Below are 55,043 nucleotides of genomic sequence, written 5' to 3'. Positions count from 1 at the left end.
TGCCGACGAGCACGTCGCCGCCTCTTTCCGATCCGGGGCGGCCGGGTTCCTGCTCAAGGACACCGATCCAAGTTCGCTACCAGACATGGTGCGTACGCTGGCCGCGGGAGGTTTGGTGTTGTCGGGCGCCATCAGCCCGAAGGTGATTTCTGGTTACCTCGACGATCACGTCGACTCAGCGTCGGTGGCTGCGGTCAAGACGTTGACTCAGCGAGAGACGGCTGTCTTGCGGTTGTTGGCGAAGGGGCTATCCAACGGTGAAATCGCGACCACCGTGTACTCGAGCGTAAGCACAGTCAAAGACCAGGTTAGTTCTATTCTTTCAAAGCTCGCGGTCAAATCGCGCGTCGAAGCGGCAATCATCGCTCAGCGCGCGGGCGTTCTCGAGGATCCGGGGTCGTGAGTATTGGCCGATTCGCGTGCTCTCGCAGCGTCGTTATCGACGCGCTGCTCATCGCGATGGCGGCGCTCGAGGCTACTGAGGCGATCGGGTTCAGCAGAAGCCGACCCCTGGCAGTCGCGGCGGCCGTAATTGCTCTGTGTGCATTGCCGTTTCGCCGGCGCGCGCCCTACTGGGTGTTCTTTGCGACCGTACCGTTGCTCGCGGTGACTTTGGCCTCCATCGCCTCGTTGATTGCCCTCTATACCGTTGCCGAACGTCGGCCTGCCCGCTACCCACTGGCTGCTTGCACCCTGATCGTGTTCGTCGACGCGGCGAGGATTCTTTGGCAGAAGGGCAACCCGCTTTCGGTTTCGCTCCTCGATCTGGTCTATGCAACGTTGTTTGCTGGTGCACCCGTGTTGATGGGCCTTCTCATGCGTGCTCGTACCGAATTGGCCGCGAAGCTTATTGAAGTTCAGCACATGCGCGGATCCCAACAGCAATTGCTTCTGGACAAAGAGTTGGCGCGTACGCGGACCGAGCTGGCGCGCGAGATGCATGACGTTGTGTCTCATCAGGTGAGCCTTATCGCGGTGCAGGCCGGTGCTTTACAGGTAACCGCTTGCGACGACGCGGTGGTTGAGATCGCTCGCACGATTCGGACACTGAGTGCCCGGACGCTGGACGAGCTTCGTCAAATGGTTGCGCTCTTGCGATCCTCGGGCAGCCGATTGCCGGATCTGACCCCGCAGCCGGGGATCGAGGACATCTCGGCATTGGTCGCAGAGTCCGGAATCGACACGACAGTGCACACGTCCTGCACGACCGCTGAGGAGGTGTCGGCGACGGTGCAGCGCGCTGTCTACCGCACTATCCAGGAGGGCCTGACCAACATCCACCGACACGCACCGGGAGCGCGGGCATGGTTGAGCTTGCAGATAAGCCAGAGCGGGGTGCGTCTTTCGCTGGTCAATTCACCGCCGCGGCATTCACCAGACCCAATGCCCAGCGACCAGAACGGTTTACGAGGCCTTCGCGAGCGTGCTGAACTGCTGGGCGGATCCATCGCCACGCGCCAGATGGCCAGCGGGGGTTACGAACTCGTTCTGGTGTTGCCGCTGCACAACTATTCTCCTCGCGCGCCCCAGGATGTTTCTCACTCTGTGAGCCCGCCAATACCTGTCACCGAGATGCCGTAGTTCGTCCCGATTCGCCTTTGGCGACGTTGCAGCGGCGAAGGCGGTCGATCGCATGCCGACTCGACCCCGACTAATTACCGAACTTCTACTTTCCGGTGTTCCGGCTCACACGGCCGGCTTGGCCGGCACGCGAATGGGATCGGGTCGGTGCCACGGCGGCGCGGCCAGCCGTCGCGCCAGGCCTGGCATTCGCCGCATCAGTCGAACCGGTCGAATCCTTTGACAATCGTGGCAAATGGCCGGTGTTGTTGGCCGCCGTCGGCACCGATATGGTCCCGGAATCCGCCGTTTTGGTGAGCGCCAGTGCGGCAGTCGACGCCGAAGTGGTCGGCAGAGCGATCGCAATCGGAACCCCTCCGCTAAGGGCCATGATCGTGAGCGCGTACTCACCGATTGTGTGAGTCAGTCCCTCCCCGCAGGCAACGACACCGGGCAGCGTATTGATCGAGTCGTTCACCTCGGCAAGGGACTTGAGCGCCGCCGACAGGTTCGTGGCGATCTGACCGGGCGCGCCGAGTGACGGATAGAGCGGCAGCGCGATCGCGAAGTGTGTCTCGTCCGCAGCGTTGTCGAGCGCATTGCCCGCCCCCGACGGGCTTCCGGTGCCGACGCGCGCAGAGGCCGTGTTGGGCGAGTGCGGCAAGGTGGTGGTCAGGTTGGCGCCCGTCCCCTCGCCAGCGCGTTTGACCGTCGTCTCGTTGCTGCCCCGGTTGCGAGTCCAGATGGTCAGCGCCTGCCGTCCGACGGGTGGCGGATCAACGAGGTGGACCTGGCCAAGGAGGCCAGCGTCAATCGCCGCATTTGTGAAGGAATCGACCCAAGAGGCGATGCGCTCCGGGGGATCGTGCCGGGCAGCAAGCGTGATGTTTGCCGTCGAAACGTCGGTCGGAACTCCAATTCGCGACAGCGGGGAAGCGGCCGAGCCGACAGGATGAACGGGGGCCAGCGCGATCGTGCCGGCTCCCAGCAACGCAACCCCGGTCACTACCTTCGACCGCAAGCCACCGTCCATGTTCACTCCCCGTCAGGTCACGCACTGAGATGTGACTAAACGTACATGAGAAGAAGCTGAGAATCGGCACCATCAATCGATAGCGCGTGCCGCCAGCCCGACACAGCGTCACGCAAGCGCTCTTCTGTCAACGTCCCCCGCTGGCGGACTCGGTGAGTCGCCACTGCGGATGCCAACCGCGGTCAACGGTTCAATTCCGGTGGGCAAGCCGTTTCGGGTCGTGTCGACACATGAGGTTGCTCGGCCGCTGAATTTTCGTGGTCTAGCGGGCTGTGCGCGACGCCGGATGGTGATCTCAGCAAGCCATGGGAGCCGGTCGCCACTCCTTAGCCGTGTCGCGTTGGCGCGGACACGCGAATGTGACTCCGGCACGGTGCTGCCGGTGACCCTTGAGCGTGATGTGGGGTGGGCTCTGGGTTGTGTTGCCTTGGAACTGCTTTCGGGCGCGAGCTCTGGGACGGTGTTAGCGGTGGTGGGCTTAGATGTCCAGGGAGTCGCCGTTGTGGCGGGATAGTACGAGGTCGAGTCGTGCGACTCGCTTGGTGAGGTAGTCCTCGTGCACGCGGGTGGGGTTCTTGACGTCGTTCGGCCACAGGTATCGCCACGGCGAATAGTCGTTAGTCATCTTGTAGACGTTGAAGCCGGCCGAGAGGAACGGGCGCAGCACGTCAATGGGTTCCACGTGGGGGTTGGGCCACCATTGAGGCGAAAGTTCGATCGCGATCTCGGCGTCGGGGCGAAGCGATTCGATCAGGGTGCTCATCCCGGCTAACACATCGGGCTCAGCGCCTTCGACATCGATCTTGATGATCCGAGTTGCCGCGATCTCGTCGGTGGTCAGAATCTGGTCGAGCGGCATGGCCGCGACAGTCGATTCGGCGTGCAGGCCACGGGTGGGCAGTGTTGTCGACATGCCGACGTTGTGGCTCGGGCCGCTGAAAACTGTCACCGTCCCGGGAGTCGCGGCAGCGGCTTTATTCACCAGGCGGATGCGATCACCGAGTGTGTCGGCCAGGGTGTTAGCACTTAGATCGTCAAACATCGCAGGGGAAGCCTCCACCGCCACTACGGAGCCCTTGCTGCCCACCGACCGTGCGGCCAGCATTGAGTAGTAGCCGGCGTTTGCCCCGACGTCGACGAAGACGTCACCGTCGCGCAGTCGGCTGGCGATGAAACGGGTCAGGTCAGGTTCCCACTCGCCGAAAATCCAGATATAGCCGCCGATCATGTCGGTGATCCGACACATCATCGCGAACCCCAGTTGCGTCGACCTGGGCAGGGTTGTCGAGATGTTAAGGCGCGCAGCACCTCTCAGGACCAGCGCGGCTGGTATGTAAAGCGGAAGGAACAGTGCGGTGCGGATCAGTTTCTCCAGCACTGGGACGTGACGCTTGGACGTGCGCAGCCGCATGACCGCGGCCCGCGTGACGTGCAGGCATGTCAGGACGAAACACAGAACGACACTCCGTTCCCACGGGTTCGCTATGGCCAAGTGTGGAGACACCATGCAGATATGTATCCGTCCCTGAATATCAACGTATGTGCGATGGACAGTGTCCAGTCAGTAGTCATCGAAGTGTTCCCGGCAGATCTACCCGACGCGTGACCAATCCTGACCGCAGACCAGCCTGAGAGGAATCCGCCAGCTGGCTACGAGCGACATCCATCCGGCCACGAGGGCCTTCCCTTGCCAACCGGCCTGGTTTGGCTGGACACCATCCGGGAGGGCGCGCAGCGAGGGTGATAGCGGTACGCCTGCCTGGTCATTCACTTGTGTCAGCAGGCTGCCGCATCGTCCGGGCCGTCCATGCCGACCAGGCCCCCGATAACACATGTTGGAGCTTGAGGCGCTCATGCCGCCGGCTCGCTCAGCTGTTCGGGCCAGCCCGGGTAGGGCGGCGGTGTGCCGCCGTAGGCCGGGCACAGCGCTTGATGGCTGCACCAGTTGCACAGCCGTGACGGGTTGGGCCGGAAATCGCCGGTGGCGCCGGCAGATTGGATCGCCCGCCAGATTGCCATGAGAGTCTTCTCGAATCGGAGCAGCTCGTCGAGCTCGGGGGTGTAGTCCAGCAGCTGGCCGTCGGCCAAGTAGATCAACCGCAATCGGGTCGCCAGCACGTCGCGCGAGCGCAGCAACGCCACCGCGTAGAACTTCATCTGGAACAGCGCTTTGAACTCGGCCATGGCCCGGGCCGCGGGCGGTGCCTTCCCAGTCTTGTAATCGACGACCCGCAGCTCACCCGTACCGGCGACATCGATTCGGTCGACGTAGCCGCGCAGCAAAGTGCCGTCGGCGAGTTGGACCTCGATGCGCTGCTCGCAGCTCTGCGGGTCGAATCGGGTCGGGTCTTCGAGGCGGTAGTAGCCGGTCAGCAAGGCCCGTGCCTCGGTCAGGAGCGCGGCGCGCTGCTCGTCGGTGAAGCCGTCGGCGAGATCGGGGTGTTCGGCCAGTACCCGGACCCAGGCCGGGTCGACGAGCGATAGCGCCGTCTCCGGCCCACGGTCTGCAGCCGGCATGCCGTAGAGCTGTTCCAGGGCGGCATGCACCACCGAACCACGCAGCTGGGCAGTGGACGGCGGTTCGGGCAATCGGTCGATCGCGCGGAACCGGTACAGCAGCGGGCATTGCTTGAAATCGGCGGCCCGCGACGGCGACAGCGCGGGGCGCGTTCGCTGCGCGGTCCCGGCGTCCGTCTTTCCCGTCGCTTCGCTCGCCCCGGATGACATGAGTCGAGCCTAGGACGGCAGGCCGACAAGCGGACGGCACGTCGAGCGGCGAGTCCGCTATGGCAGGCTGAACGGCTGTGACCGACGACCCAGCCCTCGCCCGAAGGACCGGTCCCTTTGTCGTCGGGGATCGCGTGCAGCTCACCGACCCCAAGGGTCGTCACTACACGATGATCCTGAACCCGGGCGGCGAGTTCCACACCCATCGTGGGGCGATCGAGCACGATTCGGTGATCGGCCTGCCGGAGGGCAGTGTGGTCAAGTCGACGAACGGCGACGCGTTCCTGGTGCTGCGTCCGTTGCTGATCGACTATGTGCTCTCGATGCCGCGCGGTGCCCAGGTCATCTACCCCAAGGATGCCGCCCAGATCGTCCACGAGGGCGATATCTTCCCCGGTGCCAGAGTCCTAGAGGCCGGAGCCGGTTCTGGGGCGCTGACATGTTCGCTGCTGCGTGCCGTCGGCCCGAGCGGCCGGGTGATCTCCTACGAAGTGCGCGACGACCATGCCGTGCACGCCCAGCGCAATGTGGCGACGTTTTTCGGGCAGGAACCGGAAAACTGGACGTTGATCATCGGTGACATTGTCGACTCCGACCTCGCCGAGGGATCCGTCGATCGAATCGTGCTGGACATGCTTGCGCCGTGGGACGTCCTCGACACCGTCGCGCGGCTGTTGATCCCCGGTGGCGTTCTGATGGTGTACGTGGCCACAGTGACCCAGCTGTCCAAGACCGTCGAGACGCTGCGCGAACAGCAGTGCTGGACCGAACCCAGAGCCTGGGAGTCGCTTCAGCGGGGTTGGAACGTCGTTGGCCTCGCGGTGCGTCCGCAGCACAACATGCGCGGCCACACGGCATTCCTGATCTCGGCCCGTCGGCTGGCGCCGGGCACGGTCACGCCCACACCGTTGCGCCGCAAGCGCCAGACGCCGGCCTGATCGTCACCTAGTCGTCGCTGCGGTGTAGTCAGCGCCGCACCGAGAGCAGTTCGGCGACGATCGGGCGGCTGATGGCCCGCTTCTCCTTCAGCGAATGGACCTCACTGAGGAGGACGTCGAATTCCAGCCAGCCGATCCACATTCAGGGTGTCGGGGTTGGGCTTGCGGGACTTGCGGGCGCGGGAGTGGAGCCTTCCCTGGCATTGCCGAACGCCAACAGCATGTTCGCTGTCTCGCGGGAGAGCTGCCAGGCACCCTTGTCCTGCCGGAACTCCATCGGGAACCTGAAGTTGCCCGGGTTGGCAGGATTTGTGGTCGTGACGTTGATCGACGCCAGCGCATCGGCCGGCTGGCGGTCAGACCACCGAATCTCGGTGGCGGTGAACGTCAGCGGACTGAATCCGCCGTCGCGCAGCGCCGCCGCGAACGTGTCGATCGTCGCGGCGTCATCCGGCGTGGTGGATTCCACCAGCTGAAGCTTGTCGGTGCCCTTGACCGCCGGATCGGCCAACCGGTACAGCACATCGGTCAGTGCGTCGGGGGTCGGCAAGGCGGGCTCGGGCGGTGCCAGTGCCGTCGACGACTGCTCAAACGGGCTCTGCGCCGCTTTCGGCTCTGCGTGCTCAGAACACCCCGAGAGGCTGAGCGCCGCTACGATTGTGACGGCGCTCAGAACTCCGAGAAGTGGATAACGCATCCAGTGGTGACTTAGCCGGCGCCCTGCATCAGCGTCAGTGCCGACTGCTTGGTCAGCTGCCATCCGGTGGGACTGGGTCCCTGGACGAACTCGATGCTTTGGGTCGCGGTTTGGCCGTTGGGCGCCGTCGCGGTGACGTTGGCCGTCGCGGTCGGGCCTTCCTCGTCGATGTCAGCGACGTTGAAGTTCAGCGGGAACAGGCCCTTGGCCGAGGCGTTGTTAAATGCCCGGTCGGCGGCGATGCCCTCGAATCGGCCCAGCCCGAACTGGATGTAAGACGCCTTGTTGCCGGAGAACGATCCGCCGCCCTGGAGCCCATTGAGGGTGGCGACCAGCTGGTCTTGGAGCTCGGCAGCCGGCGCCTGCGGCAATGGTGCACCGAAGACGACGGGCTGCACCGCCGGGGCCGCCGGCGAGCTAAATGCAACCGACGTCACACCGGCAGCGGCGCCACCGACGATCGCGGCGGCGGCAACGCCCGTGGCTAGCAGTTTCAGGGTCACGGCTGTCCTCTCCCTTGGCCCGACTCATTAGAGAGATTAACAGTGTTGCCAGTGTGTCGAAATTCCCCGAACGCACATGATCGAGGTTGGGCCGGTAGCGTTGAGGAATCCGCCGCACCAACTCTCGGTGTGGGAAAGGAGCGCAACATGAGCGAAGCTCAGGATCCCCAACTGTCGAGCGAGGATGCTGCCGAGTTGGAGGAGCTGCGCCGGGAGGCATCAGTCCTTCGCGAGCAGCTGGACAATGCAGTGGGACAGGGCGGCGCTCGCAGCGCTCGTGACGTGCATCAGCTCGAGGCGCGCATCGATTCGCTGGCAGCGCGCAATGCCAAGCTGATGGACACGCTCAAAGAGGCTCGCCAACAGCTGCTCGCGCTCCGTGAGGAGGTCGACCGGCTGGGTCAGCCGCCGAGTGGATACGGCGTTCTGTTGACCGCCCACGAGGATGACACCGTCGATGTCTTCACCTCGGGCCGCAAGATGCGCCTCACCTGCTCGCCCAATATCGACGTCAAGTCGCTGAAACAGGGTCAGACGGTCCGCCTCAACGAGGCCCTGACCGTGGTCGAGGCCGGCAACTACGAGTCCGTCGGCGAGATCAGCACATTGCGCGAGATCCTCGCCGACGGCCACCGCGCGCTGGTGGTCGGGCACGCCGACGAAGAACGCATCGTCTGGCTGGCCGAGCCGCTCGTCGCGATCGAGGACCTGCCCAGCCAGGTGGCCGAGGGGGTCGACGACGATCTGCGTCCCCGCAAGCTGCGTCCGGGCGACTCACTGCTGGTCGACACCAAGGCCGGGTACGCGTTCGAGCGCATTCCGAAGGCCGAGGTCGAGGATCTGGTGCTCGAAGAGGTGCCCGACGTCGCCTACCACGACATCGGTGGCCTGACCCGGCAGATCGAGCAGATCCGGGATGCCGTCGAACTCCCGTTCCTGCACAAGGAGCTCTACCGCGAGTACGCACTGCGGCCGCCGAAGGGCGTGTTGCTCTACGGTCCGCCCGGTTGCGGTAAAACGTTGATTGCCAAGGCCGTTGCCAATTCGCTGGCCAAGAAGATGGCCGAGGTCCGTGGTGATGACGCCCGCGAGGCGAAGTCGTACTTCCTCAACATCAAAGGCCCGGAGCTGCTGAACAAATTCGTCGGCGAGACCGAGCGGCACATCCGGCTGATTTTCCAGCGGGCCCGCGAAAAGGCTTCCGAGGGAACCCCGGTCATCGTGTTCTTTGACGAGATGGACTCCATCTTCCGCACCCGCGGTACCGGCGTCAGCTCGGACGTGGAGACGACGGTAGTGCCCCAGCTGCTCTCCGAGATCGACGGTGTGGAGGGGCTGGAGAACGTCATCGTGATCGGTGCCTCCAACCGCGAGGACATGATCGACCCGGCGATCCTTCGGCCCGGCCGCCTGGACGTCAAGATCAAGATCGAGCGGCCGGATGCCGAAGCGGCACTGGACATTTTCAGCAAGTACCTGACCGTCGATCTGCCGGTGAACGTTGACGATCTGGCCGAATTCGGCGGCGACCGTGGCCTGTGCATCAGGGCGATGATCGAGAAGGTCGTCGACCGGATGTATGCCGAGATCGACGACAACCGATTCCTGGAAGTCACCTACGCCAACGGCGACAAGGAAGTCATGTACTTCAAGGACTTCAACTCGGGCGCGATGATTCAAAACGTCGTGGACCGCGCCAAGAAGTACGCGATCAAGTCGGTCCTGGAGACCGGGCAGAAAGGTCTGCGGATCCAGCACCTCCTCGACTCGATCGTCGACGAGTTCGCCGAGAACGAGGACCTGCCCAACACCACCAATCCTGATGACTGGGCACGGATTTCGGGCAAGAAGGGCGAGCGGATCGTCTACATCCGCACGCTGGTCACCGGCAAGAGCAGCAGCGCCAGCCGGGCAATCGACACCGAGAGCAACCTGGGTCAGTACCTCTAAGGCGGTACTGGCCCCGGGTCGCCTCGAGGTCAGTGTCTGCAGAGGTTGGTGGCGGCTGCGCTGTAGAAGAACGCGGCGTCCTTGGGCTCCACGCCGTCGGCGATATCGCTGCAGATGTGCTGCCCGATGGCGATTGCGGTGGCGGCCGGTCCGGTCCAGCCGTCGTTGGCCAGAACCTTGATGACGGAGTCTGAGTCGGCGGCAGCAGGTGCCGCGAGAGCCATGCCGAGTCCGAAGGTGATGGCAAGAAGTGCCTTACTGCAGCAATAGCGCCGCGCGCGTAAGTTCGTCACAGGCCAATTGTGAATTCAAAATTCGACTGTTCAATTCAGAACTCCCACGAGTAGCTGTTGGCGAAGTTGTCCTGGGTGACGTGGGCATCGCGGGTCGTCGTATCCACGCTCAACCGCTCGGTCAGGATGCGGGTCTCATAGCGCCAGCCGTCCGGCAGGGTTAGCCGGGCCGCCAGGTCCGGCAGACTGGTCAGGCCGAGGCTTACATCCACAGCTTGGCTGTAGGTTTGCATGACCCAGCGCTGCTCCTGCGGATCGATGAGCTCGAAAACCGGCCGCCCGGCGTCGAAGTTGAACACCGTCTTGCGGTCCACCTGATTGACGCTGTACGGCGCGGGGTTCATGGACGACAGCGTGACGGTGGCCTGGTGCATCATCTCGATACCGCCGAACTCCCTCGTGTCCGGCTGGCCCTGGGCATCCTTTTCGATACTGCTCATCAGCCAGTGTCGCGGGCCGTTGAGCAGTGCCGCGATTGCGCCGTGCTCCTTGGCGATCGCCTCCGCGTCGAGCTTGTCCCACAGTTCGGCCGGGCAGTCGTTGAGGGGGAAGCTGCAGTAGACCTGCGCTTGCGGCCCGTCCTCGGTGGCGGTGACCAGCAGCACCTCGCCGTAACGCCGATCGAACACGTCAGTGCGCTCGGTCATCGTGCGCCTCCCTCTCCAGATACGCGTCGCGCCCGGCTGAGCTTACCGCGACGTCGGCGATCAACGGGTCGAAGAATCGTTGCCGGTACAGCGGGTCGACGCTGGTGCTGACGGTGAAGTACTGCCCGGACAAGACCGCCACGAACAGTGATGCGTGGACCACGGTCTGGGGGATTGGAACGTGGATGCTGAACCACGTTCCGGCACAGGGCGGTTCATCGACCGGGCAGGACTGCTCGGATGACCACAGCACGGTCACGTCATCGGGAATGGCGATAGTGCCCCCAGTGGGGTATCGGCCAGCAGCATCACGGTGTCGCGTTGGCCGGAGCGGTCCTCGCGCAGCGCCTTCACCTCGTCGCGAATCGTCACCACCATGAACACGATGGCGGTCAGGGACAGGAAACCGATTGTCTGCCAGAGCCGTTCGCGCGTCGTCCGCGCCGACAGGGGGAAGCCGATCACGAAACAGCGCCATCACGACCAGTGCCGCGCTGCGCCGCCCTGCCACGGCCATGATCGTCAGTCTCACGACGGTGCCGAGCGAACGATCAGTTTCCGCGAGCGGACCGGCGGGTCAGCACCAGTGGCAGACCACGGCCCGGAAATCATTCGTGGACGGCTCGGGTGCCGGCGGCCGCGTCAGCGCCCCCGCCGTGAGGTGCGGTAGCGGTCCCGCGCCACCAGGGTGAGGCGCAGATCGTCCAGCAGCGGGTCGAGGAATTGCGATCGATATTCCTTATCGGTGACCGCTTTTGCCGCCAGGTACATGAACGTGATGGCCGTCAGCATCATGGTCGTTTGAATCAGCGGGTCGGGAACGGGCAATGTCATGCCGAGGAGGCTGCCGTCGTTGCGGCCGGCATCGCGAGTCCAGGCTGCCAGCAAGGGCGGGCTGACCACAATCAGTCCGAGCACCAGAAAGATCGCGCCGGTGGCCAGCGCCACTGTCAGCACCTGTCCGACTTGCGACGCCGCGACCACGAACACCACATTGGCGCGTTCGGTCCGCGACAACGGGTCGGCACCGGGTTCGTCGGCGATGCCCGCGAACGGTGTCGCGGCCAGGCGATCCTGGTCGTCGAGTGCCGGTTCCGGTGCCTCGAGGATCGGGCGGACCCGCTCCATGGTGCTGGAGATGAGGAACGCCGACGCGATCAGGAACAGGAAGCCGATGGCTAGCCACAGTCGCTCGCGACTGATGATCGCCGCCATCATCCAGACGTAGGTGTTGAAGAACACCAGGAAGGTGAGCAGCACCACCGGCAACGCCCGGACGAACATGCCGCTGGCCAGCGCGAGGTTCGACATCGTGTCGCGGGCGGCCCAGCCCAGAATCGAGCCGACGCCCGAGGCGGTGGTCACCAGGATGACGCCGATGGCGATGGCCGACACGACCAGATTCACGAACTCCCGCGGACTAGGACCGCCGAAAATGCAGCCGAGCACGATCACCACCAGGCACACGTTGGCGGCCACCACCCGCTTGAGTGAGTGCTCGATCCGCGACACCAGCCAGCCGGCCAGACCCGCCACCGGCAGCACCAGCACCACCAGCGCCAGGAGGAAACCCTCGGTGACCGTCGGATGGCCGTCAATGTCGATGGTGTGTTTGCCTGATACCGCCACCACCAGAATGGAGTTGGCGGCCACGACCGCCAAACCGGCCAGCGCCGGCGCCGAGCGCCCCCACACCCGCCGTATCAGGGCACCGCGGCGTACCACTGCTGGAAGTCCGCGAACCAGAAACCACCGCTCTTCGGCGTGACGATCGGGTGATGTCATCGTTGCGTGGCTCCGCTGTGGAGACTCTTTCTACGGACGCGGTGGGGTGAGCTAACCCTAGCGGGAACTCGCCCTGTGCACGCGTGAGGCGCGCGAGGCGGCCGAGCTCAGGCCCCGTAGGCTTGCGCCCATGCAAAGGATCATCGGAACCGAGGTCGAATACGGCATCTCCTCGCCGTCGGATCCGACCGCCAATCCGATCCTGACCTCGACGCAGGCGGTGCTGGCATACGCCGCGGCCGCAGGAATTCAGCGAGCCAAGCGCACCCGGTGGGATTACGAGGTGGAGTCGCCGCTGCGCGACGCGCGGGGATTCGACCTCAGCCGGGCCTCGGGGCCTCCGCCGGTGGTCGACGCCGACGAGGTCGGCGCCGCCAACATGATCCTGACCAACGGCGCCCGCCTCTACGTCGACCACGCGCACCCGGAGTATTCGGCTCCCGAGGTCACCGATCCGCTGGACGCGGTGATCTGGGACAAGGCCGGTGAGCGGGTGATGGAGGCCGCGGCCCGTCATGTGGCCAGTGTGCCCGGTGCCGCCAAGCTGCAGCTGTACAAGAACAACGTCGACGGTAAGGGCGCGTCCTACGGGTCGCACGAGAACTACCTGATGAGCCGGCAGACACCGTTCTCGGCGGTGATTTCCGGCCTGACCCCGTTCATGGTGTCCCGGCAGGTGGTGACCGGTTCCGGTCGTGTCGGGATCGGTCCGTCCGGTGACGAACCGGGCTTCCAGCTGTCCCAGCGCGCCGACTACATCGAGGTCGAGGTCGGCCTGGAGACCACTCTCAAGCGGGGCATCATCAACACCCGCGACGAGCCGCACGCCGATGCCGACAAGTACCGCCGGCTGCACGTCATCATCGGCGACGCGAACCTCGCCGAGACCTCGACGTATCTCAAGGTGGGGACCACGTCGCTGGTGCTCGATCTGATCGAGGAGGGGCACCAGTACGGCCTCGACCTCTCGGATCTGGCGCTGGCCCGGCCGGTGCACGCGGTGCACGTGGTCAGCCGGGACCCCTCGCTGCGGGCCACGGTCGCGCTGGCCGACGGCCGCGAGATGACCGCCCTGGCGATGCAGCGCATCTACCTGGACCGAGTGGCCAAACTGGTCGACGCCCGAGACCCCGATCCGAGTGCCTCTCTGGTCGTCGAAACCTGGGCGCACGTACTTGACCTGCTGGAACGCGATCCGATGAAGTGTGCGGAGCTGCTGGACTGGCCGGCCAAGCTGCGCCTTCTGGAAGGCTTCCGGCAGCGCGAAAACCTCGGCTGGTCGGCACCGCGACTGCACCTGGTCGACTTGCAGTACTCCGATGTCCGGCTCGACAAGGGTCTCTACAACCGGCTGGTGGCCCGCGGATCGATGAAACGTCTTGTCACCGAGCAACAGGTGATCGACGCGGTCGACAACCCGCCGACCGACACCCGGGCGTACTTCCGCGGCGAATGCCTGCGTCGGTTCGGTGCCGATATCGCGGCGGCGAGCTGGGACTCGGTGATCTTCGATCTCGGCGGCGATTCACTCGTCCGGATTCCCACTCTCGAACCACTGCGCGGCAGCAAGGCCCACGTCGGTGCCCTACTCGATTCGGTCGACAGCGCAGCGCAACTCGTGGAACAACTCACGACCTGAGGTTCGTTAGAGGGAGCAATACCAGTCTCGACCGGTAGTGTGAAAGCACCGGCGGCCCGGCCGAATGGCACGACATAGTCGCCGATAACGAGCAGGAGGCAGCGATGGCTCAAGAGCAGACCAAGCGCGGTGGCGGTGGCGGCGAGGACGACGACCTCTCTGGCAACGGTGCCGCCGGCCAGGAGCGTCGCGACAAGCTCGCCGAGGAGACCGACGATCTGCTGGATGAGATCGATGACGTCCTGGAGGAGAACGCCGAGGACTTCGTGCGGGCATACGTCCAAAAGGGCGGACAGTGACCTGGCCTTTGTCTGATCGCCTGGCCACTAGTTCACCCCTCACCGATCTTTCTTCGTTTTCTGATTTCCTAAGGCGAGAAGCCCCGCAGCTGCTGCCGACCAGCACCGGAGCAAGCGGTGTGTTGCCGGGTGACGCGCTCCCGCACGGCACCACGATCGTTGCGCTGAAATATCCGGGTGGGGTCCTGATCGCCGGCGACCGCCGTTCGACACAGGGCAATATGATCGCCGGCCGCGATGTGCAGAAGGTGTACATCACCGACGACTACACGGCCACCGGTATTGCCGGCACTGCTGCGATCGCCGTCGAGTTCGCCCGGCTCTACGCGGTGGAGCTCGAGCATTACGAAAAGGTCGAGGGCGTCCCGTTGACGTTCCGCGGCAAGGTGAACCGGTTGTCGACCATGGTGCGCGGCAATCTCGGTGCGGCACTGCAGGGATTCGTCGCGCTGCCGCTGCTCGTGGGTTACGACCTCGATGAAGCGAATCCGGTGGGCGCGGGACGGATCGTCTCGTTCGACGCGGCCGGTGGCTGGCACATCGAAGAAGAGGGTTACCAGTCGGTGGGCTCCGGATCGTTGTTCGCCAAGTCGTCGATCAAGAAGCTCTATGCCGGTGTCACCGATGCTGATTCGGCGCTGCGGGCGGCTGTCGAGGCGCTCTATGACGCCGCCGACGACGACTCGGCGACCGGCGGGCCGGATCTGGTGCGGGGCATCTTCCCGACCGCCGTGACGATCGAGGCTGACGGCGCCGCGGACGTGCCGGAGCAGCGGATTTCCGCACTGGCGCGTGAAGTGATCGAAAAACGCACCGGGACAAATTCATTCGGGCCCGGCAGCGGCCCCAGCAACGAAGCACCGCGGGTGGACTAAGTGAGCTTCCCATATTTCATTTCGCCTGAGCAGGCGATGCGTGAGCGTTCCGAGCTCGCGCGCAAGGGTATTGCCCGGGGTCGCAGCGTGGTCGTGCTCGCCTACGACTCGGGCGTGCTGTTCGTCGCGGAGAACCCGTCTCGGTCACTGCAGAAGGTCAGCGAGCTCTACGACCGGGTGGGTTTCGCCGCGGTCGGCAGGTTCAATGAATTCGACAACCTGCGCCGGGGCGGTATTCAGTTCGCCGATACCCGCGGCTACGCCTATGACCGTCGGGATGTGACGGGCCGGCAGCTGGCCAACGTCTACGCGCAGACGCTCGGGGGGATCTTCACCGAACAGGCCAAGCCCTACGAGGTGGAGCTGTGCGTGGCCGAGGTGGCCCACTACGGCGAGACGAAACCTCCTGAGCTGTACCGCATCACCTATGACGGCTCGATCGCCGACGAACCTCATTTCGTCGTGATGGGCGGCACCACCGAGCCGATCATCACCGCGTTGAAGGACTCCTACTCCGAGAACGCCCCACTCGAGGACGCCGTCCGGATCGCCGTCGAGGCGCTGCGGGCGGGTATCAACGGTGCGGGCAGTGCCGGTAGCAGCAGCAGTGCCACACCGCCCGCCGAACCGCGGGTGCTCGGCCCTGCCACACTCGAAGTCGCCATCCTGGACGCCAAGCGGCCGAGGCGGGCATTCCGCCGCATCACTGGCCCGGCGCTGGACGTGCTGCTGCCCAAGGCAGACGCGGTGGCCGCCGATGAGCCCGCTGCGGGGGACGACTCCTGACCCAACTCGTCATCGGCGCAAGCGGGTTCCTCGGCCGCTGCTCCGGACGAACGTGGAGGGCCTGCGTCAAGCCGGTCACCGAGGCCGCGTCCGAGCGTGGCCGGGCTGGCAGCCCGAGCCTGTCGAGGCGTCGATTCACCGAGCGGCAATGTTTCTCGCTGAGCATGGGTAAGCGACTGCGATTGGCCGCGGTGCTGGCGATGGTGATGGTGTTGGCCGGCTGCGGAAGTTACATCCGATGATTCTCAGTCGTCTGCCACCCCGTCGGTCGCCGAGGCCGTACCGCCGGCTAACGACTCATCCGCCGACGAGGCGGACCCCACCCAGGATCCGATCGACGCGCCGGTGCCTGACATCGATGAATCAGCCTATGTCAGAGGCGGATTCGCTGCCGACGGCGCCGGGGGACTCGGCACCATCGGCTACGGCTGGGCCGACGACTCCGGCGCAGCCATTGGTCACCTGACCGTCGACCATCTCGTGCGCGACACCAGCACCCCGGATGCGGTGGAAAGCGACCATGTGGACATCGTCGCGACCGACAACTTCCCGATGCCAACCAACCCGCAGGTTCCGGTCCTGAAAACCACCGGCAATGTCGACGTCGCGATCATCGGCCCCGTCGACGACAATCTGGCACCTGTCGTCGAGCTGTCGGACGGGACCCGCCTGATCGCCACCGACTACTCCGAGGCGGGCGACATCACGGTGGGCCAACGTGTTTGCCACAGTGGACAGAACGAGCGCACGGCGACCTTGGGCGAAGTCTGCGGGCAGGTCGTGACCGTTGGCGCGACCTCAAACTGCAAACCCAACAGCGGTTCCAGCACCTGTGTGGTGTCCGTCCGCACCGACCGGGCGGATAGACCGGCATCGGATCCTTCGAACCGACCTATGCGGCGATGGAAGCCTTTGGTGGCCATCCCTTTACGACCCGGGATCTGCCCCGCTAGCCCATCACCCGGATGTGCTCGCGGTCTCCTCGGATGACCGCAAGGATGTTGTGCCAGGCGTCAGACGGCTCGTTCATGACGTCGCTGTGCGCCCTCGGCCCGGCCATCGGCGCGCCCGTGAGGCGGCGCCCGGTTTGCAGCTGGATCACGCCAGGCATCTCGTCCGGGTCGGCACCGTGCGGCCCGAACGGGATGCCCTGGACTAGGGCGATCGGATCGCCGGGCGCCGTCATCGAGAACCTCACCACCCCGGGGTTGCGGTCATGCCAATCCGACGGATCATGCACGCCCACACCGGCTCCTGCGGCTTCGACGTACACCACTCGATCGGCGGTCAGGCCGAGGCGTTCCGCGGTGCCCAGGATGGACCCGCCGTAGGAGTGACCCAGATAGGTCACCGGCAGTGCCCCGGCCTGTCGTTCGACGTCCTCGCTGAACGCCACCAGTCGCGGGGCCATCTGCAGGGCATAGCGGGGGTCGGCCGCGTCGACGACACCGGCGAGCAGCGGACCGGTGGGGAAGTGGCCGCCGAGATAGCTGATCATGGCCACGTCGCCGCCGGAGCCGGCGACAAAGCGCCGGGCGGTCGCTACGTCGTCGGCCGAGCCGTCGAAGGTGGTATTCAGTCCCGGGACGATCACCGCAACCGCGCGCGCCCGGTCGAGGTCCCCGGACAACTCGATCAGTGATTCCCGCCCGGGGTCGAATGACAAGATCTGTCGCGGTACCCAGCGATCGCGATCGACTGGATCGGGGACGTCGGCCAGCAGCGTCTCGTAATACTCGATGAGCCGCCGCGCGCCGCGGTCATAGGCGGCGACGGTTGCGGCTCGCAGTGCGGGGTCGACATGCAGTGTCACCCAGAGCCGTTCGGCGTCAGCCGGATACAGTGTGCGGGCCATGGCAGCGCGCAGTTTGACCTCCTCGGGCACGTCGATCTTCCGGTGTTCGTCGAGGATCGCGTCGGCGATATTGATCCGGTTGGCCGCGACCCGCATCTGCCAGGGCACTCCATCGGTGTTGCCGACCTCGTCGGGCCATTGTTCGATCAGATGCCGCCGTTGCGACTCCGACATGGCGGCGATTTGGCCGGCGATGCTGTCCTGGCTCATCTTCGGCCAGCCAGCGACCGGATCGGCGGCCGCGGCAGCCGGCCGGACAGCCGCGGGCGCGGCGGATGCGGCATTGAACGCTGTGTCGATCGCCCGCGCAGCGTCGGCGTCGGCGGCGCCGAGCGCGCTCAACGCCCCCTGCAGTGCGCGTGTCAGCTCGGCTGCGCGTTGATCGAGCAGCGCGCGGGCCACCGAATCCGATCCGCCGCTGACGATCACCAATGCTGCCGACGGCTCCGCCGGTGGCGCCACCGTAGCGTCGTCGGCGACCCGGCACCCTGCCGAACGTGCGTCCGACACCACCGCCAGCACCCGGTCCCGAGCGTGACCGATGACACCGGCGGCGTCGCGGGCTTCGGCGGCGGCCAGAATCAACGCCTGGCACATCCGGCGTAACCCCGCCGCGGTCGGGCCGATGGCATGCCGTGCCGCATCGGCGGCAGACCCGGTGAACACGCCCGAACTGCCGGCCATTGCGTCGTCGACGGTATCGGCCTGCGCCTGCAGCCGGGCTGCGGCGCCATCCCATGCGTCGGCCAGCTCGGTCAGCGCTTCCGGTCGCCAGGTGAGCACCTCAGCGAGGCCCGGCTCGGTCATCGCGGCGGAAATCGCTCGGTGCCGGAACTGTCAGCGTCAGCCAGTTCATCGACCGATCGGCGGGCCGAGCAAACCCAATCCTGTACGGCCGCGCCGAGTCGACGCACTTCGGTGGCGACACGCAGGGGTGCGTCCAAATCACCCAGCGCAGAGCCGGGTAACGCCTCCAGGCTGGCGATCGGGAGCACCGCGAGTTCGTCAGCGGTGCGGGTCAACCGCTCCATAAGGGCCTTCAGCGTGGCGGTATCGACGGCGACCGGCTCGGGCACGGCTCATGCTGGCATTCCCAGCGATCCCGTGTTTTCGGCAATCCACAGGCATGCGAGAACGCGTTTCGCGCGCCGCTTGGCCACCACTGGCGCAAACGAACCAGTAGGCTCGGTGTCGTGCAGCGGAGAATCATGGGCATCGAAACCGAATTCGGTGTCACCTGCACGTTCCACGGCCATCGCCGGCTCAGCCCGGATGAGGTCGCCCGGTATCTGTTCCGCCGGGTGGTGTCGTGGGGCCGCAGCTCGAACGTGTTCCTGCGCAACGGCGCGCGCTTGTACCTCGACGTGGGTAGCCACCCGGAGTACGCCACCGCCGAGTGCGACAACCTGGTGCAGCTGGTCACGCATGACCGCGCCGGTGAACGGGTGCTGGAGGATCTGCTCATCGATGCCGAGCAGCGCCTTGCCGACGAGGGCATCGGCGGTGATATCTACCTGTTCAAGAACAACACCGATTCCGCCGGAAACTCCTACGGCTGCCACGAGAACTATCTGATCGTGCGCGCGGGGGAGTTCTCCCGGATTTCCGACGTGTTGTTGCCGTTCCTGGTCACCCGCCAACTGATCTGCGGTGCCGGCAAGGTGTTGCAGACACCGAAAGCCGCCACGTTCTGCCTCTCGCAGCGCGCCGAGCACATCTGGGAAGGCGTGTCCAGCGCGACCACCCGGTCCCGACCGATCATCAACACCCGCGACGAGCCGCACGCCGACGCCGAGAAGTACCGCCGGCTACACGTGATCGTCGGCGACTCCAACATGTGCGAGTCCACGACGATGCTCAAGGTCGGCACAGCCTCGCTGGTGCTGGAGATGATCGAGGCCGGGGTGTCGTTCCGCGATTTCTCCCTGGACAACCCGATCCGCGCCATCCGCGAGGTCAGCCACGACCTGACCGGCCGCAGGCCGGTCCGCCTGGCAGGCGGACGGCAGGCCAGCGCCCTGGATATCCAGCGCGAGTACTACGCCCGCGCGGTGGAGTACTTGCAGACCCGAGAACCCAACACCCAGATCGACCAGGTCGTCGACCTGTGGGGCCGCCAGCTCGACGCGGTCGAGAGCCAGGACTTCGCGAAGGTGGACACCGAGATCGACTGGGTGATCAAGCGCAAGCTGTTCCAGCGCTACCAGGACCGCTACAGCATGGAGCTGTCCGACCCCAAGATCAGCCAGCTCGACCTGGCCTACCACGACATCAAGCGCGGTCGCGGCGTGTTCGACCTGCTGCAGCGCAAGGGACTGGCGAGCCGGATCACCACCGATGAGGAGATCGAGGCGGCGGTCGACATCCCGCCGCAGACCACCAGGGCCAAGCTGCGCGGCGAGTTCATCAGCGCCGCCCAGGAGGCCGGCCGCGATTTCACCGTGGACTGGGTGCATCTCAAGCTCAACGACCAGGCCCAGCGCACGGTGCTGTGCAAGGACCCCTTCCGTTCGGTGGACGAGCGGGTCAAACGGCTCATCGCCAGCATGTGACGAGCGCGCCGCGCGAGCGGTGCGTCCATCCCGGCTAAGGTTTTCCGAGTGGCGACATCCAAGGTAGAGCGGTTGATGAATCTCGTCATCGCGCTGCTGTCCACCCAGGGTTACATCACCGCGGACCGCATCCGTGCCAGCGTGGCCGGTTACGCCGACAGCCCCAGCGATGACGCCTTCTCCCGGATGTTCGAGCGCGATAAGAACGAGCTGCGTGATCTGGGCATTCCGCTAGAGACCGGACGCGTCTCGGCGTTGGACCCCACCGAGGGCTACCGCATCAACCGGGATGTCTACGCGTTACCCGATATCGCGCTGACCGACGAAGAGGCGGGTGCGGTGGCGATCGCCACCCAGCTGTGGGAGTCTCCGGAGCTGATCACCGCGACCCAGGGCGCACTGCTGAAACTGCGAGCCGCAGGTGTCGACGTCGACCCTGAGGCCGGCGTGACGATCGCCACCGCCGCAGGCCCGCCCGGGCTCCGCGGATCGGAGGATGTGCTGGGAAACCTGTTGTCGGCCATCAATTCCGGGCAGCCGGTGCAATTCCGGCACCGCTCATTGCGCACAGATCCCTACACGGTGCGCACCGTGGAGCCGTGGGGCGTGGTCACTACCAGGGGTCGCTGGTATCTGGTCGGCCATGACCGGGACCGCAACGACACCAGAACATTTCGGCTTTCTCGGATCGGTGCCGACATCACAACCGTCGGCGCGCCCGGATCGGTGACCCGACCAGACGGTGTCGACCTGCGTGCGATCGTCGATCGCGTCATCGGCGAGACGCCCAGCGGGGTGCAGGCCTCGGTGTGGGTCGCCGATGGACGGGCAATGTCGTTACGCCGCATCGGAAAATCCGCAGGCGAACGCACCATCGGCGGTCGCGTCGGCGAAGTCATCGAACTCGATATCGGCACGCGCGACCGGTTGGCCCGCGAGATCGCGGGCTACGGCGCCGACGCGCTGGTATTGGAGCCGGCCACCCTGCGCGACGACGTGCTGGCGCGGCTGCGGGCGCAGGCGGCGGGGGCGCAGCCATGACTTCCCAGCGAGAAGCGAAGCGGGATCGCGCATGACCCCAGTTTCGACGCGCCTGGTGCGGCTGCTGAACATGGTGCCCTACCTCAAGGCCAACCCCAGCATCACCTACGCCGAGGCCGCCGCCGATCTCGGCGTGAGCCGCAAACAGCTTCAGCAGGATCTCGATCAGCTGTGGATGTGCGGTCTGCCGGGCTACGGGCCCGGTGACCTGATCGACTTCGAATTCTCCGGTGACACCATCAAAGTGACGTTCTCGGCGGGGATGGACGAACCGCTGCGGCTGACCTCGCCGGAAGCCACCGGACTGCTGGTGGCGCTGCGTGCGCTGATCGACATCCCCGGTGTCGTCGATCCGCAGGCCGCCCTGTCCGCGATCGCCAAGATCGAGTCGGCGGCGGGCACCGTCAGCCACGATCACACCCACGCGGCGGCGGCCGTCGAGGAGCGGGCACCGATCGAAAGCGATACCGCTGCGGCGGTCCGCGCGGCCGTCCGCGATGGCCGGGCACTGTGCATCGAGTACTACTCGGCCTCCCGGGACCAGCTGTCGAGCCGCATTGTCGATCCGATCCGGGTGGTGCTCGTCGGCGACCACAGCTACCTGCACGCCTGGGCACGCGATGCCGACGGGGTGCGGCTGTTCCGGCTCGACCGCATCGTCGAGGCGAGCGTGCTGGACCAGGTCGCCGTGCCGCCGGAGCCGGCCGTGCAAGCCCCGCCCGACACCTCGTTGTTCGACGCTGATCCCGCCCTGCCTGCCGCGACGCTGCTGCTGGCGCCGGCGGCGTCGTGGATGTTCGAGTACTACCCGATGCGGATCCTCGAAGAGCTGCCAGACGGCTATCACAAGGCCGTGATCACCTATGCCTCCGAGGACTGGATGAGCCGGGTACTGCTGGGATTCGGCGCCGACGTCGCGGTGTTGGCGCCCGAATCGTTGGTGGCCCGGGTGCGCCGTGGCGCGGCGGCGGCGCTGGCGGCGTACGCAGACCTGACCGGCTGACCTGCATCCCGGCTCGTCAGGGGGCCGCCTGCGGTAGCATCAAACCAAATTCTGGAGGTGACCAAATTGGGTGCTCTACAACCGTGGCACTGGCTGATTCTCATCGCCGTGGTCGTGCTGCTCTTCGGTTCGAAGAGGTTGCCTGACGCTGCGCGCTCGCTGGGCAAGTCGATGCGCATCTTCAAATCAGAGGTCAAGGAGCTGCAGAGCGAGAGCAAGGCGGACACCCCCGTCACGCCCGCGCAGCCGCCCACCCAGGTTCAGTCCGAGCGCGTCGAGGCACCGGTGACACCACCGGCTCAGAGCCACACCGACGCCAAACCGGCCTGAACCCGACGACGACCAGGCGCTTGCGCGCCGTAGTTAGACGCTGCCGTGCGCACCCCTAGAATCCTGTCGCGGCTCGACCCACGACTACGCCGCACCCGCACCAATCCCGACGGGACGATGTCCCTCGTCGACCACATCCGGGAGCTGCGGACCCGGTTACTGATCTCGCTGGGCGCTGTCACGCTCACCACGATCATCGGCTTCCTCTGGTACAGCCACGGCTTCCTCGGAGTGGAGAGCCTGGGCGAATGGCTGCGCGAGCCGTACTGTTCGCTGCCCCAGTCAGCCCGCGCCGACATCAGCGCCGACGGCGGTTGCCGACTACTGGCCACCGCGCCGTTCGATCAGTTCATGTTGCGACTCAAGGTCGGCCTGACCGCCGGAATCGTGCTGGCCTGCCCGGTGTGGCTGCACCAGCTGTGGGCATTCATCACCCCGGGCCTATACCGCAACGAGCGGCGCTTCGCCTCGGTGTTCGTCTTCTTCGCCGCGCTGCTGTTCATGTCCGGCACCGTGCTGGCCTACTACGTGCTGTCCAAGGCGCTGCACTTCCTGCTGACAGTCGGCAGCGACGTTCAGGTCACCGCACTGTCGGGCGATCAGTACTTCGGCTTCCTGATCAACCTGCTGCTGATCTTCGGTGTCAGCTTCGAATTCCCGCTGTTGATCATCATGCTCAACGTGATCGGAATGCTGCCCTACGCCAAGCTCAAGTCCTGGCGCCGCGGCCTGATCTTCGGGGTGTTCGTGTTCGCGGCCTTCGCCACGCCTGGCTCGGACCCGTTCTCGATGCTGGCGCTGGGCTTGGCGCTGACCGTCCTGCTGGAGTTCGCGATCCAGATCGCCCGACTCAACGACCGGCGAAAGGCCAAGCGGGAGGCGCAGGCCGAGATTCCTGACGACCAGGCCGCACCCATCGAGGCACCGACTCCGGTGGCCGCGCCGTCGTCGTTCGTGACACAGCATGACGACATCACCTGACGAGGGCGGGCAACTGCGGCAGTTCACCGAGCTGCTGACGTTCCGGCTCGACCCGTTTCAGGTGCAGGCGTGTGAGGCACTGGAGCGCGGCCACGGCGTGCTGGTGTGCGCACCGACTGGCGCGGGCAAGACGGTCGTCGGCGAGTTCGCGGTGCATCTGGCGCTGGCGGCGGGCCGAAAGTGCTTCTACACCACGCCGATTAAGGCGCTGAGCAATCAGAAGCACAATGACCTGGTGCGCCGCTACGGCGCGGAGAACATCGGTCTGTTGACCGGCGATCAGTCGGTCAACGGCGATGCCCCCGTGGTGGTGATGACCACCGAGGTGCTGCGCAACATGTTGTACGCCGGTTCAGAAGCGCTGCAGGGTCTTTCGCATGTGGTGATGGACGAAGTGCACTTCCTGGCCGACCGGATGCGCGGCGCGGTGTGGGAAGAGGTCATCCTGCACCTGCCTGAGGATGTGCGGCTGGTCAGTCTGTCGGCAACGGTGAGTAATGCCGAGGAGTTCGGCGGCTGGATCCAGACCGTGCGCGGGGACACCACCGTCGTGGTCGACGAGCACCGGCCGGTGCCGCTGTGGCAGCACGTGCTGGTCGGTAAGCGGCTGTTCGACCTGTTCGACTACGACCGCGAAGGTAAACAGCACCTCGTCGACCCGGACCTGATCCGGCACATCGCGCATCGTCGCGAGGCCGAACGGTTGACCGATTGGGAGCCGCGCCGCCGCGGGCCCGGGCGCCAAGGTGGCCGATCGGGCCTATCCCGCCCGCCGGCCCGTCCCGATGTGATCGCCTCGCTCGACCGCGAAGGACTGTTGCCGGCCATCACGTTCATCTTTTCGCGCGCCGGCTGCGATGCCGCCGTCAAGCAGTGCCTGCGTAGCCCGCTGCGGCTCACCAACGACAACGATCGCAAGCGGATCGCGGAGGTGATCGACCGCCGTTGCGGCGATCTCGCCGAATCCGACCTGGTGGTGCTCGACTACTACGAATGGCGCGAAGGCCTGCTGCGCGGGCTGGCGGCCCACCACGCCGGCATGCTGCCGGTGTTCCGGCATACCGTCGAGGAACTGTTCACCGCTGGGCTGGTCAAAGCGGTGTTCGCGACCGAGACGCTGGCGCTGGGCATCAACATGCCGGCCCGTACCGTCGTGCTGGAGAAGCTCATCAAGTTCAACGGCGAGCAGCACATGCCGTTGACGCCGGGGGAGTACACGCAGCTGACCGGGCGCGCGGGGCGGCGCGGGATCGACATCGAGGGCCATGCCGTCGTGCTGTGGCAGCCCGGTGAAAACACCGCCGAGCCGTCAGAAATTGCCGGCCTGGCATCGACCCGAACCTTCCCGCTGAAGAGTTCGTTCGCGCCGTCGTACAACATGACGATCAACCTGGTGAACCAAATGGGCCCCGAACAGGCGCACCAGCTGTTGGAGCGCTCGTTCGCGCAGTACCAGGCCGACCGGTCGGTCGTCGGGATGGTTCGTGGTGTCGAGCGCGGCGAGAAGATGCTCAGCGAGATCGCTGCCGAGCTGGGCTGGGACCGCCGGGCGAATCCCGACCGCGAGCCGCCGATCCTCGACTATGTCCGGCTACGCGCCAAGATCAGCGAGCGTGAGCGGGCGCAGTCCCGGGCGTCGCGGCTGCAGCGCAGAGCCGCCACCGCCGACGCGTTGGCGGCGCTCCGCCGCGGCGACATCATCAATATCAACCAGGGGCGCCGCGGCGGATTGGCCGTCGTTCTGGAGCCGGCCAACGACCCCGCCGATCCGCGCCCGCTGGTGTTGACCGAAAACCGTTGGGCCGGAAGGGTTTCCTCAGCCGACTTTGCCGGGATCACGTCAGCGCTGGGGTCTATGTCGCTACCCAAGCGGGTTGAACATCGTCAGCCGAGGGTGCGCCGGGATCTGGCGTCGGCGTTGCTGTCGGCGTCGACGGGTCTGATGGTGCCCTCGGCCCGTCGGCGGCGCGGCGTGGGCGACGAGCCGGCCGATATCGACCCGGAGCTGCTGGAGCTGCGCGAAGCGATGCGCAAGCACTCGGTGCACGGGCTCGCCGACCGGGAAGCCAAGGTGCGCATCGGCGAGCGCTACCTGCGGGTGGAACGCGATAACGACCAGATCCGCAACAAGGTCAGTGCCGCGACCAATTCGCTGGCCCGCACCTTCGACCGGATTGTGGGGCTGCTGACCGAGCGCGGGTTCATCACCGTGGGGCAGGAGCGAAGCGACTCGGGGATGGGCACCCGCGGCGGCGACCCGCGGGTGACGGCCGACGGCCGGCTGCTGGCGCGGATTTACAGCGAGAGCGACCTGCTAGTGGCCGAATGCCTGCGCACGCGGATCTGGAAGGGGCTCGGACCGGCCGAACTGGCCGCGGTGCTCTCGGCAATGGTGTTCGAAACCCGTGGCAGCGACGGCCCGACCCCGTCGCACGCCATCGACATGCCCACGCAGAAAGTGCGCCGCGCACTGGTCGAGACGAGGCGGTTGTCCGGGCAGTTGCGCGCTGACGAGAACCGCCACCGGATCGCTCCGACCCGCGAGCCCGATGAGGGATTCGTCCCTGCGGTATACCGCTGGGCGACGACCGGCGATCTGGCGGCTGCCTTGGCGGCTTCCGATGTGGCCGGCGGCGGCACGCCCCTGCCTGCGGGCGATTTCGTGCGGTGGTGTCGCCAGGTGCTCGATCTGCTCGACCAGGTGCGCAATGCCGGCCCGGAAGCCGGTCTGCGAGCCACTGCCAAACGTGCCATAGACGACATTCGGCGCGGCGTCGTTGCTGTTGATGGCGGGTAGGGTTGTGCAAACGCTACGGTGGGAGCGGCGAATCGCTACCAGATCAAGGAGAGACGATGAGCGGACCGCAGGGATCTGACCCCAATCCCTGGCAGGGCCAGCCCGCGCAGGGTCAGGATCAGCCCGCCCCCGGCTCCGAGCAGCCCGCACCCGCTGCGCCGGCCTGGCCGCAGCCGGAGACGCCGGGCGGTGAGACGCCGGCCTGGCAGCAGCCGACCAGCGAGCCCCCGGCGTGGCAACCGCCCGCCTATACCCAGCAGCAGTACCCGCAGTATGGGCAGCAGCCGACACAGGGGTACCCGCAGCAGCCCTACCAGGTGCCGGCCGAGTACAACCCGGCCGCCTATGGTCAGCCAGGCCAGTACGGCCAGCCGGGCCAGTATGGTCAGCCGGGTCAGCCGGGTCAGTATGGCCAGCCGCAGTACGGCCAGTATCCGCAGCAGCCTGGTGATCCCAACCAGCCCGGGCAGTACGCCCCCTACCCACAGGGCGGCGAAGAGGCCGCGAAGAAGTCTTCGGCGGTGATCTTCGGTGTCGTCGGTGTGCTGGCCGCGATCGTCGTCGCCGTCGTACTGGTGCTGGGTTTCTGGAAGCCGGGCTTCTTCGTCACCACCAAGCTCGATATCGGCAAGGCCCAGGTGGGTGTGCAGCAGATTCTCACCGACGAGACCAATGGCTACGGCGCCAAGAACGTCAAGGACGTCAAGTGCAACAACGGCGCGAACCCGACGGTCAAGAAGGGTGACACCTTCACCTGCGAGGTGAGCATTGACGGCACCAAGCGTCAGGTGACGGTGACGTTCCAGGACGATAAGGGCACCTACGAGGTCGGCCGGCCGAAGTAGGTCAGTCGGGCAGCGCGTCCAAAGCTTTCTGCAGGCGTCCGATCGATGAACTAACGCCGTACGCATGGGCCAGTTCGGCGACGCGGGCCGGGTCGGTCGCCGCAAGCGGCAGCCGGTCGTCGGCGGTCGAGAACGCCACTGGTGCATCTTTGGCCACCGCCACCACCGGTCCGGCCGCTGCGATGTAGTCGGTGGCAGCCAGCAACTTCGTGCGAGAAGCCTTGGACAACTTGGACTTCGGGTCGTGTGCGGCGGCCAGGATGTTAGCCAGCGAGCCGTACTGGGCGAGCAGTCCGGCCGCGGTTTTCTCCCCGATCCCGGGCACCCCGGGCAGCCCGTCGGACGGATCACCGCGCAGCAGCGCCAGCTCGGCGTAGGCGGGCCCTGCCCGATGCACCGGCACCCCGTAGCGTTCGGCGACCTCGGTCGGCCCGAACGTCGTCGCGTTCGACAATCCCCGGCCCAGGTACAGCACCCGCACCGCCACCGGGTCATCGCCGACCAGCTGTAATAGATCGCGGTCACCGCTGACGACCACGACGGGATCGCGCCTTTCGGCGGTCGCGAGCGTGCCCAGCACATCGTCGGCCTCGAAACCTTCGGCACCCGCGGTTGCGATGCCGAACGCGTCGAGCAGTTCCATGATCATGTCGACCTGTGGGCTCAGCTCGTCGGGTACTTCCTCCACATCCGTTTCCCCGCTTGGCCTTTCTTCAACGACGCGGTGTGCCTTGTACGACGGGATCGCGTCGACTCGGAACTGCGGGCGCCAGTCCAGATCTAGGCACACCACCAGCCGGCCTGGGCGTTCGCGGGTCACCAGCGTCGCCACACTGTCGAGGAAGCCACGTAGCGCGTTGACCGGCCTGCCGTCCGGCGCGGTGATCGACGAAGGCACGCCGAAGAACGAACGAAACCACATGCTGGCGCCGTCGAGCAGCAACACCGGTGCAGGCATGTCAGCCATCCTGCCAGTAGCGTTGACCTATGTCGTTCGCCATCGAGCGGATCGACCACGTGGTGCTCAACTGCAGTGACGTCGACCTGGTCGCCGATGGGTGCCTCCGGGTCCTCGGCATGCGCCGCGAGGTGTTCGCCGGTGCCAGGGCGGCATGGCGTCGACGCGAAATGGGCCGAACTTGCCACGCGCCAAAAACACTACGTGCGAGCTGACGCCCGAACACCTGCCCCGGCGGCGGTTGAGTTCGGCGGCGTAGGCCGCGGCGTCATCGGTGAGCTCGCGGATGTCGCGCAGCATCGGCGTCATCGTATGCCTGCAGATAGCCTGGCTGGCATGAGTCCAGCCGACCGTTTCAGCAGCGATGTCTATGCCCGCCGACTGGCCGCCGCAGCCGCCTTGGCCGCCGATGCCGGGCTGGCCGGCCTGGTCATCACCCCCGGCTACGACTTGCGCTACCTCGTGGGTTCGGCGGCCCAGACCTTTGAACGGCTGACCGCACTGGTGGTGCCGATCACCGGTCGACCGGTGATGGTGGTGCCGCGCCTGGAACTGGCCTCGCTGAAGGAGTCCGCCGTCGTCGACCTCGGCTTGCTCGTACAGGACTGGGTGGACGGTGAAAACCCCTACGACATCGTCGCGGTCGCTCTCGGTGGGCACGCCCGCGTCGCGGTGACCGACTCGATGCCTGCGCTGCACCTGCTGCCCTTGGCCGAACGATTCGGCTCAACCCCGGTGTTGGCCACCGATGTGTTGCGCTCGTTGCGGATGGTCAAGGACCCCGCCGAGATCGACGCGCTGCGCAAGGCCGGCGCCGCGATCGACCGGGTCCACGCCCGCGTGCCCGAATTTCTCGTGCCTGGCCGCACCGAAGCCGACGTCGCCGCCGATATTGCTAAAGCCATTGTGGTCGAGGGGCATTCATCGGTGGCATTCATCATCGTGGGCTCCGGTCCGCACGGCGCCGACCCGCATCACGAATGCTCGGATCGGGTGCTGCAGGCCGGTGACATCGTCGTCGTCGATATCGGCGGGCCGTACGCCCCCGGGTACAACTCCGACTGCACTCGTACCTACAGCCTCGGCGAGCCCAGCGCCGAAATCGCCGAACAGTACGCGGTGTTGCAGCGCGCACAGGCCGCCGCCGTCGCGGCTGTCCGTCCGGGTGTGACGGCCGAGCAGGTGGATGCGGCGGCCCGCGGCGTGCTGGCCGATGCCGGGCTGGCCGAATACTTCGTGCACCGCACCGGCCACGGCATCGGGCTGTCGGTGCACGAGGAGCCCTACATCGTGGCGGGTAACGACCTGCCACTGACCGAGGGCATGGCGTTCTCCGTCGAGCCGGGCGTCTACTTCCCGGGCCAGTGGGGCGCCCGCATCGAGGACATCGTGATCGTCACCGCCGACGGTGCGTTGCCCGTCAACACCGGACCGCACGAGCTGACCGTGGTGCCGGTCTAGCTCTTCGAGTGATCCAGCAGTCCCGAGGAGCCCAGCACCCGGGTGACATGCACCTCGATGACGACACGCTTGGGATTGACGCGCGGGGTGCGGTAGCGCTGGGCGTAGCGCAGCTCAGCGTCACGCACGGCCGCCGGATCCCGGTTTACGCTGGCTTCGCCCTCGAGCGAGAGCCACCGGGCGCCGTCGACCTGGGAGAGCACGCCGACGCCGGATCGCTCGGCGTTGATCGCCTTCTGCGAACCATCGCTGGTGATGACGCGGGCGATGTGCGTCTTGGGATCGAAGGTGAAACCGACAGCCACCACATGCGGTGAATTGTCCGAGCGCAGAGTCGTCAGCATCGCGAGGTGGCGTTCGATGAGGAAAGCCAGCGCGTCGCTGGTGAGTCGGGTGGTTGAGTTGCCCATCAGCGTCCACGCTAGCTCAGTGAATAATCTCCAGGTGTGAATGACACGGGGGCCGGTCCGGTCGTGATTTTCGGCGGCCGTAGCGAGATCGGCGTTGAAGTCGCCAAGCGGCTGGCCGTCGGCGCCACTGTCGTGCTGGCCGCCCGGCGCGCCGATCAGCTCGACGAGCAGGTCAGCGCCGTGCGCGCCGCCGGGGCGACGGCGGTGCGCACCGTCGAGTTCGACGCCGACGACCTGGCCTCGCACGGTCCGCTGATCCAGCGGCTGACGAACGAGCACGGCCCGATCGGCACCGCGGTTCTGGCGTTTGGGATCCTGGGCGATCAGGCCCGCGCCGAAGCCGACGCCGAGCATGCCGTCGCGGTCGTGCAGACCGACTACGTCGCGCAGGTGAACCTGCTGACCCACCTGGCGACTGCGATGCGCGCGGCTGATTCGGGCGCGCTGGTGGTGTTCTCCTCGATCGCCGGGGTGCGCGGGCGGCGCGCCAACTACGTCTACGGCTCGGCCAAGGCCGGGCTCGACGCGTTCGCCAACGGATTGGCGGATGCCCTGCACGGCAGCGGGGTGCGGCTGCTGATCGTGCGGCCCGGCTTCGTCATCGGGCGGATGACGCAGGGCATGGAACCCGCGCCGCTGTCCAGTACGCCGGCCCAGGTGGCCGACGGGACGGTTCGTGCACTGCACAAGGGCCGGCGCACGGTCTGGGTGCCTGCGCCGCTCGCGGTGTTGGCTTTCGCGTTTCGGATGTTGCCGCAGTTCGTGTGGCGAAGGATGCCGAGATGATCACGGTGGTCGGCATCGGCGCTGACGGTATGGCTGGCCTGGTGCCCGCGTCCAGCGCCGAATTGCGCCGGGCCACAGTCATTTACGGGGCGAGGCGTCAACTCGATCTGCTCGACGATTCGGTCACCGCGCAACGTCGGGAATGGGGAAGGCCTTTTTTGGACGGGCTGCATGCGATCCGTGACGTCGAGGGGGACGTGCATGTGGTGGCCAGCGGGGATCCGATGCTGCACGGGGTCGGCGCCTCGCTGATCCGGGAGTGTGGTGCCGATCGGGTGACGGTGCTGCCCCACGTGTCGAGCGTGACGCTGGCCTGCGCCCGGATGGGGTGGTCGGTGCAGGACACCGAGGTGATTAGCCTGATGTCCGCGGGTCCGCGCACCGCGGTACGTCGTGGCGGGCAGGCGATCGTGCTGTGCCGTAACGGTTCTGAACCGGCTGAGCTCGCTGCCGTGCTCGCCGATGCGGGCCTGGGCGACTCGCAGATGGCGGTACTGGAACAACTCGGGGGCCCCGCTGAACGCCGGCAGGTCGGCACCGCACAGAGCTGGGCCAGCGCACCGCCCGATGGAGTCGACGACCTGAACGTGGTCGCGGTCCGCTATCTGCCCGACGAGCGGCTGCTGTCGATACTGCCCGACGACGCGTTCGCCCACGACGGGCAGCTCACCAAACAATCGATGCGCGCGGTCACATTGACAGCATTGGCACCCCGTCCTGGCGAGCTGCTCTGGGATATCGGCGCCGGTTCGGGAAGTATCGCCATTGAGTGGTGCCGAAGCGGATTGAATTGCGCTGCAGTAGCATTCGAACGCGATGAGCAGCGACGTAGCCGGATCGCGGCAAATGCCGCGCGGTTCGGCTCCAACGTCGACGTGCGCGGCGCGGCACCGGAGGCTTTCGCCGACGCCGAACTGACCGAAAGCGGCGTCACCGGTGTGCAGGTGCCGTCCGCGATCTTCATCGGTGGCGGCCTCACCACGCCCGGGTTACTGGATGCCTGCCTGCAACGGCTGCCCGGCGGCGGCAGGCTGGTTGCCAACACGGTCACGGCGGAATCTGAAGCTGTTATCCTGCAGTACTATTCGAAGCTCGGCGGCCAGTTGCGACGCTTCCAACACTATCGCGGCGAGTCGGTGGGCGGCTTTACTGGCTGGCGGCCCGCGATGCCCGTTACGCAGTGGGCGGTACGCAAACCATGACGATCTACTTCATCGGGGCCGGGCCGGGGGCGGCCGACCTGATCACCGTGCGCGGGCAGCGGCTACTGCAACGCTGCCCGGTATGCCTGTACGCGGGCTCGATCATGCCCGAGGACTTGCTGGCGCTGTGTCCCGCCGATGCCAAAATCGTCGATACCGGTCCGCTGACTCTCGAGCAGATCACCGCCGAACTGGCCGAAGCCGACGCTGCCGGGCGCGACGTGGCCCGGCTGCATTCGGGGGATCCCTCGATCTACAGTGCGCTGGCCGAGCAGTGCCGCCGGCTCGATGCGCTCGGGATTTCCTACGAAATCGTCCCCGGTGTGCCGGCATTCGCTGCTGCCGCCGCCGCGCTCGGGCGGGAGCTCACGGTTCCTGGCGTGGCGCAGACCGTGACGTTGAGCCGGGTGTCCACCCTGTCGACGGCCATGCCCGACGGCGAGGATCTGATCACGCTATCGGCGCCCGGCGCCACGCTGGTTCTGCATCTGGCCGCCCACCGGATCGACGCGATCGTGCCGCAACTGCTGGCGGGCGGCTACCGGCCCGACACGCCGGTCGCCGTCGTCGCCTTCGCGAGCTGGCCCCAGGAAGTGGTGCTGCGCGGCACCCTGGCCGATATCGCCACCAAGATGCACGATGCGCAGATCACCAAAACCGCGGTGATCGTCGTCGGCGATGTGCTGGCCGCCGAGGGATTCACCGACAGCTATCTGTATTCCTCGGGCCGCGCCCGGGGAAGCCAGCACTGATGCGGATCCTGCTGCTGGGCGGTACCGGGGAGGCACGGGCGCTGGCCGCTCGACTGCACCCGGATTACGACATCATCAGCTCACTGGCCGGGCGCGTGCCCGACCCGGCGCTGCCGGCGGGGCCGGTGCGCATCGGTGGCTTCGGCGGTGTGGCCGGTTTGCGACAGTGGCTGGTCGATAAGGAGATCGGCGCCGTCGTCGATGCCACCCATCCGTTCGCGGCGACCATGACCGCGCACGCCGCACAGGTGTGCACCGAACTGGGAATGCCGTATCTGGTGCTGGCTCGCCCGGCCTGGGATACCGCCGGCGCGATGCGGGTGGGCTCCGATATCCAAGCGGGGCACATCGTTGCTGACCAACACTATTCGCGGGTTTTTCTCACCACTGGGCGCTCCGGGGTTGCGCCGTTCACGTCGAGTCACGCCTGGTTCCTGATCCGGGTGGTGACACCGCCCGATGCCGTCCTGCTGCCGTGTAACCATGAGGTGCTGCTGTCACGCGGACCCTACAATTATGCCGACGAATGTGCATTGTTGCGGGACAACAGGATCGACGTGTTGGTGACCAAGAATAGCGGGGGAGAACTGACGGAGGCCAAGCTCAAGGCTGCCGCCGATCTGGGGATTGCCATTGTGATGATCGACCGCCCGCCGCTGCCGGCCGGGGTGGACGCGGTCGGCACCGTCGACGAAGCCGCGGCTTGGGTTGCGGGTCTCGAGCGATAGCCACCGGTCTACCCCATTACTCGTCGGAGCAGAGAAGTTCCTCGGGGTGATGGAGGTAGTTCACCCGCATTTGTCCGCGGTCGAGGTGCGGAGGCGGAATCCATTCGGTCTTGTTGTCACGTCTGCGTTTTCGGGTTTTCCAGCCGTTGAGACCGTCGTTGACCATGCGGTTGTCGCATCCGCAAGCCAAGGTGAGGTCGTGGATATCAGTGTTGCCGCCGCGGGCGAAGTCGCGGGTGGCGTGGTGGACTTGGGTTTGGTAGGCAGGTGTCGTGCAATTGGGCTTGGTGCAGCCTTTGTCGATCGCGTAGAGGGCGAGGCGTTGTCCAGGACTCGCAGTGCGGCGGGTGCGTCCGTGGTAAAGCCGGATTTCTCTAGGTGATTCGAACACGGTCAGGTAGGGGTTGGCGTGCGAAGCCATCCGGATAACGGTCGGCATGGGCAGGTATGTGCCACCGCCGGTGTGGGCAAGCCCGGCCGCGGACGTCAGCTGCTCGAGGGTGGTGGTGACGACTATCGTCACTGGCAGTCCGTTGTGTTGACCGAGCTGCCCTGAGGACAACATCGCCATACACAGGGTCTTCAGTGCATCGTGGGTGCGCTGTACCGGAGTGCGCGAGTCATTTTCGATCTGCTCGCGGGTGGGGATCCCGTCCACGCAGGGTGACTCGTCGTGGGGGTTGCACATGCCGTCGACTTGTTGCGGCCCGATGACGATCCCGCGTTCACGGGCCTGGTCGCGCTCGTCGTCGAGGCTGCCGTCCTGGTTGATCATGGCCATCAGCTGGTGAGCGAGTGTGCGCAGTCCTTCCGGGCTGAGCCCGCCCGCCAGCCGGCCCAATTGAGCTTCGGCATGCTCGCGGGTCGCCGCATCGACGGAGGCGGGCAGGTGGTCCATGAAAGACCGGATCACCGCCACGTGGTTGATCCGCCGGGTGGCGTCGGCACCGCTGATGGCGAGACGGTTGGTGAGGACGGCTCGCCAAGATTTGGCACCCATGGTGGTGGGTGTGGTGTGCGACTGCAGCTGCGTCAGGACGGTGTGTTCGACCGCGGGAAGCATCCGGCGCAGCCGCTCCACGCGTTCGAGCACCGACAGAAGTTCGGGCGCAGTCACCGCATTCGCCGGATATGCCGCCACCTGGTCCCAGGCGGTCAGCACAGCGGCCAGCATCTTTAACATGATTCGAACATTAGTTCGATGCCCTGACGGATTCGGCCGGATTGTGACTGCTGTGGCTGATGAGCCCAAAGAAATTTCTCAGGCGGGGTAACGCCGTGGCGTGAACACCGTGTCGCCGTACCACTGGGTCTGCGACGAGCCGACGATCAGCAGACACCGCATGTCGACGTCGGCGGGATCCAGATCGCCCAACCGGACGATCTTCACCGACTCGCGCGGCCCGGCGATATCGCGGCCGATCACCACCGGGGTGCCCGGTTCCCGGTGCTCCAGCAGCAGGTCTCGCATGGCTCCGACCTGCCAGGTGCGGCTCTTCGAGGCTGGGTTGTAGATGGCCAGCACCAGATCGGCCTGGGCCGCCGCCGACAGCCGGCCGGATATGACATCCCAGGGCTTGAGCCGGTCAGACAGCGAGATCACCGCGTAGTCGTGACCCAGTGGCGCGCCGACCCGGCTGGCGACCGCCTGCGCGGCCGTCATCGCCGGGATCACCCGCACTGTGACGTCCGGCCACTGTTTGGCCTCTTCGAGCACCGCGGTGGCCATCGCGAACACGCCGGGATCGCCCGAGGAGATCACCGCGACCGCACGCCCTTGCTCGGCCAGTTCGCAGGCCAGCCGGGCGCGGGCCGGTTCGTCGGTGTTGTCACTGGGGTGACGACGGTGCCCTGGCTGAGCAGGCACCCGGTCGAGGTACGGCCCGTAGCCGATCAGGTCGGTGGCCGCGGCCAGCTCCCGGCGGCTCTGCGGCGTCATCCAGTCCACGTCACCGGGGCCAAGTCCCACCACTGCGACGCCACCGGTGGCCGGCTTGACGCGGCCACTTCTGTCCAATGTCGCCGACCCTCCGGCTCCGCCCGGCAGGATCGCCAGCGAGAAGTACGGCACGCTGTCGGCGTCGACATCGCCGGCTGGCAGTACGCGTTGCGCGTCGGTGCTGGCACGTTCGACGTAGAACGCCTCGTCCAGCCGGCCGGCCATCGAAAGCGCTTCCCGTACTTGGGGATACGAGCGGCCGAGTTTGAGGACCACCGCGGCGTCGGCGTCGGCGAGACGACGGGCCAGCTCCCGCACCGGCATGGTGCCGGGTAGCACCGAGAGCACCTCGTCACCGGTCACAAGAGGGGTGGCGATCGCCGCCGAGGCAGCGCTCACTGACGTCACGCCCGGGATGATCACCGCGCTGAACCGCTCGGTCAGCCGGGTGTGCATGTGCATGTAGGAGCTGTAGAACAGCGGATCACCCTCGGCGAGCAATGCCACGTCGCGGCCGGCATCCAGATGGACGGCGATGCGCTCGGCCGACTCCCGGTAGAAGTCCTCCATCGCGCCGGCGTAGCCGCCCGGGTGCTCGGTGGTCTCGACGGTCACCGGGTAGACCAGATGTTCCTCGACCTGGCCATCCCGCAGATATGGCTCGGCGATGCGCCGCGCGATGCTCCGGCCGTGCCGGGCACTGTGATAGGCCACCACGTCGGCCGCGCCGATGATCCGGGCGGCCTTGACCGTCACCAGCTCCGGATCGCCCGGGCCGAGGCCGACCCCATACAACGTGCCGTGGGTCATTCCCGTTCGCTCGCGATCGCGTTCACCGCTGCGGCCGCCATCGCACTGCCGCCCCGACGCCCCGTCACCACCAGGTACTCCATTCCCCGCGGCCGCTCGATCAGCTCTTGCTTGGACTGCGCGGAGCCGACGAACCCGACCGGTCCGCCCAACACCGACACCGGTCCGGGTACCCCGTCGTCGACCAGTTCCAGCAGCCGGAACAGCGCCGTCGGCGCGTTGCCGATCGCCACGACCGCACCAGCCAGCCGCTCCGCCCACAGCTCGACACCTGCCGCCGAGCGGGTGTTGCCGCTGCGCGCAGCGAGTTCGGGCGCACGCGGGTCGGCCACCAGAGACACCACCTCATTGCCGGCGGGCAGGCGGGCGGCCGTGATCCCCGCCGCGACCATTGACGAGTCGCACAGGATCGGCGCGCCGGCGAGCAGCGCGGCGTGCGTCGCCGCGACCACGCCCGGGGTGAACGCGACGTGTTCGGCGACGTCGACCTGCCCGCAGGTGTGGATCAGCCGGACGACCACGCGCGCGACATCCTCGGGAAACGACGTCAGGTCGGCTTCGGCACGAATTGTCGCGAACGACTGCCGATAGATCTCGGCGGCGTCGCGGATGTAGTCGAGCACGCGATCACCCTACGACCTAGCGCGATGCTGGCCGGAACCCCTCCGCGGTCGCCACGAACACCTGCCCGGTCGGGGGGCTGCCGCACGCCCGCTCGCAGCCCACGTAGTGCACGTGCCCGTCAACCTCTTCCCCGAGCGCCACCCGGGTCGCCTCCGCGCGCACGTCGGCCTGCGACTTCTCGCAACCGGGTCTGCCCACACAGGCACTGATGTCTAGCCACGGCGAGGTGTCGTCGAACACCAGACCCATCGGCGCGAGCACCCGCAGCGACGTATCCGCTACGCCTTCAGACAGATCGCACACCAGCAATGAGCGCCACGGTGTGATGACGACCGGCGCGGCAATGGCGGCCACGAACTCGGCCTGCCGTGCTGTCAGCACGCCCAACGGGATGGCCGCGCCCAGCGTGATCTTGTCGTCATCCTGCGTGATCCAGCCGACCGGCGGGCGCAGCACCGGCGGGAATGTCGTCCCGGCCGGCGCGCTCACCTCAAAATCCGAAACCAACGCCGACGGGTCGGCCAATTCTGCTATCCGCCAGGATTTTCCGCGGATGTGGATGAATCTACGGGCTGCCGTGATCAGTGCCGCGACAACCGCGTCCACCGGGAGCCGAATTCCCGTGTCGCGGCCGGCCAGCAGTAGCGCCACACCCTCGGGCAGCACCTGTGCGCCGAGGTCTGCGCCCAATCCGGAGATATCGCCACGGCCGTCATCGATGCCGAACAGGAACCGTCCGGGCAATCGCGCCAGGTCAGGGTCGGCCTGAATGGCGATGTCCAATGCGCTCACCCACGGCCGAACATCGGTCAGCCCGCCGACCCGGCCGGTCAGCGGCGAGGCGAGGATATTGCGCACTCTCTCATGGGTGGTCGACGGCAGCAGGCCGGCCGCGGCCGCCGCGTCCGCGACAGCCGTCGTGTCCCGCACGCCGCGCAGCTGGAGATTGCCGCGCACCGTCAGTTCCAGTGTGCCGTTGCCGAACTCGGTCGCGGTGTGCGCCAGCGCTTCCAGCTGTGCGGCGGTGATCACTCCGCCCGGCAGCCGTAACCGAGCCAGCGCGCCGTCGGCGGCCTGGTGCACCTGCAGGGCGCCGGGACACGCGTCGTCGTCACGCATTCGCTCCACCCGTCCACCGTACGGGCGTATGTTCGGGCACTGGCGACGGCTTGCCACCGACTTCGAGGTTCGTAGCCCCTAAATGGGCGGACCCACGGCGGCGAAGGTGCGGGTGGCCGCGCTGGTCGCTCTGGTGCTGGTGCTCGGCGTGGCACTGCGTGGGCAGCTGCCCGGGGCCCAGCCAGCCAACCGCGCACGACCCGTAGACCACACCGCGGGCCTACTGGCGATGCTGGCCCTGGTGATCGCCTGACTCCTGGTGATCATCGTGTCGATCGTGGCCTCGCTGCGTGGACCCAAGCGCGCCAAACAAGCTGCCCGCGAAGAGGTTCCGGGTGGGGGAGGTGGTGGTGCGCGACGGAGCTGGCGCTTCGTGCTGGTGACCCTCGCCGCGTTACTGGCCTGGCTGCTGGTGGTCGCATTACTCGCCCAGCTGCGTCTGCCGCAGCTGCGAGGCCGCCCACCGTCAACGCCAGCCACCACGCCCCCCTCCGCCGGAGCCGGACACCCCCGATCCGGTGTTCTGGTATCTCATGTTCGCGATGGGGGTCCTGCTGGTGGTGGTCGTCATCGGCATGGTCGCACTCCGCGTTCGCGGCCGCCGCGACGCGATGCCGGCCCCGGTCAGAAGCGATGACCCTGAACCGAACCCGGAGCCGCCGGTGCCGGGATCGCTTGCCCTGGCAGCTGAACGAGGCTTGGCCGAGGTCGGCGACCTCTGCCGCGAACCGCGCGAGGCGATCATCGCGTGTTACGTAGCGATGGAACTCGCACTGGCCAATGCTCCGGGTGCGGCGACGCAGGATTCCGACACTCCCTCGGAGGTACTGGCCCGTGCCGTCGAGCACGAAGCGATCCATGCCGGCAGCGCCACCGAACTCGTCACCCTGTTCGCCGAAGCCCGGTTGCGCGGCCTGTGTCTGGTCGTGGGGGCGGAGGTGCTGGCGTTGGTCGTTGCTGAAGGACAGTGGGTGCTGCCGATCGCAGGGCTGGCGGTGGTGGTCTCGCACCGAATCGACAATCAAGTGGGCTGATTCCACCCGCGACGACTGGGACCGGCACTTGCGGCCCCGGCTGGCGCGCGAGTGTCCTCGCCACCCGGCAGCGGGATCCGATGGCGTTACAGGCCACCGGGCGCATTGTGTTCGGTGACAACCTGTGGGACTGGGTGGATCCCAACAATGTCGCGCGCGACCGTGGCCGTGAACCTGGCCCCGGCTACAAAACTCTCGAGGAAATCCTGCGGCGGATGGAAGACATATGAGCATGCCGGCCCCGGCGATGACGGCCCACTGTGAAGCGGTGCTCGATGAGATCGAGCGCGCGGTAGTCGGAAAACGCGCCGCCCTCACCTTGGTCCTGACCACGGTGCTGGCTGGCGGGCATGTGCTGATCGAGGACCTGCCCGGGATGGGCAAGACCTGGGTGGCACCGCGAGCGGCCGTGCCACCCGGTTCGGTCGTGGCGGTCGACATCCTGGAGGGCTGGCCGTTCGCCGACCGTGACGACCCACTCCGCGAACGCATGTGGGCGCTGCAGCGCTCGGCGATGTACCGCGATATGAAGGTAGTCGGGGTCGACGTGGTGCCCTGGCCCGCGGATATCGCCCTCGATCAGGCGATGAGCCTGGTGCCCGACCGAGCCCGGCACCCGTCATGACGCAGCGGCGGTTGTTGTGCTGGTCGGGTTCTTTCTACGGGTGGCGGCCACTGCGGCGGTACTCGCGGTGATCTGCGCGATCGCGCTCACCACACCCCAGCCGGCGCTGGCGGCGGTATCGGGCGTGTGCGCCGCGGCGTACCTGGTGCTCACGCGCACCACCGTGACGCGACCGACGGCAGTGGGGATCACGGGTTTCGCCGTGGTCGGGGTGCTGGCCACCACGCTGCCGCCCGGATCGTCGTGGCTACCGCTGCTGGCTCCGGTGGCCGTCGTGCTCGGTATCGGCGTCGCGTTGAGCCCGTTTCTGCGTGCCGAGGACTAGCCGACCGGAACCGGCTGCACGGCAACAACATCAGGTGCCACCACATCGGAATAGTGTGACGAATCGCCGGTGACGACCCGGCTGGGCTGGCCCTGGACGTCGAGCGGCACATCACCGGCGAGTGTCACCCGGCTCAGAAAGCGGAACTGGTCGTCGTAGTCGGCCACGCCGTGGTGCTGGGTGGCGCGGTTGTCCCAGATCGCGATATCGCCGAGCTGCCAGTTCCACCGGACGGTGTTCTCCAGCCGGGTGATCCGGTTCTGCAGCACCCGGAACACGTCGGCCGACTCGCTGCTGCCCAGGCCGACGAACGGCTTGACGAAGTGCCCCAGCAGCGCGCCGTACACCCTTGCGCTAGCCGCGATCCGAATGTGTTCACAGTGCCGGGGAACGCCTGAGTAGGAAGGTTCGTATCGTCGCCGTCACTGTGGACCCGTGATGCGTTACTGGATCCGGTCACTCATGCTCTGACTCAAGACCTCAGCGTGACGATCGATGCCGGGGCCACCCCGGTCCTGCGGACCCGGACGAAAGGAGCGACGCCGGGATGGACAGTGCTGGCTGTCGTGGTCTCGGTTCAGACTGCGCGTGACATATGTCGTCTGCTGGTGGCCGCACCTGGACCGGCGTTCGACACGGTGAAGTGAGCCACCACCGGCGCACCACCAAGCTAGCCATACGGTACGAATGGTGGGTGCCTCCCACCGTATTGCTGCTGTCGACGTCGGATACCGACCTGATCACCGCCCGCGCCAGCGGCGCGGATTACCGGTGGGCCAACCCGGCCCGACTGATCGATGGTGAGCTGGCCGACCTGCTCGACGGCGCTGATCTGGTGGTGGTGCGGATCTTGGGCGGGTACCGGGCCTGGGAAGACGGTCTCGACGCGGTGGTGGCCAGCGGGCGACCGACTGTCGTCGTCAGCGGCGAGCAGGCTCCTGACGCCGATCTGATGGAGCGCTCCACGGTGCCCGCGGGGATCGCCGTCCAGACTCATATCTATCTGGCGCAGGGCGGGGTGGATAACCTGAGCCAGCTGCACGCGTTTCTTTCCGACACCGTGCTGATGACCGGAATCGGCTTCAACAAGCCGGCGGTCACCCCGGCCTGGGGCGTACTGGAGCGCGCCGCGGGAACGGGAGACGGGCCGACGATCGCGGTGCTGTACTACCGGGCTCAGCAGCTGGCCGGCAACACCGCCTACATCGAGGCGCTGTCCGCCGCGATCGAACACGCCGGCGGGCGCGCACTTCCGGTGTACTGCACCTCACTGCGTACGCCGGAACCCGAACTGCTGGAGCTGCTCGACACCGCAGACGCCATGGTGGTCACCGTGCTCGCCGCCGGGGGAACTCGTCCGGCGACCGCGGGGGCCGGCCACGACGACGACACGTGGAACGTCAAACACCTTGCTGCCCTTGATGTTCCGATCCTACAAGGATTGTGCCTGACGAGTTCCCGGGAGACCTGGTCGGCCAACGACGACGGCCTGAGTCCACTGGATGTCGCCACTCAGATCGCGGTGCCGGAGTTCGACGGCCGCATCATCACGGTTCCGTTCTCGTTCAAGGAGATCGACTCCGACGGTCTGATCTCGTATGTCCCCGACCCCGAGCGGTGCGCCCGGGTGGCCGGCCTGGCCGTTAAACACGCCACCCTGCGCCGGGTGGCGCCGGCCGATAAGCGGCTGGCCCTGGTGTTCTCGGCCTACCCGACCAAACACTCGCGGATCGGCAATGCGGTCGGGCTGGACACCCCGGCCAGCACAGTCGCCCTGCTGCACGCGTTGCGCGACGCCGGCTACCGCATCGGTGACATCCCCGGCGTCGATGCTCGCGATGGTGACGCTCTGATGCACGCGCTGATCGAACGCGGCGGCCAGGACCCCGACTGGCTCAGCGACGGCCAGCTGGCCGGTAATCCGATCCGGATCCCGGCCGCGCAGTATCGGGAATGGTTCGCGACGCTGCCCGCCGAGCTGACCGAGGCGATGGTCGCCCACTGGGGTCCGCCGCCGGGTGAACTATTCGTCGACCGCAGCCACGACCCGGACGGCGAGATCGTCGTCGCCGCAATTCAATCCGACAACATCGTGATCCTGGTACAACCGCCGCGCGGGTTCGGTGAGAACCCGGTGGCGATCTATCACGATCCCGATCTGCCGCCGAGTCACCATTACCTGGCGACCTACCTGTGGGTGCGAAACGGGTTCGGCGCCCATGCCGCCGTGCATCTGGGCAAGCACGGCAACCTGGAGTGGCTGCCCGGCAAGACCGTCGGCATGTCGGCGGCCTGCGGCACCGACGCCGCACTCGGTGATCTGCCGCTGATCTACCCGTTCCTGGTCAACGACCCGGGGGAGGGCACCCAGGCCAAACGCCGTGCGCACGCCACGCTCATCGACCACCTCATCCCGCCGATGGCGCGCGCCGAAAGCTACGGCGATATCGCCCGGCTGGAACAGCTTCTCGACGAGCACGCCAACATCGCCGCGCTCGACCCGGGCAAACTGCCGGCGATCCGCCAGCAGATCTGGACGCTGATGCGCGCGGCCAAGATGGACCACGATCTCGGTCTGGCGCAGCGGCCCGAGGACGACTCGTTCGACGACATGCTGCTGCATGTGGACGGCTGGCTTTGCGAGATCAAGGACGTGCAGATTCGCGACGGCCTGCACATCCTCGGTGCGGCACCGGAGGGCGAGGCGCAACTGGATCTGGTGCTGGCGATCCTGCGGGCCCGTCAGCTCTTCGCCGGCGAGCAGCATCTGCCCGGTCTGCGCCAGGCCCTCGGGCTGGCCGAGGATGGCACCGCTGACCGGGTCAGCGTCGACGAGGCCGAACAGCGGGCCCGCGCCCTGCTCGCCGGGTTGCAGACGACCGGCTGGGACGCCGCCCGGGTCGGCCAACTGACCGATGACGAGGGTGTGGCAGCGATCCTGCGATTCGCGGCCACCGAAGTCGTGCCGCGGCTGGCCGGAACGGCCGCCGAGATCGACCAGATATTGCGCGCACTGGATGGCCGGTTCATCCCCGCCGGTCCGTCGGGCTCCCCGCTGCGGGGTCTGATCAACGTGCTGCCCACCGGACGCAACTTCTACTCCGTCGACCCCAAAGCCGTGCCGTCCCGGCTGGCCTGGGAAACCGGTGTGGCCATGGCGGATTCGCTGCTTGAGCGTTACCGCACCGATCATGGCGACTGGCCGAAATCGGTAGGGCTGTCGGTCTGGGGTACCTCGGCGATGCGCACCTCGGGTGACGATATCGCCGAAGTCCTTGCGCTGTTGGGTGTCCGGCCGGTGTGGGATGACGCGTCGCGTCGCGTCGTCGACCTGGAGGCCATCTCGCTGGCCGAGCTCGGCCGGCCCCGCATCGACGTGACGGTCCGGATCTCCGGATTCTTCCGCGACGCCTTCCCGCACGTCGTCACGATGCTCGATGACGCGGTACGGCTGGTCGCCGGACTCGACGAGCCCGTCGAGCAGAACTTCGTGCGCGCTCACGCCCAGGTCGACCTCGCCGAACACGGTGACGAAAGGCGCGCCACCACACGCATTTTCGGCTCCAAGCCGGGAACCTATGGGGCGGGTCTGTTGCAGCTGATCGACAGCCGCAACTGGCGCGACGACGCCGACCTGGCCGAGGTCTACACCGCCTGGGGCGGATTCGCCTACGGGCGTGAACTCGACGGCAGACCGGCCGCCGACGATATGTCGATGCAGTACCGCCGAATCGTGGTGGCCGCCAAGAACACCGATTCGCGCGAGCACGATATCGCCGATTCTGACGATTACTTCCAATACCACGGCGGCATGGTCGCGACAGTGCGGGCACTGACCGGTAAGGCGCCTGAGGCCTATATCGGCGACAACACCCGCCCGGACGCAGTGCGTACGCGCACCCTGTCCGAGGAGACCACCCGCGTGTTCCGGGCCCGTGTGGTCAATCCGCGATGGATGGCCGCCATGCGCAAACACGGCTACAAGGGCGCGTTCGAGATGGCCGCGACGGTGGACTACCTGTTCGGCTATGACGCCACTGCAGGCGTGATGGCCGACTGGATGTACGAGCAGCTCACCGAGAAGTACGTGCTGGACCCGGAAAACCGCAAGTTCATGAACGAGTCCAATCCCTGGGCGCTGCACGGCATGTCGGAGCGCCTACTCGAGGCGGTCGGGCGCGGGATGTGGGAGAGCCCCGATCAAGCCACGTTGGACGGGCTGCGGCAGGTGCTGCTGGAAACTGAAGGCGACCTCGAAGCGCGCTAGATTGGAGCGATGGCACTTACGTTCGCTGACGTCGTCGCGGCGAAATACATCTCACTGGTCACCTTTACCAAGGACGGCCGGCCCAAGCCGACCGCTGTGTGGGTGGTCCCAGATGGCAACACAGCGTTGGTGATCAGTGAAAAGGACGCCTGGAAGGTCAAGCGCATCCGCAACACGCCGCGGGTGACGGTGGCCGTCTGCGATATGCGAGGCAACGTCAAGGGCGAAGCCGTCGAGGCGGTGGCGCGTGTGCTCGATGAATCTCAGACCGAGCGCGTCTATCAGGCGATCGGCAAGCGCTACGGCATTATCGGCCACGTGTTCAACTTCTTCAGCAAGCTGCGCGGCGGCACCAAGCGCACGATTGGCATCGAGTTGCGGGCCGCCTGAAGTCGATGCTTCAAACGGCCGGCTAATGGGAACAGTCACGCATGGCCAACCCGGTGTCGAACCCCACCTTCCACGATGTCGCCCAGGCGAAATACCTACTGCTGACCACGTTCACCAAGGACGGCACCCCCAAGCCGACGGCCATCTGGGGAGTCCTTGACGGCGAGCGCCTGCTGGTCATCACCGACCGGGTGTCCTGGAAGGTCAAGCGGATTCGCAACACTGCGCGGGTCACCATCGCCGAATCTCATGCGCTCGGAAAGCCGAAGGGTGGCGCCGTCGAGGCGACCGCCCGGGTGCTGCCGGACACGGAGACCCGCGCGGTCTACAACAAGGTGCTGCGCCGCTACTGGCAGCACTCGGTGTGGTTCTACCTGCACAGCATCGTCCGGGGCGGCATCGACAAGGTGCACGTGGCCCTCGAGATCACCCCGCATCGGTGACCACTCCGCAGTAGAACTCACAGGCTCCTATCAGCCTCACCGGAACCGGTGGCCGAGCCGGCTCGTTGACGATGCATGGTGATGCGGACGTTCTTGCTCTACGTCGTGGTCGAGTTGGCGGCGCTGGCCGCCCTGACCTGGGCCGTCGGGCTCGGGTGGACGCTGCTCATCCTGCTGGGCGGCTCCGTGATCGGCGTTGCGCTGGCAGGCTCCCAGGTCAAGCGCCAGATCCTGCGTCTGCAGCGCACCCGCACCGACCCACAGGGTGCGGTGGCCGACGGCATGCTGGTCGCGCTCGGCACGATCCTGGTGTTCATCCCCGGCCTGGTCAGTACCGCGCTCGGTGCGTTGATGCTGGTGCCGCCGACCCGCAGCGTGGTACGGCCGGTGGCCGGGATGCTGCTCACCCGCGGAATCGCCCGCCGGGTTGCCGTCGTGAACCTGACCGCCCCCGGATACTCCGGTCGGGGTGCCTACATCGACGGCGAGGTCGTTGAGGAGCAGGTTCAGGGACCTGTCCACGACGCCAATATCGTCCGGCGCAACTGACCCTCTGCGCCCGCCGGGGTCCGTGCCGGGCAGACTGATCCACCGTGACCACACTGCTGCTGAACGGGCGAATACATAGCCCGTCGCATCCGGCCGCCACCGCGATGGCGGTGCGCGACGGCGTCGTGGCCTGGCTGGGCAGTGACGACGTCGGCCGTTCGCAGTTCGATGACGCGGAATTCGTCGACCTGCAGGGCGGCTTCGTGTCACCCGCGTTCGTCGACAGCCACATCCACCTCACCTCCACCGGCCTGCTGTTGACCGGGCTGGACCTGACCGAGGCGGCCTCCAAACAGCACTGTCTTAGCCTGCTCGCCGAACACGTGGCGGCCCACCCGGGGCAACCGATCTGGGCGCACGGCTGGGATGACACCGGCTGGGCGCGCGATGACGCGCCCAGTACCGCCGAGCTCGACGCCGTCACTGGTCTCGCGCCCGCCTACCTGGCCCGCGTCGACGTGCATTCGGCCGTCGCCTCGACCTCGCTGCGGGACCGTGTTCCCGGGTTACCGGCGGTCGCCGGGTATGACCCGCAGCGGCCACTCTCGGCCGACGCCCACCACCTGGTCCGCGGTGAAGCGCGCCACCTACTGACGGCGCAGCAGCGCGCTGACGCCCGGCTCGCCGCGCTGGATGCGCTGGCCGCGGCCGGTATCGTCGCGGCACACGAGTGCGCCGGACCGCAGATCGGCGGGATCGACGACTGGCAGGAGCTGCGCGCCACCGAACACGGCGTCGAAGTGCTCGGCTACTGGGGTGAGGCGGCCGCCAGCGCCGCTCAAGCCAAGGCACTCATCGAGGCAACCGGCGCGCGCGGGCTGGCCGGCGATCTGTTCGTCGACGGCGCACTGGGCTCACACACCGCATGGCTGTGTGAGCCGTACGCCGATGCGCCGCAGCGCACCGGAAACTGCTATCTGGAGGCCGACGGCATCGCCCAACACCTGATCGCCTGCACCGAGGCTGGTGTGACAGCCGGATTCCACGTCATCGGCGACGCGGCGGTAGGAGCGGTGGTCGAGGCAGTGACGCTGCTCGTGGAGCGGTTCGGGGCACCCGCGGTCGCGCGCTGCGGGCACCGGCTCGAACACCTGGAGATGGTGACCGCCGAGCAGGCGACCATGCTCGGCCAGTGCGGGATCACCGCCAGTATGCAGCCCAATTTCGACGCGTTATGGGGCGGCGACGACGGCATGTACGCCCGGCGCCTCGGTTCCGCCAGAGCCGCCCTGCTCAACCCGTTCTCACTACTAGCATCGGCAGGCGTGCCCCTCGCGTTCGGTTCAGATGCCCCGGTGACCAGCATCAACCCCTGGGCAACCGTCCGTGCGGCCAGCCATCATCAAACGCCGGGAAGCGCGATCTCCGTGCGCGCGGCCTTTGCCGCCGCAACCAGAGGCGCCTGGCGGGCCGGGGGCGCGCGGGATGGGATCACCGGCACGTTAGTGGCCGGTGCTCCCGCGTCCTACGCAGTCTGGGATGCCGGCGGTGGGCAGGCGCGAAGCGAGTCGAGGAATGAGCTTGAGCTCGATGTGAGCGCCCCGGCCGATAGCGTGCAGCGCTGGTCCACCGACCCGCGCTCGCGAGTGCCGGCCCTGCCCCGGCTGGAGCCAGGCGATCCACTCCCGCAGTGCCGCCAGACCGTGCATCGAGGCGTCGTGCTCTATGGCTAACCGGTTGCTGACGTGGTTGCGCACCGCGCTGCCCCCGCGACTGATGCGTCTGCTGGTTGCGGTGACCGCCGGGCTGTTGCTGTGCATCAGCTTCCCACCGATCGGCTGGTGGTGGTCAGCGGTGCCGAGTGTGGCGATGTTCAGCTGGATCCTGATACATCCCAAGACCAGGCCTGCCGGCGGCTTGGGCTACGGGTTCCTGTTCGGTTTGGCGTTCTACATCCCGCTGATTCCGTGGATCAGCGGATTCGTCGGGCCGGTGCCCTGGCTCGCGCTGTCCGCGATGGAAGCGCTGTTCCCGGCGTTCTTCGGCCTGCTGGCCGTCATGGTCCGGCGGGTGCCCGGCTGGCCGCTGTGGTTCGCACTGATGTGGACTTTGTCGGAATGGCTGAAGTCGACAGTGCCGTTCGGTGGATTTCCTTGGGGCATAGTCGGTTTCGGCCAGACGAACGGGCCTTTCCTGGCGTTGATCCGGCTCGGCGGTGTGCCGCTGCTGTCGTTCGGGATCGCTCTTCTGGGCGCGTCGCTGGCCGCGCTGACACTGGAGATCGTGCGCTCGTGGCAGCACAGCGGTGCCGCGGAGAGGGCCGTGCACGTGTCGCTACCGGGTGTCCTGATGCCCGGGCTCTGCATAACCGCGGTCCTGCTGACCACCGCGGTGGCCGCCCCGCAGGTACGCCGGGCCGCCGGTGGCGCGGGCGATGAGCCGACCGTCACGGTGGCCGCGATCCAGGGCAACGTGCCGCGACTGGGCCTGGACTTCAACAGCCAGCGCCGCGCTGTCCTCGACAACCACGTGCGCCAGACCGTGCAACTGGCCGAGGACGTGCACGCGGGACGGGCACCCCAGCCGCAGTTCGTGATCTGGCCGGAGAACTCCTCGGATATCGACCCGTTCACCAACACCGACGCTGCCCAGCAGATCAGCGTGGCCGCGCAGGCGATCGGCGCGCCGATCCTGGTCGGCACCGTCGTCGCCCGGCCGGACTGGACACCGGATAACCCGGCGGCGTCGAACAGCGCCGTCGTCTGGGATCCCGTCGCCGGGCCGGGGGAGCGCCACGACAAACAGATCATTCAGCCGTTCGGCGAGTACATGCCGTGGCGGGGCTTCTTCCGGCATCTGTCGTCGTTCGCCGACCGTGCCGGGTACTTCGTGCCGGGCACCGGATCGGGTGTCGTGCATGCCGCCGGAGTTCCAGTAGGGGTGGCGACCTGCTGGGAGGTCATCTTCGACCGGGCGCTGCGCGAGTCGGTCCGCAACGGCGCGCAGGTGCTGGCGGTTCCTACCAACAACGCGACGTTCGACCAGAATATGAGCGAGCAGCTCCTGGCCTTCGCCCGCGCCCGCGCCGTCGAGCACGACCGCTATGTGGTGGTGGCCGGGACCGTCGGAATCAGCGCCGTGATCGCGCCAGACGGCCAAGAACTGGCCCGGACGCAGTTCTTCACGCCGGCCTACCTCGACGTCGTGGTGCGGCTCAAAACCAGCGAAACCCCGGCCACCCGATGGGGGCCGTTGGTGCAGTGGGTGCTGGTCGGAGCTTCCGTTGCCGTTCTGATGGCCGCCATACTGCACAATGGTTGGTTCATACGTCCGCTTCGCCGTAGAAGACGGGAACGCGACGTAACCAGCATGTCCGGGGGCGCAGACGATGGCGAAAACCCGCCGGAGCAGGGCGAATCATCCTCCGCTCTGGCCGGACAGCACGACAAAGGAGAGTCATGACCGACCGGGGCAAAACGGGCGCTGAGCTTCCCAGTCAGCGCACCCTGGTGATCATCCCCACATTCAACGAGCTGGAGAACCTGCCGCTGATCGTGGGTCGCGTGCACAAGGCTCGTCCTGACGTCCACGTGTTGATCGTCGACGACGGCAGCCCCGACGGCACCGGGGAGCTCGCCGACGAGCTATCGTTGGCCGATCCCGACCGGGTTCACGTCATGCACCGCACCGCCAAGGACGGCTTGGGCGCGGCCTACCTCGAAGGGTTCGCCTGGGGGCTGGGCCGGCAATACAGCGTGCTGGTCGAGATGGACGCCGATGGCAGCCACGCCCCCGAGCAGCTCTATCGGCTCCTCGACGCCATCGACAACGGCGCGGATCTGGCGATCGGGTCGCGCTATGTGCAGGGCGGCACCGTCCGTAACTGGCCCTATCGCCGCCTCGTGTTGTCCAAGACCGCCAACACCTATTCACGGGTGCTGCTCGGTGTCGGCATCCACGACATCACCGCCGGCTACCGCGCCTACCGGCGCGAGGTGCTGGAAAAGCTCGACCTGTCAGCCGTCGACTCGAAGGGCTACTGCTTCCAGATCGACCTCACCTGGCGCACGATCAACAGCGGTTTTACCGTGATCGAAGTGCCGATCACGTTCTGCGAGCGCGAACTCGGAGTCTCGAAAATGAGCGGTTCGAACATCCGCGAAGCCTTGGTCAAGGTCGCGCAGTGGGGCATCGGCGGGCGCATGGACCGCGCTCGCGGCGTCGTCCGCTAGCGGTCAGCTTCCACGGCGCTTGGACTTGATCAGGTCCAGACGCTCCTTGAGCAGTTCCTCGAGCTCCTCGACCGAACGCCGCTCCAGCAGCATGTCCCAGTGGGTGCGCGGGGGCTTGACCTTCTTGGGCTCCGGCAGGTCGCCATCGATCAGCGTGCCCTCGAGGCCGTTCTTGCAGGGCCAGGTGCCGGGAATCTCGGCGTCATCGGCGAACGGAACTTCGAATTCCTCGCCGTTCTCGGTGCGGTACCGCGCGATCTGACGCGGTGCCAGGTCGTGGTTGCGGTCGGTCTCGTAGCTCACGGCTCCGAGCCGGCTGCCTCTTAGGACACGATCAGCCATCGTCAACTCTCCTTACGGTGTCTATCCAGGGCCGGAGCCCTCTATGAAGTCCGGGTAGTCAACGCAAGAGCACACATTAGGGTTCCCGACTCGACCCCCCACGATACCGGGATCACTGCGCGAACCCGTCTACAGTCTCAAGGCGTGACGCGTCGGACCCGTTCCCAGCCGTGCCGGTGGTGCGGCCGCGAGGTAGCTGACGTCGGGATGGGCCGGCGCAGGCAGTACTGCCGCCAGTCCTGCCGGCAGCGCGCCTATGAGCAGCGTGCCCTGGTCAAGGGTAGTGCGATTCCCGAGGACGCGGTGGTGCTTTCCGCCGACGAGGCCGCCGAATTATCCGATCGGGTTTATCAGGTGCGTTGCGCCGCCGAGGACGTCGCCACCGCGGTCGATGAGGGCGCTGCCACCCATGAGCTGCGCGAACTGTGCGATGCGCTGGTTCAGGCCGCCAAGGCTGCCGACGGGTGGCGCTGACGTGACGGCATCGGTCAGCGCCCCAATTTCACAGCCAAGATCGATGCGTGCCCCCGGGAGTCGGCTGCATCGGTGGCCCAATCGGGCGTCTGGCGCTTTGACGAATTCGTGCTGGACACTCCCAACTACGAACTGCGGTCCGGCGGTACGGTCGTCCGGGGGCCGGTCTCTTTTCGTCATCACGAATCAAACGCTTGACCGAGTGGTGCCGATTCCTAGGGTTTGTGGGCGCGACAGCCCAGTGTTGGCGCCTGCCTAGCAGCCACGAAGAAGTCGCCACTGAATTGGGAGTACCGGAATGTCGGGTTCGACGAGTTCATCCTGTCGGGCTATCCGCATCTGGAAGAGGCCTACTGGTTCACCGAGGGTGTCTTCCCGATCCTGGGGGCAAGGGAGTGCTCGCCGCCTGAGTGGCGCCGTCTGTTGGCCCCAGTAGTCGTTCTGGGTGGTGGAAGTCGTTGGTGCCGGCTGTCAGTGGTAGCTGGGGTGGTGGTATCCATTCGGTGTCGCCGTTGGCGAGTTTTCGGGTTTTCCAGCCTTGTTCGAGGAGTCGGTGATCGGGTGGGCAGGCCAGGGTGAGTGTGTCGATGTTGGTCAGCCCGCCTTTGGCCCATTCGTCGACGTGGTGGACTTCGCAGCGATAGCCGGGTGCATCGCAGCCCGGGCGGGTGCAACCACGGTCCTTGGCGTAGAGCATGATTCGCTGATCCGGTGAGGCGATGCGTTTGGTGCGGCCCAGCCACAACGGTTGTCCGTTCACGCCGTTGAACAGCGCTAGGTAGTGGTAGGCGTGGGTGGCCATGCGGATGACGTCGGGGATGGGGAGCAGTATTCCGCTGGCGGTGACGGCGTGGCCGGTCTTGGCTTGGAGATCCTGCAGGGTGGCGGTCACGATGACCGTGACGGGTAACCCGTTGTGCTGGCCTAGTTTCGGATCGCCGAGTTGCCCGCGTACCAAGGCTGTCAAGGCGTCGTGCTGGCGTTGACCGTGACTACGCCCATCTCGTTGGGCGACGTCTTCGGTCGGGGTGGTGGTGGGGGTTTGGTCGGCGGGGTTGCACATGCCGGGGGCGGCGAACTTGGCGAACCAGGCATCCAGCATGGATCGCAGTTCGGGGTCGGCGACCAGCCGGCCGACGCTCATCCCGTCGACCTGTTGACCCCCACACCACACAAACCCGCGCTTGCGGGCGCGGTCCTCATCGGAGAACGTTCCATCGGGATTGAGATGCAGTGCGAGCCGGTGGGCGAGTTTCTCCAGCTGATCCGGGCGCAGATTCACCGCATGCTGGGCTAAGGACTGCTCGGCCTTCTCGATCTCGACTGGCGGGACATGGTCGGGGAGGTCGCCGAAGAACTTCTGAATGACCCGCAGGTGCTCGCCATCAAGTTGTCCGTCGTGCCACGCGGTCGAGGTTTCTGGCAATTGGGGTGGCAGGGGTTCTCCGGTCAGCGTGGTCCGTGGCGCGAGTTGTTCGGCGTTGCGGATCCGCCGGTTGGCCTCCTTGCGGCTGATCCGCAACACATCCGCCAACGCAATCCCCACCGGCGGGCAGCCCTCGAACTGCTCCAGCTGAGCCACCCCGGTATGGGACACCGCCCTCAGGCGACGCTGTTCGGTCTCCATCCACTCCAGGACCGTGAACCGATCGGGCGGTTCAAGTGCTTCGAAATCAAGCGCGACCAGAGTGTCGACCGCAGCGGTAAGCGCCTCGCGCGCCGCATCGATCGAACTCATGTTCGAAAGAATACTCCGAGCCACCGACAGAAAAAGACCTCGCGAACAGTGAAGATGTTCCAGCCTTTCACTGTTATCTGCTTATGGATGCAGATAAGCGGGCTGGTTGACGACCATGCTCATCTGGTCGTGGAGGTCTTCCGGATGTTGGCCGATGCCACCCGCGTGCAGCTGTTGTGGGCGCTGATCGACGGCGAACTCAGCGTCAACAATCTCGCCGAGTGCGTCGGCAACCCCCCGCCGTCGGTGTCGCAGCATCTCGCCAAGTTGCGGATGGCCCGTCTGGTGCGGACCCGTCGCGAGGGCACCCAGGTGTTCCACCGGTTGGAAAACGACCACGTCCGCCAATTGGTGACCGACGCGGTGTTCAACGCCGGGCATGCCGCCGGCGGCATGCCCGCGCATCACCGTGGTGTGCACGAACTGCCGGCACGGGGGAGCGCCTGATGGCCCACGGGCGCGATCACACCCACGACCGCACCAGGGCCGGGTCGACGGTGCGCTGCGCGACAGTGCGGCCGGCATCCGCGCGGTCAAAATCAGCCTTGTGGTGTTGGGGCTCAGCGCAATCGGTCAGATCGTCATCGTCGTGATGTCCGGGTCGATCCCCAATCTCACACTGACCGAAGCACATCGCATCGCTTACGGTGCCGAACACGATCTCACCCACGCGACCCCGAAGCTCACCGCCGCCGTCGTGCACGCCTACCCGGCGCGCGTTAGCAGACGTACCGCGCACCGATTCCCGGTGGCGGCGTCACTTGTTGCGCACAGGCGTACGCGTCGGCCCCATCGGCAGACAGGCGGACCGCCGACTGTTTGGCGTAGTTCACGCACACCAACGCGTTCGCATCGGTGCGGCACCGATAATCGGCGAAGGACAATGAAGTGTCAGTGGGCAATGCGCGGCCCTGACCGCTCGCGAAGCGCCCCGGGTCGCCGTGGGCCGAACCGACCTGGACGCTGCCGCCGTCGAAGTCGACCCAGCCGCCCTTCCACTGGCCGTAGACGTCCTGCGGCCGCGGCGGGGGGTTGGTGAACTCCACCAGGCAGGCCAGGCCCGGGGAACCGTGCTTGGCATCGGTCATGCAGCTCGTGCCGTCCGGCGTCGTGAACGCGATGTCGTCGCCGAGATCAGTGGTGACCGAACCGCGCAGCGCGATGTGGTACTGCGCGGCATCGATCGGCGGTCCGGCCTCGATCCATGTGATCGCCTCCGCGATCGGCAGTCCGCCCGCGGGCGCCGGTGCCGACGAGGTGCTCGACGGCGCTGATCTCGGCGCTGAGGCTGATGTGCCCGTACGCGTCGGTGTGATCGGGGTTAGTTGGGTCTGCTTCGCCTGGCCGCCTGTGGACCCGGAGCATCCCGCGACCAGCAGTGACGCCGCGAGCAACACGGCTATCCGCATCCCGACAGGCTAGCTGCCCCCGGCCGTCGGGGTTGTCAGGCACGTCGAGGAGCCAGATGTTCGCTACCGTCGTGTGATGCACGAACACACCGTCCGCGCCAGCACTGGCAGCGGCGTCGTCGAGGGGTTCACCCGCAGCGGGGTGAACAGGTGGCGTTCGATTCCCTACGCGCGTCCGCCGGTCGGGGCGCTGCGATTCCGCGCGCCGCAGCCTCCGCAGCCCTGGCGCGGTGTGCGGTACTGCCATGGGTTCGCCAACTGCGCCCCTCAGCAGCGGCGTTACACCATGTTGGGGGTGGGCAAGTACCAGCCGATGGGTGAGGACTGCCTGACGCTCAACGTCGTGACCCCACAATGGTCGGGTACCGAGCCCGATCACGAACCCCTGCCGGTGATGTTCTTCATTCACGGCGGCGGTTATCTGCTGGGCAGTTCGGCCACCCCGATTTACGACGGCGCCGCGCTGGCCCGCCGTGGCTGCGTCTACGTGTCGGTGAACTATCGCCTTGGCGCGCTGGGTTGTGTGGACCTGTCATCGCTGTCCACCCCCGACACTCCGATCGCTAGCAACCTCTTCCTGCGTGATCTCGTCATGGCGCTGTGCTGGGTGCGCGACAATATCGGTGCTTTCGGTGGTGACCCCGCCAACGTGACGATCTTCGGTGAGAGTGCCGGTGCCCACGCGGTCGCGACCCTGATGGCGGTTCCGGTGGCCGAAGGGCTTTTCGCCCAAGCCATTTCCGAGAGTCCGGCCTCCGGGTTGGTGAGTGGACCGGAGACGGCGGCCAAGATCGCGGGAAAGTTCGCCGCGCTGCTGGGCGCCGGTGCCGACGACGGCGCCGAGACTCTCATGCGGGCCCGGCCCCGGGATCTGGTCGACGCGCTGGATGCCCTCCTCGAGCGCAGCCTCACCGAAATGGACGGTGCGTTTTCCCTCGGCCCGACCTTTGGCGATGACCTGCTGCCCGATGATCCGGTTGCGGCGATGCGCCGCGGTGCCGCTCACAAGGTGCCGCTGATCGTCGGCACCAACGCCGACGAGGGAAAGCTGTTCACCCGGTTCATGAAACTGCTGCCGACCACCGAGCCGGCGATTGAACGGCTGTTGTCGGCCGCCGATCCGCAAGCGCGAGAACGGATTACCGCCGCCTACCCGGGCTATCCCCGCGCCGACGCCTGTGTGGCGCTCGGCGGTGATTTCGCGTTCGGGACGGCCGCCTGGCAGATCGCCGAAGCGCACGCTGCCCATGCGTCGACATATGTGTACCGTTATGACTACGCCCCGCGGACCCTGCGCTGGTCGGGTCTGGGGGCCACCCATGCAACCGAACTGCTGGCCGTCTTCGACAT

Annotated in this window: 54 protein-coding genes and 7 pseudogenes (2 of these 61 cut by a window edge); 39 read left to right on the top strand and 22 right to left on the bottom strand. The window is 66.7% G+C overall.

From position 1 onward, the window contains the following. Positions 1 to 403: the 3' portion of a response regulator gene (locus G6N13_RS20795; protein ID WP_235677846.1), read on the top strand. It extends 233 nt beyond the left edge of the window; 403 of the gene's 636 nt are visible here — the last part of the coding sequence; the start codon falls outside the window, past its left edge; it ends in the stop codon at positions 401 to 403. Further along, positions 400 to 1,581: a sensor histidine kinase gene (locus tag G6N13_RS20790; protein ID WP_163700003.1), complete on the top strand. Its 1,182-nt coding sequence runs from the start codon at positions 400 to 402 to the stop codon at positions 1,579 to 1,581. The genes G6N13_RS20795 and G6N13_RS20790 overlap by 4 nt, the downstream gene beginning before the upstream one ends. An 85-nt stretch (positions 1,582 to 1,666) precedes the next feature. Here the strand turns inward: G6N13_RS20790 and G6N13_RS20785 are convergent, their stop codons facing one another. The 3 genes from G6N13_RS20785 to G6N13_RS20775 all read right to left on the bottom strand — a co-directional run bounded on the left by G6N13_RS20785 (position 1,667) and on the right by G6N13_RS20775 (position 5,320). Continuing rightward, on the bottom strand, positions 1,667 to 2,593 hold the full coding sequence (locus G6N13_RS20785; protein ID WP_220096764.1) for a hypothetical protein: 927 nt from the start codon (positions 2,591 to 2,593) through the stop codon (positions 1,667 to 1,669). 478 nt (positions 2,594 to 3,071) lie between these two features. After that, positions 3,072 to 4,085 carry an FkbM family methyltransferase gene (locus G6N13_RS20780; protein ID WP_163699999.1) on the bottom strand — a complete coding sequence of 338 codons (1,014 nt, stop codon included), beginning with the start codon at positions 4,083 to 4,085 and terminating at the stop codon, positions 3,072 to 3,074. A 359-nt stretch (positions 4,086 to 4,444) separates the two neighbouring features. Beyond that, entirely contained in the window at positions 4,445 to 5,320 is an 876-nt protein-coding gene (locus tag G6N13_RS20775) for a RecB family exonuclease (RefSeq protein WP_163699997.1), read from the bottom strand. Positions 5,321 to 5,397: 77 nt separating this feature from the next. Here G6N13_RS20775 and G6N13_RS20770 point away from each other — a divergent pair, with 77 nt between their 5' ends. Beyond that, positions 5,398 to 6,258: a tRNA (adenine-N1)-methyltransferase gene (locus G6N13_RS20770; RefSeq protein WP_163699995.1), complete on the top strand. Its 861-nt coding sequence runs from the start codon at positions 5,398 to 5,400 to the stop codon at positions 6,256 to 6,258. A gap of 46 nt (positions 6,259 to 6,304) precedes the next feature. On the opposite strand, the pseudogene G6N13_RS20765 reads toward G6N13_RS20770, so the two are convergent. The 3 genes and pseudogenes from G6N13_RS20765 to G6N13_RS20755 form a co-directional block, all read right to left on the bottom strand. Further along, positions 6,305 to 6,400 (bottom strand): annotated as a pseudogene (locus G6N13_RS20765) (DUF503 family protein); the annotation flags it as partial. Continuing rightward, positions 6,401 to 6,955: a lipoprotein LppK gene (locus tag G6N13_RS20760; RefSeq protein WP_163699991.1), complete on the bottom strand. Its 555-nt coding sequence runs from the start codon at positions 6,953 to 6,955 to the stop codon at positions 6,401 to 6,403. It lies immediately after the preceding pseudogene. Between the two features lie 11 nt (positions 6,956 to 6,966). After that, complete coding sequence (locus G6N13_RS20755) at positions 6,967 to 7,458, bottom strand: MTB12 family secreted protein (protein WP_163699989.1); 492 nt, start codon at positions 7,456 to 7,458, stop codon at positions 6,967 to 6,969. Positions 7,459 to 7,605: 147 nt separating this feature from the next. Between G6N13_RS20755 and arc the strand changes: the two genes are divergently transcribed. Further along, positions 7,606 to 9,408, top strand: coding sequence for a proteasome ATPase (arc, locus tag G6N13_RS20750; protein ID WP_163699986.1), 1,803 nt, complete (start codon positions 7,606 to 7,608; stop codon positions 9,406 to 9,408). Between the two features lie 29 nt (positions 9,409 to 9,437). Here the strand turns inward: arc and G6N13_RS20745 are convergent, their stop codons facing one another. The 4 genes and pseudogenes from G6N13_RS20745 to G6N13_RS20730 all read right to left on the bottom strand — a co-directional run bounded on the left by G6N13_RS20745 (position 9,438) and on the right by G6N13_RS20730 (position 12,133). Continuing rightward, positions 9,438 to 9,701: a DUF732 domain-containing protein gene (locus G6N13_RS20745; protein WP_163699984.1), complete on the bottom strand. Its 264-nt coding sequence runs from the start codon at positions 9,699 to 9,701 to the stop codon at positions 9,438 to 9,440. 35 nt (positions 9,702 to 9,736) lie between these two features. Next, positions 9,737 to 10,348 carry a hypothetical protein gene (locus G6N13_RS20740; protein WP_163699982.1) on the bottom strand — a complete coding sequence of 204 codons (612 nt, stop codon included), beginning with the start codon at positions 10,346 to 10,348 and terminating at the stop codon, positions 9,737 to 9,739. Further along, positions 10,332 to 10,798 (bottom strand): annotated as a pseudogene (locus G6N13_RS20735) (hypothetical protein); the annotation flags it as partial. The pseudogene G6N13_RS20735 and the gene G6N13_RS20740, both read right to left, overlap by 17 nt. A gap of 192 nt (positions 10,799 to 10,990) precedes the next feature. After that, positions 10,991 to 12,133: a hypothetical protein gene (locus tag G6N13_RS20730; protein ID WP_163699980.1), complete on the bottom strand. Its 1,143-nt coding sequence runs from the start codon at positions 12,131 to 12,133 to the stop codon at positions 10,991 to 10,993. Positions 12,134 to 12,263: 130 nt separating this feature from the next. Between G6N13_RS20730 and dop the strand changes: the two genes are divergently transcribed. From dop to G6N13_RS20705, 5 genes are all read left to right on the top strand, one after another. Further along, the gene (gene dop, locus G6N13_RS20725; RefSeq protein WP_163699977.1) at positions 12,264 to 13,772 is read left to right on the top strand and encodes a depupylase/deamidase Dop; all 1,509 of its coding nucleotides are present in this window, start codon (positions 12,264 to 12,266) and stop codon (positions 13,770 to 13,772) included. 104 nt (positions 13,773 to 13,876) lie between these two features. Next, positions 13,877 to 14,071: a ubiquitin-like protein Pup gene (locus tag G6N13_RS20720; protein WP_005144398.1), complete on the top strand. Its 195-nt coding sequence runs from the start codon at positions 13,877 to 13,879 to the stop codon at positions 14,069 to 14,071. After that, entirely contained in the window at positions 14,068 to 14,946 is an 879-nt protein-coding gene (prcB, locus tag G6N13_RS20715) for a proteasome subunit beta (protein WP_163699975.1), read from the top strand. Before G6N13_RS20720 ends, prcB begins: the two co-directional genes overlap by 4 nt. Next, entirely contained in the window at positions 14,947 to 15,732 is a 786-nt protein-coding gene (gene prcA / locus G6N13_RS20710) for a proteasome subunit alpha (protein WP_163699973.1), read from the top strand. Between the two features lie 345 nt (positions 15,733 to 16,077). Then, on the top strand, positions 16,078 to 16,722 hold the full coding sequence (locus G6N13_RS20705; protein ID WP_163699971.1) for a chymotrypsin family serine protease: 645 nt from the start codon (positions 16,078 to 16,080) through the stop codon (positions 16,720 to 16,722). Here G6N13_RS20705 and G6N13_RS20700 read toward each other — a convergent pair. Then, complete coding sequence (locus tag G6N13_RS20700) at positions 16,682 to 18,394, bottom strand: alpha/beta hydrolase (RefSeq protein ID WP_163699969.1); 1,713 nt, start codon at positions 18,392 to 18,394, stop codon at positions 16,682 to 16,684. The genes G6N13_RS20705 and G6N13_RS20700 overlap by 41 nt on opposite strands. Next, the gene (locus G6N13_RS20695) at positions 18,391 to 18,663 is read right to left on the bottom strand and encodes a DUF7162 family protein (protein ID WP_163699967.1); all 273 of its coding nucleotides are present in this window, start codon (positions 18,661 to 18,663) and stop codon (positions 18,391 to 18,393) included. The genes G6N13_RS20700 and G6N13_RS20695 overlap by 4 nt, the downstream gene beginning before the upstream one ends. A 117-nt stretch (positions 18,664 to 18,780) precedes the next feature. Between G6N13_RS20695 and pafA the strand changes: the two genes are divergently transcribed. The 7 genes from pafA to G6N13_RS20660 all read left to right on the top strand — a co-directional run bounded on the left by pafA (position 18,781) and on the right by G6N13_RS20660 (position 27,136). Next, complete coding sequence (gene pafA / locus G6N13_RS20690; protein ID WP_179965030.1) at positions 18,781 to 20,139, top strand: Pup--protein ligase; 1,359 nt, start codon at positions 18,781 to 18,783, stop codon at positions 20,137 to 20,139. A gap of 48 nt (positions 20,140 to 20,187) precedes the next feature. Continuing rightward, positions 20,188 to 21,180: a helix-turn-helix transcriptional regulator gene (locus G6N13_RS20685; protein ID WP_163699965.1), complete on the top strand. Its 993-nt coding sequence runs from the start codon at positions 20,188 to 20,190 to the stop codon at positions 21,178 to 21,180. A gap of 31 nt (positions 21,181 to 21,211) precedes the next feature. Next, the gene (locus G6N13_RS20680; RefSeq protein WP_163699962.1) at positions 21,212 to 22,183 is read left to right on the top strand and encodes a helix-turn-helix transcriptional regulator; all 972 of its coding nucleotides are present in this window, start codon (positions 21,212 to 21,214) and stop codon (positions 22,181 to 22,183) included. Between the two features lie 66 nt (positions 22,184 to 22,249). Beyond that, positions 22,250 to 22,513, top strand: coding sequence for a Sec-independent protein translocase subunit TatA (tatA, locus tag G6N13_RS20675; RefSeq protein ID WP_163702379.1), 264 nt, complete (start codon positions 22,250 to 22,252; stop codon positions 22,511 to 22,513). Between the two features lie 45 nt (positions 22,514 to 22,558). Next, on the top strand, positions 22,559 to 23,494 hold the full coding sequence (gene tatC, locus G6N13_RS20670; protein ID WP_163699960.1) for a twin-arginine translocase subunit TatC: 936 nt from the start codon (positions 22,559 to 22,561) through the stop codon (positions 23,492 to 23,494). After that, positions 23,478 to 26,291 (top strand): DEAD/DEAH box helicase, encoded by a 2,814-nt coding sequence (locus tag G6N13_RS20665; RefSeq protein WP_179965029.1) that lies wholly within the window; start codon positions 23,478 to 23,480, stop codon positions 26,289 to 26,291. The genes tatC and G6N13_RS20665 overlap by 17 nt, the downstream gene beginning before the upstream one ends. 56 nt (positions 26,292 to 26,347) lie before the next feature. Continuing rightward, positions 26,348 to 27,136, top strand: coding sequence for a DUF4333 domain-containing protein (locus tag G6N13_RS20660; protein WP_163699958.1), 789 nt, complete (start codon positions 26,348 to 26,350; stop codon positions 27,134 to 27,136). Position 27,137: 1 nt separating this feature from the next. Here the strand turns inward: G6N13_RS20660 and G6N13_RS20655 are convergent, their stop codons facing one another. Beyond that, positions 27,138 to 28,094 carry a 5'-3' exonuclease gene (locus G6N13_RS20655; protein ID WP_163699956.1) on the bottom strand — a complete coding sequence of 319 codons (957 nt, stop codon included), beginning with the start codon at positions 28,092 to 28,094 and terminating at the stop codon, positions 27,138 to 27,140. Positions 28,095 to 28,123: 29 nt separating this feature from the next. On the opposite strand from G6N13_RS20655, the gene G6N13_RS24390 reads away from it, so the two are divergent. Both G6N13_RS24390 and G6N13_RS20645 read left to right on the top strand, forming a co-directional pair. Continuing rightward, the gene (locus G6N13_RS24390; protein ID WP_179965028.1) at positions 28,124 to 28,309 is read left to right on the top strand and encodes a VOC family protein; all 186 of its coding nucleotides are present in this window, start codon (positions 28,124 to 28,126) and stop codon (positions 28,307 to 28,309) included. Between the two features lie 121 nt (positions 28,310 to 28,430). Beyond that, a complete protein-coding gene (locus G6N13_RS20645) occupies positions 28,431 to 29,555 on the top strand; it encodes a M24 family metallopeptidase (protein ID WP_163699954.1) in 1,125 nt (374 codons plus the stop codon). On the opposite strand, the gene G6N13_RS20640 is transcribed toward G6N13_RS20645, so the two are convergent. After that, a complete protein-coding gene (locus G6N13_RS20640) occupies positions 29,552 to 29,965 on the bottom strand; it encodes a F420-dependent biliverdin reductase (RefSeq protein ID WP_163699951.1) in 414 nt (137 codons plus the stop codon). The two genes, G6N13_RS20645 and G6N13_RS20640, sit on opposite strands and share 4 nt — an antisense overlap. Before the next feature lie 36 nt (positions 29,966 to 30,001). Between G6N13_RS20640 and G6N13_RS20635 the strand changes: the two genes are divergently transcribed. The 4 genes from G6N13_RS20635 to G6N13_RS20620 are packed head-to-tail and all read left to right on the top strand — an operon-like array spanning position 30,002 to position 33,433. Next, complete coding sequence (locus tag G6N13_RS20635) at positions 30,002 to 30,751, top strand: decaprenylphospho-beta-D-erythro-pentofuranosid-2-ulose 2-reductase (RefSeq protein WP_163699949.1); 750 nt, start codon at positions 30,002 to 30,004, stop codon at positions 30,749 to 30,751. Continuing rightward, positions 30,748 to 31,953 carry a precorrin-6y C5,15-methyltransferase (decarboxylating) subunit CbiE gene (gene cbiE, locus G6N13_RS20630; protein ID WP_163699947.1) on the top strand — a complete coding sequence of 402 codons (1,206 nt, stop codon included), beginning with the start codon at positions 30,748 to 30,750 and terminating at the stop codon, positions 31,951 to 31,953. The genes G6N13_RS20635 and cbiE overlap by 4 nt, the downstream gene beginning before the upstream one ends. Continuing rightward, positions 31,950 to 32,705: a precorrin-4 C(11)-methyltransferase gene (cobM, locus tag G6N13_RS20625; protein ID WP_163699945.1), complete on the top strand. Its 756-nt coding sequence runs from the start codon at positions 31,950 to 31,952 to the stop codon at positions 32,703 to 32,705. Before cbiE ends, cobM begins: the two co-directional genes overlap by 4 nt. Continuing rightward, positions 32,705 to 33,433: a cobalt-precorrin-6A reductase gene (locus G6N13_RS20620; RefSeq protein WP_163699943.1), complete on the top strand. Its 729-nt coding sequence runs from the start codon at positions 32,705 to 32,707 to the stop codon at positions 33,431 to 33,433. The genes cobM and G6N13_RS20620 overlap by 1 nt, the downstream gene beginning before the upstream one ends. A 16-nt stretch (positions 33,434 to 33,449) precedes the next feature. Here G6N13_RS20620 and G6N13_RS20615 read toward each other — a convergent pair whose 3' ends face one another. The 4 genes from G6N13_RS20615 to cobG form a co-directional block, all read right to left on the bottom strand. After that, positions 33,450 to 34,616, bottom strand: coding sequence for an HNH endonuclease signature motif containing protein (locus G6N13_RS20615; RefSeq protein WP_163699941.1), 1,167 nt, complete (start codon positions 34,614 to 34,616; stop codon positions 33,450 to 33,452). Between the two features lie 78 nt (positions 34,617 to 34,694). Then, positions 34,695 to 36,182, bottom strand: a complete 1,488-nt coding sequence (locus tag G6N13_RS20610) for a precorrin-2 C(20)-methyltransferase (RefSeq protein WP_163699939.1) — start codon at positions 36,180 to 36,182, stop codon at positions 34,695 to 34,697. Then, positions 36,179 to 36,805, bottom strand: a complete 627-nt coding sequence (locus tag G6N13_RS20605; RefSeq protein ID WP_163699937.1) for a precorrin-8X methylmutase — start codon at positions 36,803 to 36,805, stop codon at positions 36,179 to 36,181. The genes G6N13_RS20610 and G6N13_RS20605 overlap by 4 nt, the downstream gene beginning before the upstream one ends. A 16-nt stretch (positions 36,806 to 36,821) precedes the next feature. Beyond that, entirely contained in the window at positions 36,822 to 37,934 is a 1,113-nt protein-coding gene (gene cobG / locus G6N13_RS20600) for a precorrin-3B synthase (protein ID WP_179965027.1), read from the bottom strand. 73 nt (positions 37,935 to 38,007) lie between these two features. Here cobG and G6N13_RS20595 point away from each other — a divergent pair, with 73 nt between their 5' ends. The 5 genes and pseudogenes from G6N13_RS20595 (at position 38,008) to G6N13_RS20570 (ending at position 39,909) form a co-directional block, all read left to right on the top strand. Further along, a complete protein-coding gene (locus G6N13_RS20595; protein ID WP_163699935.1) occupies positions 38,008 to 38,178 on the top strand; it encodes a hypothetical protein in 171 nt (56 codons plus the stop codon). A 280-nt stretch (positions 38,179 to 38,458) separates the two neighbouring features. After that, positions 38,459 to 38,959 carry a DUF4129 domain-containing protein gene (locus tag G6N13_RS26250; protein WP_407663945.1) on the top strand — a complete coding sequence of 167 codons (501 nt, stop codon included), beginning with the start codon at positions 38,459 to 38,461 and terminating at the stop codon, positions 38,957 to 38,959. After that, positions 38,919 to 39,189 (top strand): annotated as a pseudogene (locus G6N13_RS20585) (hypothetical protein); the annotation flags it as partial. The gene G6N13_RS26250 and the pseudogene G6N13_RS20585, both read left to right, overlap by 41 nt. Further along, a pseudogene (locus G6N13_RS20580) lies at positions 39,186 to 39,380 on the top strand (AAA family ATPase); the annotation flags it as partial. The pseudogenes G6N13_RS20585 and G6N13_RS20580, both read left to right, overlap by 4 nt. A 220-nt stretch (positions 39,381 to 39,600) precedes the next feature. Then, entirely contained in the window at positions 39,601 to 39,909 is a 309-nt protein-coding gene (locus G6N13_RS20570) for a hypothetical protein (RefSeq protein ID WP_163699933.1), read from the top strand. Here G6N13_RS20570 and G6N13_RS20565 read toward each other — a convergent pair. Beyond that, positions 39,906 to 40,247, bottom strand: a pseudogene (locus G6N13_RS20565) (TauD/TfdA dioxygenase family protein); the annotation flags it as partial. The gene G6N13_RS20570 and the pseudogene G6N13_RS20565 overlap by 4 nt on opposite strands. Positions 40,248 to 40,603: 356 nt before the next feature. Here G6N13_RS20565 and cobN point away from each other — a divergent pair. From cobN to G6N13_RS20530, 7 genes are all read left to right on the top strand, one after another. After that, a complete protein-coding gene (cobN, locus tag G6N13_RS20560; protein WP_163699931.1) occupies positions 40,604 to 44,176 on the top strand; it encodes a cobaltochelatase subunit CobN in 3,573 nt (1,190 codons plus the stop codon). A gap of 9 nt (positions 44,177 to 44,185) precedes the next feature. Then, positions 44,186 to 44,566 (top strand): PPOX class F420-dependent oxidoreductase, encoded by a 381-nt coding sequence (locus tag G6N13_RS20555; RefSeq protein ID WP_163699930.1) that lies wholly within the window; start codon positions 44,186 to 44,188, stop codon positions 44,564 to 44,566. 41 nt (positions 44,567 to 44,607) lie between these two features. Beyond that, positions 44,608 to 45,009 (top strand): PPOX class F420-dependent oxidoreductase, encoded by a 402-nt coding sequence (locus G6N13_RS20550; RefSeq protein WP_163699927.1) that lies wholly within the window; start codon positions 44,608 to 44,610, stop codon positions 45,007 to 45,009. 81 nt (positions 45,010 to 45,090) lie between these two features. Further along, the gene (locus G6N13_RS20545) at positions 45,091 to 45,558 is read left to right on the top strand and encodes an FxsA family protein (RefSeq protein WP_163699925.1); all 468 of its coding nucleotides are present in this window, start codon (positions 45,091 to 45,093) and stop codon (positions 45,556 to 45,558) included. Positions 45,559 to 45,602: 44 nt separating this feature from the next. Next, positions 45,603 to 47,231 (top strand): amidohydrolase, encoded by a 1,629-nt coding sequence (locus G6N13_RS20540; protein ID WP_163699923.1) that lies wholly within the window; start codon positions 45,603 to 45,605, stop codon positions 47,229 to 47,231. Further along, on the top strand, positions 47,224 to 48,960 hold the full coding sequence (lnt, locus tag G6N13_RS20535) for an apolipoprotein N-acyltransferase (protein WP_163699921.1): 1,737 nt from the start codon (positions 47,224 to 47,226) through the stop codon (positions 48,958 to 48,960). Before G6N13_RS20540 ends, lnt begins: the two co-directional genes overlap by 8 nt. Continuing rightward, complete coding sequence (locus G6N13_RS20530; protein ID WP_163699920.1) at positions 48,957 to 49,730, top strand: polyprenol monophosphomannose synthase; 774 nt, start codon at positions 48,957 to 48,959, stop codon at positions 49,728 to 49,730. Before lnt ends, G6N13_RS20530 begins: the two co-directional genes overlap by 4 nt. Before the next feature lie 3 nt (positions 49,731 to 49,733). On the opposite strand, the gene G6N13_RS20525 is transcribed toward G6N13_RS20530, so the two are convergent. Further along, a complete protein-coding gene (locus G6N13_RS20525; RefSeq protein WP_102807615.1) occupies positions 49,734 to 50,072 on the bottom strand; it encodes an RNA polymerase-binding protein RbpA in 339 nt (112 codons plus the stop codon). Positions 50,073 to 50,216: 144 nt separating this feature from the next. Between G6N13_RS20525 and G6N13_RS20520 the strand changes: the two genes are divergently transcribed. Beyond that, complete coding sequence (locus G6N13_RS20520; protein ID WP_163699917.1) at positions 50,217 to 50,546, top strand: hypothetical protein; 330 nt, start codon at positions 50,217 to 50,219, stop codon at positions 50,544 to 50,546. Positions 50,547 to 50,797: 251 nt separating this feature from the next. Further along, positions 50,798 to 50,939: pseudogene (locus G6N13_RS26245) on the top strand (LLM class flavin-dependent oxidoreductase); the annotation flags it as partial. Here the strand turns inward: G6N13_RS26245 and G6N13_RS20510 are convergent. Then, the gene (locus G6N13_RS20510) at positions 50,905 to 52,284 is read right to left on the bottom strand and encodes an HNH endonuclease signature motif containing protein (protein ID WP_163699915.1); all 1,380 of its coding nucleotides are present in this window, start codon (positions 52,282 to 52,284) and stop codon (positions 50,905 to 50,907) included. The pseudogene G6N13_RS26245 and the gene G6N13_RS20510 sit on opposite strands and share 35 nt — an antisense overlap. A gap of 87 nt (positions 52,285 to 52,371) precedes the next feature. On the opposite strand from G6N13_RS20510, the gene G6N13_RS20505 reads away from it, so the two are divergent. Both G6N13_RS20505 and G6N13_RS26370 read left to right on the top strand, forming a co-directional pair. After that, the gene (locus G6N13_RS20505) at positions 52,372 to 52,731 is read left to right on the top strand and encodes an ArsR/SmtB family transcription factor (RefSeq protein WP_163699914.1); all 360 of its coding nucleotides are present in this window, start codon (positions 52,372 to 52,374) and stop codon (positions 52,729 to 52,731) included. Positions 52,732 to 52,786: 55 nt separating this feature from the next. Next, positions 52,787 to 52,891 (top strand): annotated as a pseudogene (locus G6N13_RS26370) (cation diffusion facilitator family transporter); the annotation flags it as partial. Between the two features lie 112 nt (positions 52,892 to 53,003). Here G6N13_RS26370 and G6N13_RS20495 read toward each other — a convergent pair. Further along, a complete protein-coding gene (locus tag G6N13_RS20495) occupies positions 53,004 to 53,693 on the bottom strand; it encodes a hypothetical protein (protein WP_163699909.1) in 690 nt (229 codons plus the stop codon). Between the two features lie 76 nt (positions 53,694 to 53,769). On the opposite strand from G6N13_RS20495, the gene G6N13_RS20490 reads away from it, so the two are divergent. After that, positions 53,770 to 55,043, top strand: partial view of a carboxylesterase/lipase family protein gene (locus G6N13_RS20490; protein ID WP_163699907.1) — the 5' portion only. It continues 247 nt past the right edge of the window; 1,274 of the gene's 1,521 nt are visible here — the first part of the coding sequence; the start codon lies at positions 53,770 to 53,772; its stop codon lies off the right edge, out of view.

Source organism: Mycolicibacterium sarraceniae (assembly GCF_010731875.1).
In the GTDB taxonomy this organism is placed as follows: domain Bacteria; phylum Actinomycetota; class Actinomycetes; order Mycobacteriales; family Mycobacteriaceae; genus Mycobacterium; species Mycobacterium sarraceniae.
The sequence above is the reverse complement of the archived record's forward strand: the minus strand, read 5'-3'. Positions and strand labels throughout refer to the sequence as shown.

Bases quoted from the DNA above. Each gene is read 5' to 3' on its own strand.
- G6N13_RS20785 (WP_220096764.1), bottom strand. From the start codon at position 2,593: ATGGACGGTGGCTTGCGGTCGAAGGTAGTGACCGGGGTTGCGTTGCTG.
- G6N13_RS20775 (WP_163699997.1), bottom strand. From the start codon at position 5,320: ATGTCATCCGGGGCGAGCGAAGCGACGGGAAAGACGGACGCCGGGACC.
- G6N13_RS20760 (WP_163699991.1), bottom strand. From the start codon at position 6,955: ATGCGTTATCCACTTCTCGGAGTTCTGAGCGCCGTCACAATCGTAGCG.
- arc (WP_163699986.1), top strand. From the start codon at position 7,606: ATGAGCGAAGCTCAGGATCCCCAACTGTCGAGCGAGGATGCTGCCGAG.
- G6N13_RS20740 (WP_163699982.1), bottom strand. From the start codon at position 10,348: ATGACCGAGCGCACTGACGTGTTCGATCGGCGTTACGGCGAGGTGCTG.
- G6N13_RS20730 (WP_163699980.1), bottom strand. From the start codon at position 12,133: ATGACATCACCCGATCGTCACGCCGAAGAGCGGTGGTTTCTGGTTCGC.
- dop (WP_163699977.1), top strand. From the start codon at position 12,264: ATGCAAAGGATCATCGGAACCGAGGTCGAATACGGCATCTCCTCGCCG.
- G6N13_RS20720 (WP_005144398.1), top strand. From the start codon at position 13,877: ATGGCTCAAGAGCAGACCAAGCGCGGTGGCGGTGGCGGCGAGGACGAC.
- G6N13_RS20700 (WP_163699969.1), bottom strand. From the start codon at position 18,394: ATGACCGAGCCGGGCCTCGCTGAGGTGCTCACCTGGCGACCGGAAGCG.
- G6N13_RS20680 (WP_163699962.1), top strand. From the start codon at position 21,212: ATGACCCCAGTTTCGACGCGCCTGGTGCGGCTGCTGAACATGGTGCCC.
- G6N13_RS20665 (WP_179965029.1), top strand. From the start codon at position 23,478: ATGACGACATCACCTGACGAGGGCGGGCAACTGCGGCAGTTCACCGAG.
- G6N13_RS20660 (WP_163699958.1), top strand. From the start codon at position 26,348: ATGAGCGGACCGCAGGGATCTGACCCCAATCCCTGGCAGGGCCAGCCC.
- G6N13_RS20655 (WP_163699956.1), bottom strand. From the start codon at position 28,094: ATGCCTGCACCGGTGTTGCTGCTCGACGGCGCCAGCATGTGGTTTCGT.
- G6N13_RS24390 (WP_179965028.1), top strand. From the start codon at position 28,124: ATGTCGTTCGCCATCGAGCGGATCGACCACGTGGTGCTCAACTGCAGT.
- G6N13_RS20645 (WP_163699954.1), top strand. From the start codon at position 28,431: ATGAGTCCAGCCGACCGTTTCAGCAGCGATGTCTATGCCCGCCGACTG.
- G6N13_RS20640 (WP_163699951.1), bottom strand. From the start codon at position 29,965: ATGGGCAACTCAACCACCCGACTCACCAGCGACGCGCTGGCTTTCCTC.
- cbiE (WP_163699947.1), top strand. From the start codon at position 30,748: ATGATCACGGTGGTCGGCATCGGCGCTGACGGTATGGCTGGCCTGGTG.
- cobM (WP_163699945.1), top strand. From the start codon at position 31,950: ATGACGATCTACTTCATCGGGGCCGGGCCGGGGGCGGCCGACCTGATC.
- G6N13_RS20620 (WP_163699943.1), top strand. From the start codon at position 32,705: ATGCGGATCCTGCTGCTGGGCGGTACCGGGGAGGCACGGGCGCTGGCC.
- G6N13_RS20615 (WP_163699941.1), bottom strand. From the start codon at position 34,616: ATGTTAAAGATGCTGGCCGCTGTGCTGACCGCCTGGGACCAGGTGGCG.
- G6N13_RS20610 (WP_163699939.1), bottom strand. From the start codon at position 36,182: ATGACCCACGGCACGTTGTATGGGGTCGGCCTCGGCCCGGGCGATCCG.
- G6N13_RS20595 (WP_163699935.1), top strand. From the start codon at position 38,008: ATGGGCGGACCCACGGCGGCGAAGGTGCGGGTGGCCGCGCTGGTCGCT.
- G6N13_RS26250 (WP_407663945.1), top strand. From the start codon at position 38,459: ATGTTCGCGATGGGGGTCCTGCTGGTGGTGGTCGTCATCGGCATGGTC.
- G6N13_RS20555 (WP_163699930.1), top strand. From the start codon at position 44,186: ATGGCACTTACGTTCGCTGACGTCGTCGCGGCGAAATACATCTCACTG.
- G6N13_RS20550 (WP_163699927.1), top strand. From the start codon at position 44,608: ATGGCCAACCCGGTGTCGAACCCCACCTTCCACGATGTCGCCCAGGCG.
- G6N13_RS20545 (WP_163699925.1), top strand. From the start codon at position 45,091: ATGCGGACGTTCTTGCTCTACGTCGTGGTCGAGTTGGCGGCGCTGGCC.
- lnt (WP_163699921.1), top strand. From the start codon at position 47,224: ATGGCTAACCGGTTGCTGACGTGGTTGCGCACCGCGCTGCCCCCGCGA.
- G6N13_RS20530 (WP_163699920.1), top strand. From the start codon at position 48,957: ATGACCGACCGGGGCAAAACGGGCGCTGAGCTTCCCAGTCAGCGCACC.
- G6N13_RS20525 (WP_102807615.1), bottom strand. From the start codon at position 50,072: ATGGCTGATCGTGTCCTAAGAGGCAGCCGGCTCGGAGCCGTGAGCTAC.
- G6N13_RS20510 (WP_163699915.1), bottom strand. From the start codon at position 52,284: ATGAGTTCGATCGATGCGGCGCGCGAGGCGCTTACCGCTGCGGTCGAC.
- G6N13_RS20505 (WP_163699914.1), top strand. From the start codon at position 52,372: ATGCAGATAAGCGGGCTGGTTGACGACCATGCTCATCTGGTCGTGGAG.
- G6N13_RS20495 (WP_163699909.1), bottom strand. From the start codon at position 53,693: ATGCGGATAGCCGTGTTGCTCGCGGCGTCACTGCTGGTCGCGGGATGC.